The following is a 50,867-nucleotide window of genomic DNA, read 5'->3' as shown; positions in this document are numbered from 1 at the left end:
GCCCCGGTCCGCCCGGACCGGGGCCGGCGACATGAGCAGCCTGGCGTCAGCGTCAGAGGTTCACGCCGAAGTCGGTCGCGATGCCGACCAGGCCGGAGGCGTAGCCCTGGCCCACGGCGCGGAACTTCCACTCCGCGCCGTTGCGGTAGAGCTCGCCGAAGACCATGGCGGTCTCGGTGGCGGCGTCCTCGCTCAGGTCGTAGCGGGCGATCTCGGCGCCGCCGGCCTGGTTGACGATGCGGATGTACGCGTTCCGCACCTGGCCGAAGTTCTGGCTGCGGGTCTCGGCGTCGTAGATCGAGACCGGGAAGACGATCTTGTCGACGTCGGCGGGAAGAGCCGCGAGGTTGACGTTGATCGCCTCGTCGTCGCCCGCGCCCTCGCCGGAGCGGTTGTCGCCGGTGTGGACGATGCTCTGGTCCGGGGACGTCTTGTTGTTGAAGAAGACGAAGTGGCCGTCCGAGTAGACCTTGCCGCCCGTGTTGACCGCGATGGCGCTCGCGTCCAGGTCGAATTCGGTGCCCGTGGTGGTACGGGCGTCCCAGCCGAGGCCGACCGTGACGGCCGTCAGGCCCGGTGCTTCCTTGGTGAGCGAGACGTTGCCACCCTTGGACAGGCTTACAGCCATGAGGTCCCCTCCGTGATGTCGGTTGTTGCTGCCGACGACGCTACCTTCAAGGGTCACAACGCGGTCAGGGGACCGCATGGTTCCGTTACACGGCCAAAAAGCGTGTGACGGACAGGGCCGGGACACGGGATCATGGGACACATGTCCGGGCCCATCCTCATCCGCGGTTCGGTCTCCATCCCGGAGGCCGAGCTCCTGTGGCGTTTCTCCCGCTCCTCCGGGCCCGGTGGCCAGCACGTCAACACCAGCGACAGCCAGGTCGAGCTGCGCTTCGACCTGGCGAACACGGAATCCCTCCCGCCGGTGTGGAAGGAGCGCGCGCTCGAACGGCTCGCCTCCCGCCTCACCGGCGGCGTCCTTTCCGTACGCGCCTCCGAGCACCGCTCCCAGTGGCGCAACCGCGAGACCGCGGCCGCCCGCCTCTCCTCCCTCCTCGCGGAGGCCACCGCGCCCCCGCCGAAGGCGCGCCGCGCGACCCGCGTCCCCCGCGGCATCAACGAGCGGCGCCTGCAGCACAAGAAGCGCCGCGCGGAGACCAAGCGCGGCCGTACCGGCAAGGATTGGGGCTGAGCGCGGGAATGAGCGACGACGACCTGAGGGCGCGGCGGTTCGCGGCGACCCGCGCCTGCGACCGTGTGCTGTCGTACGGCAAGCCGCGGTCGATGGGCGACCACCTCGCACGGCTCTCGGCGTACGAGGGTCTGGACGGGCGCCCGGACATGTACGGCGACGGGGTCGTCGCCGAGCTGGAGCGCCGGGTCGCCGAGCTGCTCGGGACCGAGGCCGCGGCCTTCTTCCCCACCGGGACCATGGCCCAGCAGGCCGCCCTGCGCTGCTGGGCGGGGCGCACCGGCAACTCCACGGTCGCCCTGCATCCGCTCGCCCACCCCGAGTTGCACGAGCGCGGCGCGCTGTCCGCGCTGAGCGGGCTGCGGACCGTGCACCCCACCAACCAGCGGCGCCTGCCGGACGCGGACGAGGTCCGCGATCTCGACGAGCCCTTCGGCACCCTGATGCTCGAACTCCCGCTGCGCGACGCCGGTTTCATCCTGCCCACCTGGGAGGGCCTGACCGAGACGGTCGCCGCCGCCCGCGAGCGCGACGCCGTCGTCCACTTCGACGGCGCCCGGCTGTGGGAGTGCCCACCGCACTTCGGCCGCACCCTCCCCGAGATCGCCGCGCTCGCCGACAGCGTCTACGTCTCCTTCTACAAGTCCCTCGACGGCATCTCCGGCGCCTGCCTCGCCGCCTCCGCCGACCTGGTCGCCGAGGCCAAGGCCTGGCGGCACCGCTACGGCGGCCTCCTCTTCCAGCAGTGGCCCGCCGTCGTCGCCGCGCTCCACGGCCTCGATCACGAGCTGCCGCGCCTGCCGGAGTACGTCGCCCACGCGAAGGTCGTCGCGGCGGCGCTGCGGGAGGGTCTGGCCGCCGGAGCCGTGCCGTTCTTCCAGGTCCACCCGGAGACGCCGTACACCCACCAGTTCCAGGTCTGGCTGCCCTACCCGGCCGACGTGCTGGACGCGGCGTGCCTGCGGCAGGCGGAGGAGACCAAGTCCCAGGTCTTCGGCAGGTGGTTCGCCACGGAGGTCCCCGGCCTTTCGGCGACCGAGATGACGGTGGCGGCCTCCGCCCTGGAGTGGACGGCCTCGGACGTGACGGCGGGCGTGGCCGACTTCCTGGCGTACGTCACCGGCTGAGGCGCGGCCTGGACCGGCCTAGACCTCGACCCGCAGCAGCAGCTTGCCCGTTGTCGTGCGGGTGTCCATCAGCCGGTGGGCCTCCGCCGCCTCGGCGAGCGGGAACTCCGCCGTGACCGGCAGCGTCACCGCACCCTCGGCGACCGTGCGGAAGGCCCGGGCGGCGATCGCGCGCAGCGCCTGGGGCTCGGTCTGGGCGAGGGTGAGGATCGAGAAGCCTGCGACGGACACCGCGCCGGGGTAGAGCTCGGGCTGACCGACCTGCCAGGGTGCGGCGCCGCCGGCGTTGCCGAAGGAGACGAGGCGGCCGAAGAGGGCGAGCGAGGCGAGGCTGCCGCGCAGGGTGTCGCCGCCGACCGGGTCGAGGGCGAGGTCGACGCCCCGGCCCCCGGTGGCGCGGCGGACGTCGGCCGGGAAGCCGTCGCCGGTGAAGAGCTCGTCGTAGCCGTACTTGAGGGCGTGCTCGGCCTTGCCGGGGCTGGACACCACCCCGTAGACCGCACCCGCACCGGCCGCCTTGGCGAGCTGGCCGAGCACCGTGCCGACGCCGCCGGCCGCGCTCTGCACCAGGACCGTCTCGCCGGCGCGGAGGCGGCCGACCTCGTGCAGCAGGGCGTGCGCGGTGGGCAGGACGGTCGGCAGGGTGGCGCCGGTGCGCAGGTCCAGGCCGTCCGGGAGGGCGAAGACCGTGGTGGCGGCCGCCAGGACCACGTCCGCGTAGCCCCCGCCCTCCGTCAGCGCGGCGACCTCCTGGCCGGGCGTCAGCCCCGCCACCCCGGCGCCGACCGCGCGGATCCGCCCGGAGACCTCCAGCCCGGGGCGGAACGGCAGGGCGGGCACCCGGTAGCCGTCGGCGCGGGCCTTGAGGTCGGCGAAGTTGACCCCTGCGTACGCGACGTCGATCGTCACCTCGCCGGGCCCGGGCTCAGGGACCGGCGCCTCCACCACCGCGAGGACCTCGGGGCCGCCGTATTCACCGATCTCGACCGCGCGCATTACTACCCCCAGAGTGTTTAATGAAAAGCGAACACCTAGCCCTCCGGAGTGTACGGATCTCATCGAACACTCCGCAAGCAGGAACCCCGGAAGGACCCCCGCCCGTGAGCCACCGGCCCGCGCCCGAGCACACCCACCCCGACGACGTACCCGTCCAGGCGGCCCTCGCCGCCCTCGCCGACCCCGTACGGCTGCGGCTCGTCCGGGAGTTGGCCCAGGCGGCCGACTGGGAGCGGGCCTGCGGCACCTTCGACGTGCCCGTCGGCAAGGCGGCGCTGAGCCACCACTTCGCCGTGCTGCGCTCCTCAGGGCTGATCGAGCAGCGCGACCTCGGCGCCAGGCGCGTCAACCGCCTGCGCCGCGCCGAGTTCGACACCCGCTTCCCCGGCCTGCTCGACCTCGTCCTGCGCGACGCCTAGCCGCCGCTGCTGCCGGCCCGCACGAGCCCGGTCTCGTACGCCAGCACCACCGCCTGCACCCGGTCGCGCAGGTCGAGCTTGGTGAGGATGCGGCCTACGTGGGTCTTCACGGTGGCCTCGGACAGCACCAGCTTCCGGGCGATCTCGCCGTTGGACAGCCCCTGGGCGACCAGGAGCAGCACCTCGCGCTCGCGCTCGGTGAGCCGGCCGATGCCTTCCGCGCCGGGCTGGGCGGCGGTGCTGGGGAGCATGGGGGTGAAGCGGTCGAGGAGGCGGCGGGTGGTGCTGGGGGCGACGACGGCGTCGCCGCTGTGGACGGCCCGGATCGCGCCGAGCAGTTCGCTGGGCGGCACGTCCTTGAGCATGAAGCCGCTGGCGCCTGCCTTGAGCGCGGAGAAGGCGTACTCGTCGAGGTCGAAGGTGGTCAGGATCAGCACGCGCGGGCCGCCCTCCCGGTCCTGCGCGTCGCCGCAGATCTTCCGGGTCGCCTCGACGCCGTCCATCCTCGGCATGCGCACGTCCATCAGCACCACGTCCACCTTGGTGGCCCGCAGCACCTCCAAGGCCTCCGCGCCGTCGCCCGCTTCGGCGACGACCTCCATGTCGGGCTGAGCCTGCAGCACCATGCGGAAGCCGGTGCGCAGCAGCGCCTGGTCGTCGACGAGCATTACGCGGATCGCCATGGGTGTCCGGTCCTCTTTCTCTGGTGGGCTCTAGCGGGTGGTCAGCGGGTGGTCTTGATGGGCAGTACGGCACTGATCCGGAAGCCGCCGCCCGGCCGCGGTCCGGCGTCGAGCGTGCCGCTGACCATGCCGATCCGCTCGCGCATGCCGATCAGGCCCTGGCCGAGGCCGTCCTCGCCGCCCTCCTCGTACAGCTCGTGCTGGGCGCCGCGCCCGTCGTCCTCGATGAGCAGGGCCAACTCGTGTTCACCGAAGCCGATCCGTACGCTCGCGCTGACCTCGGGCCCGCCGTGCTTGCGGGTGTTGGTCAGCGCCTCCTGCACGATGCGGTACGCGGTCAGCTCGACGCCGCTGGGCAGCGGACGCGACTCGCCCGCCACCTCGAACCGCACCGGTAGCCCGGCCCCCCGCACCTGCTCGATGAGGTCGGCGAGCTGGTCGACGCCGGGCTGCGGGACGTACTCGCCGCCCGCGTCGTCGCTCGAGCGCAGCAGTCCGAGCAGCCGGCGCATCTCGGCCAGCGCCTGCCGTCCGGTGGACGAGATGGTCTCCAGCGCCTGCTTGGCCTGCTCCGGGGAGGCGTCCAGGACGTACGCGGCGCCGTCCGCCTGCACCACCATCACGGAGACGTTGTGCGCGACGACGTCGTGCAGCTCGCGGGCGATACGGGCCCGTTCGGCCGCCACCGCGGCCTTGGACTGCGCCTCGCGCTCCCGCTGGAGCCGGGCGGCGCGCTCCTCCAGCTGGGCGTAGTAGGCGCGCCGGGTGCGCAGGCTGTCGCCGATGACCCAGGCGAGGGCGAAGGGGATGGTCAGGAAGACCATGGAGATGAGGTTGCCCCAGTGGTCCTCGTGACTGCCGGGCCAGCGCAGCGTGGCGACGGGGGAGGCGCACAGGCCGCCGACGAGCGCGAGCCGGGAGGCCCAGCCGGGGCCGTTGGAGGCGACCGTGTAGATGATCACCAGCATGGCGAAGTCGGCCGGGTTGACCTGGACATCGGTGGCGATCTGGGCCAGGCCCGCGGCTATCGCGAGCAGCAGCATCTTCTCCGGGGCCCGGCGGCGCAGCGCGATGACGACGGACAGGGCGAGGGCGGTCACTGCGGCCGCCGCGAGATGGCGCCCCTCCGAGGCGATCCACAGGCAGGAGATTCCGAGCAGCACGAAAGCCCAGAAGGTGTCGACACCGGTCGGATGCCTGCGGAGGAAGTCGTAGAGGCGCTGCACGTCACCCAGCGTATGCACGCCACCCTTGTCCGGGAGTCAGTCGGCAGGGCGATCTGTCCTACTCCGCAGGGTGGAGCCCGGCGGAGTGGCGTCAGCCCGCGCGGCGGTGGTTGCGGTTGCCGGAGCGGGAGCGCTTCTCCAGGTACATGCGCTGGTCGGCGGATTTCAGGACCTGTTCGGCGGTCATGCCGCAGCCGGCCCAGCCGATGCCGAAGCTGGCGCCGACCCGGACCGCCCGGCCCTCGACGCGGATCGGCGGGATGATGGCGTTGCGAAGGCGTTCGGCGAGGTCGGCGGCGTCGTCGCGGGCCAGCCCGTCGGCCAGGACGACGAACTCGTCGCCGCCGAGCCGGGCGACGGTGTCGCCGTCGCGCACGACGCTGGTGAGCCGCCGGGCGACCTCGATGAGGACGGCGTCGCCGGTGTGGTGGCCGAAGCGGTCGTTGATGGACTTGAAGCCGTCCAGGTCGCAGAAGAGCACGGCCAGGCCCTTGCCGGCTACGGCGTCGCCCTCGGGGGCGATGGTGTGGGTGTGGTGGTCGTAGCCGACCAGCGGGGCCGCGCTCTCCTCGGGCCCGTAGCCGTAGCTGTACGCGTCGGCGTGCAGGGCGGCGCCGCTGTGGTGCGGCCGGTCGCAGAGCTTGCCGGAGAGCCGGGCGCGCAGTTCGGCGCTGTTGGGCAGGCCGGTCAGCGAGTCGTGGCTGGCGCGGTGGGCGAGGGCCAGCTCGCGGCTCTTGCGCTCCTCGATGTCCTCGACGTGGGTGAGCAGGAAGCGCGGCCCGTCGGTGGTGTCGGCGACCACGGAGTTGCGCAGCGAGACCCACAGGTACGTACCGTCGCGCCGCGACAGGCGCAGTTCGGCGCGGCCGCCCTCGGCGCTGGTGCGCAGCAGGACGCCGACGTCCTCCGGATGGACGAGGTCGGAGAAGGAGTAGCGGCGCATGATCGCCGCGGGTCGCCCGAGCAGTCGGCAGAGGGCGTCGTTGGCGCGTACGACCCTGCCGTGCTGGTCGCCGCCCATCTCGGCGATGGCCATGCCGCTGGGGGCGTACTCGAAGGCCTGGCGGAAGCTCTCCTCGCTGGCGCGCAGGGCCTGTTGCTCCCGCTCGAGGCGGACCAGGGCACGCTGCATATTCGCACGTAGACGCGCGTTGCTGATGGCGATGGCCGCCTGGAAGGCGTACATCTGCAGGGCTTCACAGGCCCAGGGGCCGGGGTGGCGGCCGTTGACGGGCTTGTCGACGGAGATGATGCCGATCAGCTCTCCGCCGCCCGCGGGGGAGGCGTACATCGGCGCGTAGAGCCGGTCGTCGGGGTGCCACTCGTCGGCGAAGCGCGGTGGGGGGCCTTCGGCGTGCCAGGTGGGGACGTCGTCGCCGTCCAGGACCCAGCCCTCGGTGTGGGGTATGAAGCGGAGCATGCCCCAGTGCTGGGCCATGTGGAGCCGGCGGTCCCAGGACGCACGGCTGCCGACCCGGCCGGCCAGCAGGGTCTCGGCGGCTGCGCTGCCGGAGACAGCGGCGACGACCAGGTCGCCGTCCTGGCGGACGAGGTTGACGGCGGCGAGCTCGAAGCCGAGGCCCTTGACGACGCCGTCGGTGACGGCCTGCAGGGTGTCGGCCAGACTGCGCGCGGTATTCAGCTCCGCCACGACCTGGTGCACTTGGCGCAGGGTGGCGAGTTGGACGTATGGCTCCGACTCGGTGCCCATCGCTCTCCCCGAGCCCTCGACAACAACTCCTGAGACTGCTTGTGACGCTGATTGCCTGCCTGGCTTCCGATTCTCATCGCAACTGAATCACAGCGAGCAGTTCGGCCGGTACACAGGGTCAACAATTCATGCCTCTTGTGACTCAAGTCACAGGAGTTTGTCAGATCTTGACTACGGTCGGTATAGCTTTGCGGATCGATGTCTTCACGTGTTGAACACAATTGATCGCTTGTGCCAGGGCTTGTGACCCGCTCGTGATGGGCGGCGGGTCCCGGGAGTCCTAGGACCCACGGGGTCCGCTTCTCGGTCCAGGGCCCGATGCGGCGGCCGACACGGCCCGGCTAGCGTTCCCGGCGTGCATCCTGAGACCGTGGCCCAGCCCGTTGAAGTCGACCCCGAAGCCTTCCGCGCCGCGATGTCCCGCCTGGCGGCGGGCGTCGTCCTGGTGAGCGCGCACGACCCCGAGGACGGTCCGCGCGGCGAGGACGTCGGGATGACGGCGACCGCCTTCATGTCCGTGTCGCTCGAACCCCCACTGGTGCTGGTCAGCCTGCGCGACGGCTCCCGCATGGACGAGCTGATGGAACGCCGGAGCCGCTGGGCGGTGTCCGTACTCAGCGAGAGCCAGCGGCACATCGCCGGGCGCTTCGCGCTGCGCGGCCGCATCAGCGACCGGCTGCTCTTCGAGGACGTGGCGTACTACCGGGGCGAGAAGTCCGGTGCGCCGATACTCGGCGGCGCGCTGGCCGTCCTGGAGTGCGAGACCGAGCAACGGGTGCCGGCCGGGGACCACACGCTGGTCATCGGCCGCGTCCTGAGCGCCCGCACCCCCAGCGCCGACGGCGGGCCGCTGCTCTACTTCCGGGGCCGCTACCGCTTCCAGGCCTGAACGCCCGGCAGAGGGCAGGAAACACTCCCGTAGCATGAAGCCGTACGTCCGGTACCCCGCGAGGACTGGAACGGAAGGCCAGCACAAGCGTGAACGCATCACACAACCCGGGGCGGATGCCCCTCAGGGCCGAGGGAGCAGGCGCGCGCCCGGCCCGCCTGACCGTCGGTGTCGTCGGCACGGGCCGCGTCGGCCCCGCGCTCGCCGCCGCCCTCCAACTCGCCGGGCACCACCCGGTGGCCGCCTCGGGCGTCTCCGACGCCTCCCGACGCCGGGCGGCCGAACTCCTGCCCGACGTCCCCCTGGTCGAGCCCGACCAGGTCCTCGCCCGAGCCGAGCTGGTGCTGCTCACGGTCCCCGACGACGCCCTCCCGGGCCTGGTCGCCGGGCTCGCCGAGACCGGCGCCGTACGGCCCGGGCAGCTCCTCGTCCACACCTCCGGCCGGTACGGGACCGGGGTGCTCGACCCCGCGCGCCGGGCCGGGGCCCTGCCGCTGGCGCTGCACCCGGCGATGACGTTCACCGGCACGTCGGTGGACGTCCAGCGGCTCGCGGGGTGCTCCTTCGGTGTGACGGCGCCCGACGAGCTGCGGATGGCCGCCGAGGCGCTGGTCATCGAGATGGGCGGCGAGCCCGAATGGATCGAGGAATCCGCCCGCCCGCTCTACCACGCGGGCCTCGCCATCGGCGCCAACCACCTGGTCACCCTGGTCGCCCAGTCCATGGAGCTGCTCCGCGCCGCCGGCGTCGCCGAACCCGGCCACATGCTCGGCCCGCTGCTCGGCGCCGCCCTCGACAACGCCCTGCGCTCCGGCGACGCGGCGCTGACCGGCCCGGTGGCGCGCGGCGACGCGGGCACCGTCGCCGCCCATCTGGAGGAGCTGCGCAAGCACTCCCCACAGGCAGTGGCGTCCTACCTGGCGATGGCCCGCGCCACCGCCGACCGGGCCCTCGCCAACGGCATGCTCAAGCCGGAACTGGCCGAGCCGCTGCTCGACGTCCTGGCCGACGGAGGGGAACGATGAGCGTCCAGCTGCTGGAGACCGCCGAGGAACTGCGGGCCTCCCGCGACCCCGGCCGCAGGCGGGCCGTCGTCATGACGATGGGCGCCCTGCACGAGGGCCACGCCACCCTGATCCGCACGGCCCGGCACAACGCGGGCGAGGACGGCGAGGTCGTCGTCACCGTCTTCGTCAACCCCCTGCAGTTCGGGCCGGCCGAGGACCTCGACCGCTACCCCCGCACCCTCGAAGCCGACCTCAAGCTCGCCGAGCAGGCCGGCGCCGACATCGTCTTCGCCCCCTCCGTCGACGAGGTCTACCCCGGCGGCGAACCCCAGGTCCGGCTCTCGGCCGGACCCATGGGCGAGCGGTACGAAGGCGCCTCCCGCCCCGGCCACTTCGACGGCATGCTCACTGTCGTCGCCAAGCTGCTGCACCTCACGCAGCCCGACGCCGCCTTCTACGGCCAGAAGGACGCCCAGCAGCTCGCGCTGATCCGCCGGATGGCCGCCGACCTCAACTTCCCGGTCGACATCGTCGCGGTCCCGACGGTCCGGGAGGACGACGGGGTCGCCCTGTCCAGCCGTAACCGATACCTCTCGTACGTCGAACGGGTGTCCGCCCGCGAGTTGTCCCGCGCCCTCTTGACCGCCGAACAGGCAGCCCCGCGCGGCCCGCAGGCGGCGCTCCGCTCGGCCCGCGCCATCCTGGACAACGCGGCGCGGACGGAGCCGCCCGTCGTCCTCGACTACGTCGCCCTGGTCGACCCCCGTGACTTCACCGACGCGGCGCCCGACCACACCGGCCCGGCGGTTCTCGCCGTCGCCGCGAGGGTCGGCACGACGCGGCTGATCGACAACATTCCCCTGGAGTTCGGAGCCCGCCCATGAGCGGCACAGGTACAGCTACCGGCATAACCCTGCACGCCGCCGCCCCCGGCTGGTCCCTGGACGCCGACGTGGTGGTCGTGGGCTCCGGCGTCGCGGGGCTCACCGTGGCGCTACGCTGCGCGGCCGCGGGCGAACGCGTCACCGTCGTCACCAAGGCCCGGCTCGACGACGGCTCGACCCGCTGGGCCCAGGGCGGGATCGCCGCCGCGCTCGGTGAGGGCGACACCCCCGAGCAGCACCAGGCCGACACCCTCGTGGCCGGCGCCGGGCTCTGCGACGAGGAAGCCGTCCGCATCCTCGTCACCGAGGGCCCCGACGCCGTACGCCGCCTCATCGCGACCGGTGCGCAGTTCGACACCGCCCCCGGAACCGGCGAAATCCTCCTCACCCGGGAGGGCGGTCACCACCGGCGCCGGATCGCGCACGCGGGCGGCGACGCGACCGGCGCCGAGATCTCCCGCGCGCTGATAGACGCGGTGCGCGCCGCCGGCATCGAGTTCATCGAGAACGCCGTCGTCCTGGACCTGCTCACGGACGCCGCGGGCCGCACCGCGGGCGTCACCCTGCACGTCATGGGCGAGGGTCAGCGCGACGGCGTCGGCTCGGTCCGCGCCAAGGCGGTCGTCCTCGCCACCGGTGGCATGGGCCAGGTCTTCTCGGCCACCACCAACCCCGCGGTCTCGACCGGCGACGGCGTCGCCCTCGCCCTGCGCGCGGGCGCCGAGGTGAGCGACCTGGAGTTCGTCCAGTTCCACCCCACCGTGCTCTTTCTGGGCCCCGACGCCGAGGGCCAGCAGCCCCTGGTGTCCGAGGCGGTGCGCGGCGAGGGCGCGTACCTCGTCGACGCCGACGGGGTGCGCTTCATGCAGGGCCGGCACGAGCTGGCCGAGCTGGCGCCGCGCGACATCGTCGCGAAGGGCATCATGCGCCGGATGCGGGAGCAGGGCGCCGAGCACATGTATCTCGACGGCCGCCACTTCGGCGCCGAGATGTGGGAGAACCGCTTCCCGACCATCCTGGCCGCCTGCCGTGCCAACGGCGTCGACCCGGTGACCGAGCTCATCCCCGTCGCCCCCGCGGCGCACTACGCCTCCGGCGGCGTCCGCACCGACCTGCGCGGCCGCACCACCGTCCCGGGCCTGTACGCCTGCGGCGAGGTCGCCTGCACCGGGGTCCACGGGGCGAACCGCCTCGCCTCCAACTCCCTCCTCGAAGGCCTGGTCTTCGCCGAGCGCATCGCCGAGGACATCACCGCGCACACCGAGGCGGCCCCCGGCGAGCCGGTCATCCCGGACCCGAGCCGCCTCCCGCTGCTCTCGTACGAGACCCGGTACGAGATCCAGCGCATCATGACCCGGGGCGCGGGCGTGCTGCGCAGCGCCGACAGCCTCAAGCAGGCGGCCACCGCCCTGGAGCGGATCCACGACCAGGCCGCCGAGGAGCTCGAACGCGACGGCAAGACCGCCGAGCCCTGCGTCGAGACCTGGGAGGCGTCCAACCTCAGCCTCGTCGCCCGTGTCCTGATCGCCGCCGCCCTGCGCCGCGAGGAGACTCGTGGCTGCCACTGGCGCGAGGACCGCCCGGACCGCGACGATGCGGCCTGGCGCCGCCACCTCGTCGTACGCCTGACCCCCGAGCGGACGCTCGCAGTGCACACCACCGAAACGGAGCAGTTCTGATGAGCACGCCCGACCTCCCCCTCCTCCCCGCCGACGAGGGCTGCGGCGACGACTGCGGTTGCGCCTCGGGCCACGAGGGCGAGGAGTACGAGTGCGGCCTCGACCCCGCGCTCGCCCAGCTCCTCACCGACGCGGGCCTCGACCCGATCGAGGTCGAGGACATCGCACACATGGCGATCTCCGAGGATCTGGCCGGCGGCGTGGACGTCACCACCGTCGCGACCGTCCCCGAGGACGCCGTCGCGACCGGCGACTTCACCGCCCGCGAGGCCGGCGTGGTGGCCGGCCTCCGGATCGCCGAGGCGGTCCTGTCGGTCGTCTGCACGGACGAGTTCGAGGTCGAGCGGCACGTCGAGGACGGCGACCTGGTCAAGGCCGACCAGGTGCTGCTCTCCGTACGTGCCCGCACCCGCGACCTCCTCACCGGCGAGCGCAGCGCCCTCAACCTGCTGTGCCGCCTCTCCGGCATCGCCACCGCCACCCGCGCCTGGGCCGACGCCCTGGCCGGCACCAAGACCCGGGTCCGCGACACCCGCAAGACCACCCCGGGCCTGCGCTCGCTGGAGAAGTACGCGGTCAGGTGCGGCGGCGGCGTCAACCACCGCATGTCGCTGTCCGACGCCGCCCTGGTCAAGGACAACCACGTCATCGCGGCAGGCGGGGTGGCGGCGGCCTTCAAGGCCGTGCGCGAGCAGTTCCCCGACCTGGACATCGAGGTCGAGGCCGACACCCTCCACCAGGTCCGCGAGGTCCTCGACGCGGGCGCCGACCTGATCCTTTTGGACAACTTCACCCCCGCCGAGACCGAGGAGGCCGTCGCCCTGGTCGCCGGCCGCGCCGCCCTGGAGTCCTCCGGCCGCCTCACCCTGGCCAACGCCCGCGTCTACGCCGACACCGGCGTCGACTACCTCGCGGTCGGCGGCCTCACCCACTCCTCCCCGATCCTCGACATCGGCCTCGACCTCCGCGCGGGCAACTGATGCTGCTCACCATCGACGTCGGCAACACCCACACCGTCCTCGGCCTCTTCGACGGTGAGGAGATCGTCGAGCACTGGCGGATCTCCACCGACCAGCGCCGTACCGCCGACGAGATCGCCGTCCTGCTCCAGGGCCTCATGGGCATGCACCCGCTGCTCGGCGCGGGCCTCGGCGACGGCATCGACGGCATCTCCATCTGCTCCACCGTCCCCGCCGTCCTGCACGAGCTGCGCGAGGTCACCCGCCGCTACTACGGCGACGTCCCGGCGGTCCTGGTCGAGCCCGGCATCAAGACCGGCGTCCCGATCCTCATGGACAACCCGAAGGAGGTCGGCTCCGACCGCATCATCAACGCCCTGGCGGCCATCCACCTCTACGGCGGCCCGTGCATCGTCGTCGACTTCGGCACCGCCACCACCTTCGACGCGGTCTCCTCGCGCGGTGAGTACGCGGGCGGCGCCATCGCCCCCGGCATCGAGATCTCCGTCGACGCGCTGGGCGCGCGCGGCGCCCAGCTCCGCAAGATCGAGCTGGCCCGCCCCCGCAGCGTCATCGGCAAGAACACCGTCGAAGCCATGCAGTCCGGCATCCTGTACGGCTTCGCGGGACAGGTCGACGGCGTCGCCGAACGCATGGCCCGCGAACTGGCGGACGACCCCGACGACGTCACCGTCATCGCCACCGGCGGCCTGGCACCCCTGGTCCTGGGCGAGTCGGCGGTCATCGACGCGCACGAGCCCTGGCTGACCCTCATAGGGCTGCGGCTGGTGTACGAGCGGAACGTCTCGACGACGTAGACCCGGATGTCCTGGGCTCGCGGCGCGCCCGGGCATATCTGGTTACGCGAATTTTGTCCGGTTAGTACGTAAAGTCATCCCATGCCCACGCCACACGGGTCCCGAGGCGGTATGGCGTTCAGCGCGGATGAACTGCGCGTGCTCCGGCGCGCCCTCGCAGCGGCCCTCCAGCCCACCACACCCACCCCCGAGGATGTCCAGGACTGTCTCCGGCTCGCCGGGGCAGTGGACGAGGCGAGCCGGGAGGGCGGGCGTCTGCGGACGTTCCTGCTCGCCGAGCTCGCCCGCTACCGGGCCGCGCTCCCGGGCAGCGCGGCCGGCTATCTCGAACGGCTGCGCGGCGCGCTCGACACCGGCTACGTCCCCGGCCCCGACGACCTCGCCGCCCTCCGTCACCTGCGGACCGAGCCCTGTGGAGCCGTCGAGGCCCACCGCAGGGCCGGAATGCTGCGCCGGTGCGAGCACCTCGCGGAACTGGACGTACGGGCCCGCCTCGCGGCCCGTGCGCCGGCCCGCATCCCGGCTCCGACACGGCCCCGCCTCCTCGCCCTGCCCGGCGGCCGGAACGACGCCGACGAGCGCAAGCCGAAGCCCCAGCCGGCCAAGCCCGAGTCCGAACCCAAGCGCAAGGTGCCGACCCCCGCCGAGATCTGGCCCAAGCGCCGCCGCGAGGCCCCGCAGACCCCGCCCGGCCCCCCGCCCCCGCCGGAGGAGCAGCACGAGCGCGCCACCGGCTGAAACGGGCCCCCTGGGCGCAGGCCCTTCCTGCGCCCAGGGGGCCTCGGCCTTGCCCCAAAAGGGCCTGGCTACTCTGGACCCATGGACTATGTCTCCGCACTCGTGCCGCCCGCGGTGATGGCCGTCGCCTTCACCTTCCTCATCCGGACCCTGATCAGGAGCCAGGGCGGGGCGAACAAGTCGAAGGAGGACGCCGCGGTGGACTCCGCTCTCGCGCAGGCGGAGGCCACCCGGCAGGCGAACGGCACCGGACCCCGGGTCTGAATTCAAGATCCGGCATTCTGAGTATTTCCGGCATTTGACGCGGTCCTGGCCACTACTATTTTGGTGTGCCACGTCCATTGGGAGACCTCGAAGACGCCGTCATGACCAGGGTGTGGGAGTGGAACCGCCCGGTGACGGTTCGCGAAGTGCTGGAAGATCTGCGTCGTGACCGTACGATCGCGTACACGACGGTCATGACCGTAATGGACAACCTCCATCAGAAGGGCTGGCTACGGCGGGAAGCCGAAGGCCGTGCCTATCGCTATGAGGCCGTTTCCACCCGGGCCGCTTACTCGGCGGCTCTCATGAACGAGGCCTGGTCGGCCAGTGACAACCCCGCCGCGGCCCTTGTGGCCTTCTTCGGGATGATGTCGCCGGAACAGCGGGAAGCCCTCCGGGACGCAATGCGTGTGGTGCAGTCCACCGACCCCGGAGCGTCGGATGGATCGGACGGGCGATAGCGTCCGCTCATGCCAGTCGCATCAAAAGACGTGACCATCCGACGGGCCCGTACGAGCGATGTGCGGTCGATCCGCAGGTTGCTCGACTCCTATGTCCGGGATCGCATCCTGCTCGACAAGGCGACCGTGACGCTTTACGAGGACATCCAGGAGTTCTGGGTCGCCGAACGGGATCAGGACGCCGAAGTCATCGCCTGCGGCGCACTCCATGTGATGTGGGAGGATCTCGCCGAGGTGCGTACTCTCGCGGTCGATCCCACGCAGCACGGGAAGGGTATCGGTCATCTCGTCCTGGAGAAGTTGCTGCAGACCGCGCGCTGGCTGGGAGTACGCCGAATTTTCTGTCTCACCTTCGAAGTCGACTTCTTCGCGAAGCACGGCTTCGTCGAGATCGGTGAGACGCCGGTGGACGGCGATGTCTTCGGTGAGCTGCTGCGTTCCAATGACGAGGGTGTCGCGGAGTTCCTGGACCTCGAACGGGTGAAACCCAACACCTTGGGTAACAGCCGCATGCTGCTGCACCTCTAACCGGACTGATCACAGAACCGTATGTCCGAATCGTCCCCCCGTCGAAGCATGGGGATCGGGACGAGTTCGTCCAAGGGGTTTGTGTTTTCCGGGAAAAGACGCTTTGCTTTTACCGGTTATCCGTATTCGATGAAAGGAAAGCCGGTGGCACAGAAGGTTCAGGTCCTTCTTGTTGACGACCTCGACGGCGGCGAGGCGGATGAGACCGTGACGTTCGCTCTCGATGGAGTGACGTACGAGATCGACCTCACCACCGCCAACGCCGACAAGCTCCGGGGTCTGCTGACCCCGTATCTCGACAGCGGCCGCCGCACCGGTGGCCGGGCCGGCCGCGGCCGTGCGGTCAAGGCCGCTCGTGGCGGCTCCTCGGCGGGCCAGGACACCGCGAAGATCCGCGCCTGGGCCAAGGAGAAGGGCTATGAGGTCAACGACCGTGGCCGCGTCCCCGCGACCATCCGTGAGGCGTACGAGAAGGCGCACGGCTGATCCGGCAGGTATTCCCGTAGCCGGAGCCGGTGGCAGGCGTTCGCGAGGGCGGACACCAGTGCCGCCAGGCCGACGCCCGCAGCGCCGGCTCCCAGGCTCAGGGCGGGGAGCTGTACATCCGGTCCGGGAGGTCGCAGCCATGCCGAGGCATATCGGTGGCACGCGGCCTCCCTGCCGTTCAACGGCACGAGATCGAGTGGAATCCCGCTCCACTCCAGCCATTCGAGCAGCCCGGGCAGATCTTCGGCACTGTCCGGCGCCACCAGGAACTGCATGCGCCGCCCCCGCAGAGCGACCGGCCCGGTGGCCGTGCAGCGGTCCAGCACCTGGAACCCCGCCTCGGCGGGCACGTCGAGCACGTCGTACGCATCCTCGTAACAGCCCATGCCAGGTGCAACTGACACGGGCGCGTCAGGTTACGAGGAGTCGCCGACCGTTACCCTCCGTAATCACCCGGTAGGTCATTCCCGCGCAAGCGTGTTCGCCCTTAGCAGACACCTACGGTGAATACGGCATGGAGTGTCCGTGCGAGCGGGTAAGAAACTCCTAGTGGGAAGGGACGAAGAGAGGGGTGCGAAGCTCGTTGGAAGGGTGGTGGCGGGCGACGGGTGGGCGTGTCGGCGAGGAGGGCGTTCGCCCTGGGCGTACTGGATATAGGTGCATCCGCCTGGCCTGCGGGAACATCGTCTCGCACCATCGGGTTGGAGCTGTTGTCGGCTGTGCGGGGCCAAACGGTCCCGGGCAGGTGCGACGGTTGAGAAGAGCTGCCCCGCTGTGCGGGACTAGCATGCGGAAGGACAGGGAGGGGACCGACCCCTAACTGCCCGACCGCTCTGAGGAGCGATTAACGATGTTCGAGAGGTTCACCGACCGCGCGCGGCGGGTTGTCGTCCTGGCTCAGGAAGAAGCCCGGATGCTCAACCACAACTACATCGGCACCGAGCACATCCTCCTGGGTCTCATCCACGAGGGTGAGGGTGTCGCCGCTAAGGCCCTGGAGAGCCTCGGGATTTCGCTCGAGGCGGTCCGCCAGCAGGTTGAGGAGATCATCGGACAGGGGCAGCAGGCCCCGTCCGGGCACATCCCCTTCACCCCGCGTGCCAAGAAGGTCCTGGAGCTTTCGCTCCGCGAGGCCCTCCAGCTCGGCCACAACTACATCGGTACGGAGCACATCCTGCTCGGCCTGATCCGCGAGGGCGAGGGCGTCGCCGCCCAGGTCCTGGTCAAGCTGGGCGCCGATCTGAACCGGGTCCGGCAGCAGGTCATCCAGCTGCTCTCCGGCTACCAGGGCAAGGAGGCCGCCACGGCAGGCGGCCCGGCCGAGGGCACCCCCTCGACCTCCCTCGTCCTGGACCAGTTCGGCCGCAACCTGACCCAGGCTGCTCGTGAGTCCAAGCTCGACCCGGTCATCGGGCGCGAGAAGGAGATCGAGCGGGTCATGCAGGTGCTGTCCCGCCGTACCAAGAACAACCCCGTCCTCATCGGCGAGCCCGGCGTCGGCAAGACCGCCGTCGTCGAGGGCCTTGCCCAGGCGATCGTCAAGGGCGAGGTGCCCGAGACGCTGAAGGACAAGCAGCTCTACACCCTGGACCTCGGCGCCCTGGTCGCCGGGTCCCGGTACCGCGGTGACTTCGAGGAGCGCCTGAAGAAGGTCCTCAAGGAGATCCGCACCCGAGGCGACATCATCCTGTTCATCGACGAGCTCCACACCCTCGTGGGTGCCGGCGCCGCCGAGGGCGCGATCGACGCCGCCTCGATCCTCAAGCCCATGCTGGCGCGAGGCGAGCTGCAGACCATCGGCGCCACCACGCTCGACGAGTACCGCAAGCACCTGGAGAAGGACGCGGCCCTTGAGCGCCGCTTCCAGCCCATCCAGGTCGCCGAGCCGTCGCTCCCGCACACCATCGAGATCCTCAAGGGTCTGCGGGACCGTTACGAGGCCCACCACCGCGTCTCCATCACCGACGAGGCCCTCGTCCAGGCCGCCACCCTGGCCGACCGGTACATCTCGGACCGCTTCCTGCCGGACAAGGCGATCGACCTGATCGACGAGGCCGGCTCCCGGATGCGTATCCGCCGGATGACCGCCCCGCCGGACCTGCGCGAGTTCGACGAGAAGATCGCCGACGTGCGCCGGGAGAAGGAGTCCGCGATCGACTCCCAGGACTTCGAGAAGGCAGCCTCTCTCCGTGACAAGGAGAAGCAGCTGCTTTCCGCGAAGACCAAGCGGGAGAAGGAGTGGAAGGCCGGCGACATGGACGTCGTCGCCGAGGTCGACGGCGAGCTGATCGCCGAGGTCCTGGCGACCGCGACCGGAATCCCCGTCTTCAAGCTGACCGAGGAGGAGTCCTCGCGTCTCCTGCGCATGGAGGACGAGCTCCACAAGCGCGTCATCGGCCAGAAGGACGCCATCAAGGCCCTTTCCCAGGCCATCCGCCGTACGCGGGCCGGTCTGAAGGACCCCAAGCGTCCCGGTGGCTCGTTCATCTTCGCCGGCCCCTCGGGCGTCGGAAAGACGGAGCTGAGCAAGACGCTCGCCGAATTCCTCTTCGGTGACGAGGACGCGCTCATCCAGCTCGACATGTCGGAGTTCTCGGAGAAGCACACGGTCTCCCGGCTCTTCGGCTCCCCGCCTGGATACGTCGGCTACGAAGAGGGCGGCCAGCTCACCGAAAAGGTGCGCCGCAAGCCCTTCTCCGTCGTCCTCTTCGACGAGGTCGAAAAGGCCCACCCCGATATCTTCAACTCTCTGTTGCAGATCCTGGAGGACGGTCGCCTGACCGACTCCCAGGGCCGGGTCGTGGACTTCAAGAACACGGTCATCATCATGACCACCAACCTCGGCACCCGGGACATCTCCAAGGGCTTCAACCTCGGCTTCGCGGCCGCGGGCGACACCAAGACCGGGTACGAGCGGATGAAGGCCAAGGTCGGGGAGGAGCTCAAGCAGCACTTCCGCCCCGAGTTCCTGAACCGCGTCGACGACATCGTGGTCTTCCACCAGCTCACCGAGGACGACATCATGCAGATCGTCGATCTCATGATCGCCAAGGTGGACGAGCGGCTCAAGGACCGGGACATGGGCATCGAGCTCAGCACCGAGGCCAAGAAGCTGCTCGGCAAGAAGGGCTACGACCCCGTGCTGGGCGCCCGGCCGCTGCGCCGGACGATCCAGCGTGAGATCGAGGACGCCCTCTCGGAGAAGATCCTCTTCTCCGAGCTGCGTCCGGGCCACATCGTGGTCGTTGACACCGAGGGTGAGGGCGACAACGCCAAGTTCACCTTCCGTGGTGAGGAGAAGGTCGCCGTCGCCGACACTCCGCCGGTCGAGGCCGCCGGTTCCGGTGGCGCGGGGCCGAACCTGAGCAAGGAAGCGTAAGCGCCCGAGCCAGGCACCGATCACAGGGGCTGCCCCGGACCGTTTCACACGGTCCGGGGCAGCCCCTTTTTCTGTGCCGTCAGGTTCTGCGAGGTGAGGACCTTCGTCCCGGTGGAATTGCCCGATGGTCCCGGGGAATTACCGGCCGTCTTTATGCGGCGGTGATGTGAGGCACGTGAGCCACTGCACCTACTAAGGGAAATAGTTTGGGTGCGGTCAGGAGAGTGGCGGCCGAATCGGCCCAGGTGAGGGTGGCTACTGCCTCGGATAGTAGAGACGTTTCTTGGCGTACGGCGCACTGCGGGTTACCAAGGGATGGGGCAAATCCCAATCCCGAGGAATCAGTGAGGTAATTCCGCATGCGCAAGAACTCCAGGAACGTCAAGAACGCCATGAAGGCCACGTCGCACATAGGCGGCAAGGCCGCCGTTCTGTCGGCCGGGGTCGTGGCGTCGCTGGCGCTGGGGGCGGCCGGGACGGCGTTCGCCGCGGAGGCGCACGCCGGCGGGATCCTCGCGCAGGGGACGGCGGAGAGCCTGGCCAAGACGATGAGGGCGCAGGCGGACGTCCAGAAGCGCAAGGCCGAGGTCGCCAAGGCGGACCGCAGCAAGCGGGCCAAGCTGGCGGCCAAGCGGGCCGCGGCGGCGCGGGTGTCGTGGGTGAAGCCGGTGGCCGGGTCGTACAAGCTGTCGGCGGGCTTCAACCAGAGCGGCGGCATGTGGTCGCACAGGCACTCGGGCCAGGACTTCGCGGTGAACTCGGGCACGAAGGTGCTGGCGGTGCACAGCGGGACCGTGGTGACCGCCGGGTGGGGCGGGGCGTACGGGAACAACATCGTGATCAGGCACGGGCACCACACGTACTCGCAGTACGGGCACCTGTCGAAGATCAAGGTGAGGGTCGGGCAGACGGTGAAGACCGGGCAGCGGATCGGCTTCTCCGGGAACACCGGCAACAGCTCCGGGCCGCATCTGCACTTCGAGATCCGGACGACGCCGGTGTACGGCTCGGAGCTGAGCCCGCTGCCCTTCCTGAGGCATCAGGGCGTGTCGGTCTGACCCCGGTGGGCGTCGCGGTGGGCGTCGCGGTGGGCGTCGGCGATGAGACCCTGGGCGACCTCGAGGATGGCGGCGCGTTTGTCGTCGGGGTCGCCCTCGATGTTCTGCATGGCGAACATGCCGGCGTGCATCGAGAAGAGCGCGGTGATGCAGCGGACCTGGTCGGTCATGGAGTAATCGGGCTCCTTGAGCAGTCCGCCCAGGGCCTGGATCTTCGACTTGAAGGTCTCGCCGATGCTGAGCTCGCGCACCGTGGCCTGGTTCTCCTGCATGAAGCGGAAGAGCTCGGCCGCTCCCCACAGCGTTTCGCTGTAGCGGCGCAGGACCTCCTGCTTGGTGGCGAGGGTCCGGGGCTGGCCGGCGGCCCAGTCGATCAGCTCGTCCACGGGCCTGGCCAGGTCGTCGACGATGCTGATGAGGATGTCCTCTTTGGTCTTGAAGTGGTAGTAGAGGGCGGCCTTCGTGACGTCGAGGTGCTCGGCGATCTCGCGTAGGGAGGTCTTCTCGTACCCCTGCTCGGCGAAGAGCGACAGCGCGACGTGCTGGATGCGGTGTCGCGTATCACCCCTGCGTACATGCGGCGTTGCCATGGGCAAACTTTAACTTACTTGACGACCGGCTAGCGGCCGCATACTGTCGCACAACAAAACAACTAGCCGGTCGGCAAGTAAGGGGAGCTGGACATGGCGACGACACAGCAGCCACCGCAGCGCAGCGTGCGGGTGGTGCTGTTCGGGCTGATGATCGCGATGTTGCTCGCGATGCTCGACAACATGATCGTCGGCACCGCGATGCCGACCATCGTCGGTGAACTGGGGGGTCTCAACCACCTTTCGTGGGTGGTCACCGCGTACACCCTCGCGACCGCCGCCTCGACCCCGATCTGGGGAAAGCTCGGCGACATGTACGGCCGCAAGGGCATCTTCATGTCGTCGATCGTGATCTTCCTGATCGGCTCGGCGCTGTCCGGCATGGCGCAGGACATGGGGCAGCTGATCGCCTTCCGTGCCATCCAGGGCCTGGGCGCGGGCGGCCTGATGGTCGGCGTGATGGCGATCATCGGTGACCTGATCCCGCCCCGGGAGCGAGGCAAGTACCAGGGCATGATCGCCGGCGTGATGGCCGTGGCGATGATCGGCGGTCCGCTGGTCGGTGGCACGATCACCGACAACTGGGGCTGGCGCTGGAGCTTCTACATCAACCTGCCGCTCGGCGCGGTCGCCCTGTTCATGATCTCGGCGGTGCTGCACCTGCCGAAGAAGCGGGTCGAAGCCAGCATCGACTACCTCGGCGCCGCCCTCCTGACGGTCGGCATCACCTCGCTCGTCCTGCTCACGACCTGGGGCGGCAACCAGTACGCCTGGGGGTCGGGCCAGATCATCGGGCTGCTGGTGCTCGGCGTCGCCGCTCTCGCGGCCTTCGTGTACGCCGAGACGCGGGCGGCGGAGCCGGTGGTGCCGCTGCACATCTTCCGCAGCCGCAACTTCTCGCTGATCTCGGTGATCGGCTTCCTGGTCGGCTTCGTGATGTTCGGGTCGATGACCTTCCTGCCGCTGTTCCAGCAGACCGTGCAGGGCGCTTCGGCCACGAACTCCGGGCTGCTGCTCCTGCCGATGCTGCTGGCGATGATGATCGTGTCGCTGATCGCCGGACGGGTGACGACGCAGACCGGCCGCTACAAGGTCTTCCCGATCGTCGGCGGCGCTTTGATCACCGTCGGGCTCTATCTGCTGTCGACGATGGACACCGGGACCACCCGCTTCACGTCGGGGCTGTACATGGCCGTGCTGGGCGCCGGCATGGGCTTCCTGATGCAGATCACGATGCTGATCGCGCAGAACAGCGTCGAGATGAAGGACATGGGCGTGGGCTCGTCGTCCTCGACCCTCTTCCGGACCATCGGCGGCTCGTTCGGCGTCTCGCTCTTCGGGGCGATCTTCGCGCACCAGGTCACCGCCACGATGGCGGCACGGTCCGGCCAGGCTGGGGCGTCGGCGACCTCCGGGGCGGCGCAGCTGGACATGGCCAGCCTGGCGAAGCTGCCGCCGGCGGTGAAGGACGCCTATCTGCACGCGGTCGCGTCCGGTACGCACCACGTCTTCCTGTGGGGCGCGGCGGTCAGCGTCGTGGGCTTCGCGGCGGCGTTCTTCGTCAAGGAGATCCCGCTGCGCGGGGCCCTGCCGAAGCCGGCGGAGGAAGAGGCGCCGCCGGCCGACTCGCTACTCGCCCGGCAGGACTAGCTCGGCGATCGCCCCGCCGCCTTCCTGTGGCGGGGCGTTGCGGAAGGTGAGGCGGGCGCCGAGCACACGCGTCTGGCCGGCCGCGATGGTCAGGCCCAGGCCGTGGCCGCTGCCGGCGCGGTCGGCGGAGCCGGTGCGGAACCGGCTGGGGCCGTCGCGGAGCAGGTCGTCCGGGAAGCCGGGGCCGTAGTCGCGGACCTGGATGGACGGCCCGTCCAGGGTGACCTCTATCGGGGGCTTGCCGTGCCGGACGGCGTTGGCCAGCAGATTGGCCAGGATGCGTTCGAGGCGGCGGGGGTCGGTGCGTACGACCGCGTCCCCGCGGATGGTGACATGCGCGGACGGGGATGCCACGGCGACCCGGCGGCGTACGAACTCACCCAGCGCGACCTCCTGGAGGTCGGCGTGCTCGGCGGCGCCGTCGAGGCGGGAGACCTCCAGCACGTCCTCGATCAGGGTGCGCAGGACGGCCACCCGGTCCCGTACGAGCTCCGAGGGGCGGCCCGGGGGCAGCAGTTCGGCGGCGGTGACCAGGCCGGTGACCGGGGTGCGCAGCTCATGGGCGATGTCGGCGGTGACGCGGCGCTCGGCTTCGAGGCGACCGGCCAGGGCGTCGGCCATGGCGTCGACCGCCCGGGCCAGCTCGTCGGTCTCGTCGCGCACCCGGGCGCCGATCGCGTCGCGGACCCGTACGTCGGTGGCGCCGTCGGCCACCTGGCCGGCGGCCTCGGCGGCCTTGCGGAGCCGGCGCGACAGCCGGCCCCCGATGAGGACGCCCAGGGCCGTGCTGCCCGCGACGACGGCGACCGAGCCGGCGATCAGGGCCTGGTCGAGGTCCGTCAGCACGGAGAAGGTGTCGGAGAAGCCGGCGTGCAGGGACATGATCCGGCCCCCGGTGACCGGGGTCGCGGCCCAGATGACGGGGGAGCCGCCGGTCTGCTGGACGTAGGTGGCGCGCTTGCCCTCGCGGGCGAGGTGCTTGAGCTCGGCGGGCAGGGCGGGGTCGTCGAGGCGGGCGTTGATGCTGAGCCGGCCCGAGGACTCGTAGATCCGCTCGGCGAACTGCACGCGCTCGTTCTGCACGTCGCGCGAATTGTCGATCATGCTGGCGCGGGCCGCGTTGTGCACGACCAGGCTGAGCATGAGCGCGACCAGCGCCGAGACGGCGGCGATCGCCGCGCTGAGCTTCCAGCGCAGTCCGCTCTTGGCGGGGCGCAGGCGCGCCAGGAAGGGCTTCCGGGTCGGCCTGACCGTGTCCCCGGGAGTGATCGCGGCACGGGTACGGGTCCCGCCGCCGTCCGGGCCGCCGGCCCGGGTCGGGGCACGGGTTCCGGCGCTCGCCCCGGAGTCGCGCGGCACCCTCGTCGCAGCGTCCGCCCCGGCAGGGGGCGTGCCCTCGGTGTCGCCCCTGACCTTCTTCGTGAGCACCGCCTTCACGCCTTCAACTTGTAGCCGAAGCCCCGCACGGTCTCGATCCGGTCCTGGCCGATCTTCGCGCGCAGCCGCTGTACGTGGACGTCCACGACCCGCGTGTCGCCACCCCAGCCATAGTCCCAGACCCGCTCCAGAAGTCGGTCCCGAGACAACACGGTCCCGGGGGAGGCGGAGAACTCCAGCAGCAGCCGCATCTCGGTCGGGGTCAGCGCGACCGGCTCACCGCCGCGCCGCACCTCCATCGCGTCCGGATCGAGCTCCACATCCCCGAAGGACAGCACTCCGCAGTCCTCCGTCTGCTCGGCGGCCGCCGCCGAGGCCTGGCCGAAGCGGCGCAGGACCGCCCGGATCCTGGCGGTCAGCACGGCGCCGTCGAAGGGCTTGGTGACGTAGTCGTCGGCGCCCGCCTCCAGGCCCAGGACGACGTCGATGGCATCCGCCCGCGCCGACAGCATGATCACCGGCACCGTCGACTCGTCGCGGATCCGGCGGCACAGGCTGACCCCGTCCAGTCCCGGCACCATCACATCGAGCAGCGCGATGTCGGGCTGCTCGGCCCGGAAGGCCTGCAGGCCGGCCAGCCCCTCGGGCACGGCGGTGACCTTGAAGCCGTCGCGCTCCAGGGCGAGCGTGGTCGCCTCACGGATGACGTCGTCGTCCTCCACGAACAGGACGTGCGTCTCAGCCATGGGAGTCCTTGTTGGCGCCGTAGTCGCGATGCGTGAACGAGACCTCGCCGAAGCGTGTGCCCGTCCAGCGGTAGGTGGTGATGTCCTCCCCGGAGGGATTCGACACCGAGTCCTGCGGCTCGTACACCTGATGGGTGACCTTCAGCTCGTCGTCGCTGATCTCGGCGACCACCGGCGGCTGCTCGTCCACGAAGACGTTGCGGTACTTCCCGTCCTGCAGCTGGTAGACGTAGCTTCCGATACCCACGCCGTCGGCGCAGGTCGAGACATTGACGACCATGTCGGTGCGGGCGCCCGAGGAGGTCCCGGTCAGATCCCCGAAGCGGGTTGCGACCGGGTAGGAGGTGCGGCCGCCGCAGCTCACCAGGTCCTCGCGGATGTCGGAGGCGACCTTGGGGTCCTTCTTCAGCAGCTTCACCGGGTCGGTGCCGCTGGCGGCGGACGGGGTCGCGTAGGCCGTCACCGCGGCCGAGTCGGTGCTCGCGGTGCCTTCCTCGCGTACGCCGCCGGTGTGATGGCAGCTGGCCACAGCGATCAGAGCGCCGCACAGGGTGACCGTGGCGGCGGCGGTGACCGGGACTATGCTGCGGCGCACGCGACCTCCGTCCTGCTGTAGCTGTACCCGTTGACGTGCCTGTTCTGCTCCAGCTCGGCGCGCAGTCGCGCCAGCGCCCGGTGCAGGGTGCTCTTCACCGTACCTACCGACATGCCGAGCGCGTGCGCCGTCTCCTCGGTGCTGAGCTGACGGTAGTGGCGCAACAGGACGACCTGCCGCTGCTTCGGGGCCAGGACGGTGAGCGCGTCGACCAGCATGGCCCGGTCGGCGCGCTGCTCGGTGCAGTCGTCGACGGCGTCCTCGGGGAGGTCGACGGTCGGCACCTCCTCCAGCTTGCGCTGGCGCCACCACTCGGTGCGGGTGTTGATCATGACCCGGCGCATGTACGCGTCCGCCAGCCCCTTGTCGGCGATGTCCTGCCAGCGCGGGTAGGTGCGGGCAAAGGCAGTCTGGACCAGGTCCTGGGCGTCGATCGGGTCCGGGACGAGCCTCCGGGCGCTGCGCAGCAGGGCATCCTGCCGCGTGCGTACGTAATCCTCAAAGTCCAGTACCTGGGCGTTCGCCGCCATGGGTTGGTCCCTCCGTCCGGTGTCCCCGTATCGCTCGATCACGATGCGGCTGACGCTACGGAGCGGATGTCCGGCTTCTGCGACCGCGCGCGCACAGCGTTCGCACAGGCGGCCGTCGATTGTGTAACGACGGGTCGTTTTGGTGCCTAACCGGACAAACGGACGCGCCCCAGTGTCTAGCCCGGCAAGCGGTAGACGCCGTCCTCGACCGGCTCCACGAGGCCGTCGGCCACCAGGCCGTCCAGCGCGCGGGCCCGCTGCACCGGCTCGTCCCAGACCCGGTCGAGCACCGCCTGCTCCACCGGCCCGTGCGCCTCGCGCAGCACCGCCAGCAGCTTCCCGCGCACCTGACGGTCGGTCCCCGCGTACGTCTGGCCACGCCGGGGCGGTCCGTCGTGCGCCGGCGAGCCCGCCAGCCGCCAGGCGCACCGTGCGGCGATCGGGCAGCGTACGCACTCCGGGCTGCGAGCCGTGCACACCAGCGCCCCCAGCTCCATCGTCGCCGCCGCCCAGCGCGCCGCCACCGCCTCCTCGGCCGGCAGCAGCCCGGCCGCCGTACGGCGCTCGGCGGCCGTCGTGGCCTGCGGCGGGAACTGCGTGCCGGACACCGCCCGGGCGAACACCCGGCGCACATTGGTGTCCAGCACCGCATGCCGCTGCCCGTAGGCGAACGACGCGACGGCGGCAGCGGTGTACTCCCCGATCCCCGGCAGGGCGAGGAGCTGGGCATGGTCGCGCGGCACCTCGCCGCCGTGCAGTTGTGCTATCGCCGTCGCCGCCGCGTGCAGCCGCAGTGCCCGCCGGGGGTACCCCAGCCGGCCCCACGCGCGCACCGCCTCGCCGGCCGGCTCGGCCGCGAGCGCCGCCGGGGTGGGCCACCGGTCCAGCCAGTGCTCGTACACCGGCAGGACGCGGCTCACGGGCGTCTGCTGCAGCATGAACTCACTGACCATCACCCCCCACGGGCCCGCGTCGGGGCGCCGCCACGGGAGGTCGCGCGCGTTGTCGTCGAACCAGTCGATCACGGGAGCGTGGAGATCTTTACTCATGGCGCTTCCGATCCTCGCACAACCGCCGCGTGGACCCGCCCAGAAGGATCATTAGGCACACAAGTTGCCTGCGTGTCCCGCGTGCCCTCGGTGGTTTCGGGGGAAAGCGCATAAGGTTTGCGCGTGGGCTCGATGCGCAATCCCGTGGGACCTCTCCCGTCCTCCATTTACTGGCGGCGGCGGGCTGTTGTGCTGTGCCTGATCGCCCTGTTGGCCTTGCTGGCCGTCTGGGTCGTCAACTCCCGTGGCGGAGGCGGCAACAACGGCGCCGACGGCGACAACGGCCACACCCCCGCCTCGTCGATCACGCCGGGCCCCTCGGCGACCGGCCCGCTCAACAGCAGCCGCCCGGGCGGCTCGGTGGGCGGCGGCAGTGGCGGCAGCGGGAGCACGTCGTCCGGCGGAAGCGGCGACGCCGGTACCACGAGCAGCGGTTCGGGCGGCGCCACGGCATCCTCGGGCACCAGCGGCACCAGCGGCACCGACGGCGGCACGACCTCCGGCGGAACCAGCGGCGGTACCACCTCCGGCGGGAGCAGCGAGCAGCTGCCGGCCGGGTCGACGCTGCCGGACTGCACGAGCAGCGCGGTGAGCCTGACGCTGCGCAGCGCCCAGAACTCGTACGACCCCGGCAAGAAGCCCCAGTTCAAGCTGACCGCGCGCAACTCCGGCGGCACGTCCTGCAAGCTGGACTTCGGCCCGACGGCAGCGGTCTTCACGATCACGGACGTCGACGACAACCACGTCTGGGCGAGCGACGACTGCCCGGTCGACAAGAGCGCCTACCTGATGCAGGTCCCGGCCGGCGCGTCGACCACCTACACCGTTCAGTGGGGCCGCACGACCAGCTCCCCGCAGTGCGCCACCCCGAGGGGCGGCCAGGCGCCGACGGGCACGTACCTGGTCGAGGCGAAGCTGCCGGGCTTCGCGGCCAAGCAGACGTCCTTCGTGCTGAAGAACGACTAGCGGGTCAGACGTACCGCTCGAGGATCGACGATTCCGCGAGGCGCGAGAGGCCCTCACGGACCGAGCGGGCGCGGGCCTCGCCCACGCCCTCGACGGTCTGGAGGTCGTCGACGCTCGCGGCGAGCAGCTTCTGCAGGCCGCCGAAGTGCTCCACGAGCCGTTCGATGACGGTGTTGGGGAGCCGGGGCACCTTGGCGAGCAGCCGGTAGCCGCGCGGCGAGACCGCGGAGTCCAGCGCTTCCGGCGAACCCGCGTAGCCCAGGGCCCTTGCCACGGCGGGGAGTTCGAGGAGGTCGCCCTGGAAGAGGGTGTCCAGTTCGACCAGCGCCTCGGGGACGGTGCGGCTGCGCTTGGCGGTGGGCTCGGGCACGTAGTCGCGTACGACGAGCTCGCGCTCGGGCTCGACGCCGGCGATCAGCTCGTCGAGCTGGAGGGAGAGCAGGCGGCCGTCGGTGCCGAGCTCGACGACGTACTCGGCGATCTCGGTGGCGATGCGGCGGACCATCTCCAGGCGCTGGGCGACGGCGGTGACGTCGCGGACCGTCACCAGGTCCTCGATCTCCAGGGCGGAGAGGGTGCCGGCGACCTCGTCGAGGCGCAGCTTGTAGCGCTCGAGGGTGGCCAGCGCCTGGTTGGCCCGGGACAGGATGGCGGCGGAGTCCTCCAGGACCCGGCGCTGCCCGTCGACGTACAGCGCGATCAGCCGCATGGACTGGCTGACGGAGACGACGGGGAAGCCGGTCTGGATGGAGACGCGCTGCGCGGTGCGGTGGCGGGTGCCGGTCTCCTCGGTGGGGATCGCGGCGTCGGGCACGAGCTGGACGCCGGCCCGCACGATCTTGGTGATGCCGTTGTCGAGGATCAGCGCGCCGTCGAGCTTGCACAGCTCACGCAGGCGCGTGGCGCTGAACTCCACGTCGAGGACGAAGCCGCCGGAGCACAGCGACTCGACCGTCTTGTCCATGCCCAGGACGATGAGACCGCCCGTGTTTCCGCGCAGGATCCGCTCCAGGCCGTCGCGCAGGTGCGTGCCGGGGGCGACGGCGCTGAGCGAGGCGCGCATCAGGCCATCGATGCCGGTACTCCCGCCGGACTTGCCGGGAGCTGTCGCCCGGTCGTTGGCTGCCACTTCACTCCTCCGGTCGCTACGAATGCCCGGATGGGCGAGACCAGGGCAAAGTTTACCGTCGGAAGTGTCAGGGGCGTGGGGCCCTCTTCGGCAGGACACGCAGCGCGTCCCCTATGTCCGTCACTTCCGTCACCTTCATTCCGTCCGGGACGCGGCCGGGGTCCGGTGGTACGAGGGCGTGCGTGAAGCCGAGCCGGTGCGCCTCCGCGAGCCTGCGCTGCACCCCCGTGACCCTCCTGACCTCGCCCGCGAGCCCCACCTCGCCGACGGCGACCAGGTTCTTCGGGAGGGGCGTGTCGATGGCGGCGCTGGCGAGCGCGAGCGCCACGGCGAGGTCGGCGGCGGGTTCTGTGAGTTTTACGCCGCCGACCGTGGCGGTGTAGATGTCCTGCTTTCCGATGGCCTTGATCCGGCCGCGCTGCTCGAGAACGGCCAGCATCATCGACACCCGCGAGTTCTCCAGCCCGGAGGTCGTACGGCGGGGGGAGGGGATCTGGGTGTCGACGGTCAGCGCCTGGACCTCGGCGACCAGCGGCCGCTTGCCTTCGAGGGTGACGGTCAGGCAGGTGCCCGGGACCGGCTCGTCGCGGCGGGTGAGGAAGAGGCCGGAGGGGTCGGTGAGGCCGGTGATGCCCTCGTCGTGCAGCTCGAAGCAGCCGACCTCGTCGGTGGCGCCGTAACGGTTCTTGATGCCGCGGATCAGCCGGAGGCGGGCGTGCCGGTCGCCCTCGAAGGACAGCACGACGTCCACGAGGTGCTCGAGCAGGCGCGGGCCGGCGATGGAGCCGTCCTTGGTGACATGGCCGACGAGGATGGTGGACATCCCACGCTCCTTGGAGGCCCGGATCAGCGCGCCGGCGACCTCGCGGACCTGGGCCATGCCGCCGGGCGCGCCGTCGATCTCGGGCGAGGCGACGGTCTGGACGGAGTCCAGGACCAGCAGCGACGGCTTCACGTCGTCCAGGTGGCCCAGCACCGCGGCCAGGTTGGTCTCCGCGGCGAGGTAGAGGTGGTCGGCCAGGGCGCCGATCCGGTCGGCCCGCAGCCGCACCTGGGAGGCGGACTCCTCACCGGTGACGTAAAGAGTGCGGCCCTGCGCGCTCGCCGCCTTGGCGGCCACATCGAGGAGCAGGGTGGACTTGCCGACCCCCGGCTCACCCGCGAGCAGCACCACGGCCCCGGGGACGAGGCCGCCGCCCAGCACCCGGTCCAGCTCCGGTACGCCGGTGCCGCGCGCGGTCGCCGTCCGGCCGTCCACCTGGCCGATCGGCTTCGCCGGGGTCGTGACCCTGCCGGGCGCGGTGGTGCGCACCGGCGCGGCCCCGCCGTACTCCTCGACGGTGCCCCAGGCCTGGCACTCGCCGCACCGGCCGAGCCACTTCACGGTCGTCCAGCCGCACTCCGTACAGCGGTAGGAGGGGCGGTCCTTGGCGGCGGGGCGGGTGCGGGTGGTGGCCATGGGCAGCACCGTATCCGCTGCCGCTGACAGTGGGGGTCGCGGCGGGGCGTCGCTCGTACGGGCGGGATCGCCACCCGAACGGGTTAAAGGCCCGCGTGAGGGCTGAACCCGTACGGGCCGGGGGCCTACCGTCACGGAGTGATGAGCAGCAGGTCTGAAACCTCCTCGCAGACAACCGGCGCGCGCCGTCGACACCGCGCGCCGGTCCAGCGCACGCGCGCCGACGCGCCGGCGGGGGGCGCACGCCGGCGCCCCCAGGGGACGCTGCCGGCCCAGCCGCCCGCGCATTACGAGCCCTATCTGGACGGGCTGTTCACCTACTGCCTGTCGGTACTGTGCGAGCACGACGCCGCGGCCGCCGCGCTCGGCGACGTCCTGGCCATGGCGGAACGGCAGCGCGCCCGGCTGCGCAATCAGGAACTGCGGCGGCCGTGGCTCTACGCCCTGGCCCGCTGGGCGTGCCTGCACAGGCTGACCGAGGAGGGGCGCCCGGTGCCGGGAAGAGCCTCGGCGGAGGTGGCGGCGCAGCGGCGGCGCGAACTGTCGGCGCTGGCCTGGCCGGAGGCGGCCGGTACGACGCCGGAGCAGCGTGAGGCACTGGAGCTGGCCGTACGGCATCAGCTGGCCCCCCACGAGGTGGCGCACGTCGTCGGCATCGAGCCGGACGCGGCCCGCGCGATGCTCGCCCAGGCCGCCTGCGAGGTCGAGCGGACCCGGGCGGCGCTCGCCGTGGTCGAGCTCGGCCGCTGCCCGGCGGTGGCCCGGCTCGCCGGGGACACCCAGGTGCTGCTCGGGACGGCACTGCGGCGCGAGCTGGTCACCCACGTCGACGAGTGCCCGGACTGCCGCTTCACCGCAGAGCGCGCCGTCGCGACCGGCCCCTGGCCGGGGCTCGCCGCCACCACGGCGGCCACGGCCGTGCTCGCCGTGATCGAGGCGCCGCGCTCGGCGGCGTACGCGGCCCTGCTCAATGCCATGCAGGCCGGTGCGGGGCGCAGCCGCGAGGGCACGCCGCGCTTCGACCGGCGCGGTTTCCCCATGGACCTCAAGGACCGCGCCGCACGGCGGGCCCGCATGCGGCACCGCGCGGTCACCTCGACCGTGGTCGCCGCGGTCGTCGCGGCGCCGGTGCTTGCCCTCTGGGCCGCCTACCACGGCACCGCCCTCGCCCCCGACGGCCGGGACGACGCCTCCCTCTCCGCGACCGACCAGGAAGGCCTCGACGGCTACCCGTACGAGAAGGCCGGCTCCGCCGATTCCGCCACCCCTGGCCACAAGGGCGGTGCCCCTGCGCCCGGCGTCTCGGTCTCCGTCGCCTCCGCCAGCCCCTCGGCGGAGGGCGGCCGCTCCTCGGCCACGGCCGGGGCGTCGGCGTCGGCATCGTCCGCGGCCCCCAGTCGGGGTGCGGGGCCCGGGCGGCTCACGATCGCCGCGGAGCCGCGCGGGGACGTCACGGTCATCACCCTCACCGCGTCCGGCGGCTCCGCCGTCCGCTGGACGGCGTCCACCGGTGCGGACTGGCTCCGCCTCAGCCGGCACGGCGGGACCCTGTCGCCCGGCGACACCACCACCATCACCGTCTCCGTCCACCATCGCTCCGAGCCCTCCGGCCCCTGGCGCGGCCGCGTCGTCTTCGCCCCCTCCGGCGCCGTCGTCACCATCGACGGCCGCGGCCCCTCCACATCCCCGTCGCCCTCTCCCACCCCCAGCGCCTCCGACCCCTCCCCTTCCTCCCCCGGCCAGTCCTCCCCGCCGCCCACGGATCCCCCGCCCAGCGCCTGACGGGCTGAAGGTCAGGAAACCGGGTCCGCCGGGTGCGGGGCCATGGGGAGGAGCGTGGCGAGCCGCTGCTCGCAGAGCTCGACCAGGGCGCGGTAGGCCGCCGGGCCCATGAGTTCCGTGAGCTCGGCGCGGTACGAGACGTAGACCGGATCACCGGCACCGTGCGCGGACGTCGCGCCGGTGCACCACCAGTGGAGGTCGTGGCCGCCGGGGCCCCAGCCGCGGCGGTCGTATTCGGAGATGGAGACCTGGAGGACGCGGGAGTCGTCGGGGCGGTCGATCCAGTCGTAGGTGCGCCGGATGGGGAGCTGCCAGCAGACGTCGGGCTTGGTCTCGAGCGGCTCGCGGCCCTCCCGGAGGGCGAGGGTGTGGAGGGCGCAGCCGGCGCCGCCAGGGAAGCCGGGGCGGTTGAGGAAGACGCAGGCGCCCTCGTGGCGGCGGGTCTGGCGCTCGCCTTCCTCGTTGACCTCGGCCCATTCGAGGCCGTGGAACTGCCAGGTCTCCGGCGTGAGCCGCTCCGCGTGCGAGGCGACCCGCTTCTCGTCGTCGTCATCGGAGAAGTGCGCGCCGAGGGTGCAGCAGCCGTCGCTGGCGCGTCCGGCCTCGATGCCCTGGCAGCCCTGGCCGAAAATGCAGGTCCAGCGGGAGGTGAGCCAGGTCAGATCGCAGCGGAAGACCTGTTCGTCGTCGGCGGGATCGGGGAATTCCACCCATGCGCGGGGGAAGTCGAGGGCTACCTCGTCCAGGACGTTGACCACGTCCTTGACGGGATGCCGCTTCTTCGCCTTATTGGTCTTCGCCATAGGGTCAGGGTAAGCATGCCGACTTCTCAGCCTCGAAAGACTCGAGCCTTTTGGCTCGGTTCGTTCAAGCCGATGCGCGCTCTCCGCTCGCGGCCGGCCGTCGCGCCGGAGCCGCAGCCACCACAAGTGCCCTTGTGGCGCGGGACGGTTGACAGCGCCCCACGCGCAGGCGCTCGGCCTGGCGACACCAGCACGGTCCATGTCCGCGCACAACCGGGTTCACCGGTCGGGGCCGGGATTGTGCCTTTACGGACTCACGTACTGATTTTCACTCAGGGCATCGGATTGACGACACTCCGTACTGAAGGAATCGAGTGAAGCCATACCAGCGCGCACCCCGGTTGCCCCGGGGCGGCGCGCGGCGCAGTACCTTTCCGGGCATGAGACTCGGTGTCCTCGACGTGGGTTCGAATACGGTTCATCTGCTGGTCATGGACGCGCATCCCGGGGCGCGCCCGCTGCCCGCCTACTCCCACAAGGCGGAGCTGCGGCTGGCGGAGCTCCTCGACGAGGACGGTGCGATCCGCGAGGACGGCGTGGAGCTGCTCGTCGCCACGGTCGCGGAGGCGCTGGAGGTCGCGGAGGACAAGGGCGTGGAGGACGTACTGCCCTTCGCCACGTCGGCCGTACGGGAGGCGGCCAACGGCGAGCAGGTGCTGGCGCGGGTCGCCGCCGAGACGGGTGTGGCGCTGACGGTGCTGTCCGGCGAGGAGGAGGCGCGGCTGACCTTCCTGGCCGCGCGTCGCTGGTTCGGGTGGTCGGCGGGGCGGCTGCTGCTCCTGGACATCGGCGGCGGTTCGCTGGAGGTCGGCTTCGGGATGGACGAGGACCCGGACGCCGCCCTGTCGCTGCCGCTGGGCGCGGGCCGGCTGACCAGCGGCTGGCTGCCGGGCGACCCGCCGGCGCCGGAGGACGTACGGTCGCTGCGCAAGCACGTACGGGCGGAAATCGGCCGTACGGTCGCGGAGTTCAGCCGTCTGGGCCGGCCGGACCACATAGTCGGCACGTCGAAGACCTTCAAGCAGCTGGCCCGGATCGCCGGCGCCGCCCGCTCCGGGGACGGGCTGTACGTCCAGCGCACGCTGACGCGAAGGTCACTCGAGGAGTGGGTGCCGAGGCTCGCGATGATGACGGAGGCGGAGCGCATCGCGCTGCCGGGGGTCTCGGAGGGGCGGGCGCGGCAGCTGCTCGCCGGGGCGCTGGTGGCGGACGCGGCGATGGACCTGTTCGGGGTCCCTGAGCTGGAGATCTGCCCGTGGGCGCTGCGCGAGGGCGTGATCCTGCGCAAGCTCGACCTCATGGTCAACGAACGCGGTTGAGGGTGAGCCGATCCGTGTCGATCGCGTCACGTCGGCCGGGATCGATGTGCCGTCCGGCCGACCGGCCGCCGTACGCTGTTCCCCGTGGCTCAACCAGCTGACCCGAAGGCGTACGACGACGCACTCGCGGCCGGGCACGCGGTGCGTGTGCCCGACGCGAAGGTGGCGCTGTCCACGGCCTCCGTCTACCCCGAGTCGACGGCCACGGCCTTCGAGATCGCGGCCCGGCTCGGTTACGACGGGATGGAGGTCATGGTCTGGACGGACCCGGTCAGCCAGGACATAGAGGCGCTGCGCCGCCTGTCGGACTACCACGGCATCCCCATCCTGGCCGTGCACGCCCCCTGCCTGCTGATCACCCAGCGGGTGTGGTCCACCGACCCGTGGGTCAAGCTGCAGCGCGCCCAGGCGGCGGCCGAGAAGCTGGGCGCGTCGACCGTCGTGGTCCACCCGCCCTTTCGGTGGCAGCGCAACTACGCCCGGGATTTCGTCCGCGGGATCTGGCGGATGGCGGACGAGACCGACGTCCGCTTCGCCGTCGAGAACATGTATCCGTGGCGCTACCGCGACCGCGAGATGCTCGCGTACGCCCCCGACTGGGACCCCACCACCGACGACTACCGGCACTTCACCGTCGACCTCTCCCACACCGCGACCGCCCGCAGCGCCGCCCTGGAGATGTTCGACCGGATGGGCGACCGGCTGGCGCATGTGCACCTCGCCGACGGCAGCGGCTCCGGCAAGGACGAGCACCTGGTCCCGGGGCGCGGCACCCAGCCCTGCGCCGAGCTGCTGGAGCGGCTCGCCGCCCGCGGCTTCGACGGCCACGTCGTGATCGAGGTCAACACCCGGCGCGCCATGACGGCCGCCGAGCGCGAGGCGGACCTCGCGGAGGCGCTGGCCTTCACCCGGCTGCATCTGGCCGCCGCCGCACAGGTGGGCTGATGCCCGCGTCGTCGTCGGGAACCGCGTCCTCGGAATCCGCGCCCCGCCGCCGGGGCCGCCCCTCCGGGGCCCGTGCGGGCGACGCCGGGACCCGGGACCGGATTCTGGCGGAGGCGCGTACGGAGTTCTCCGAGCGCGGCTACGACAAGACCTCGATCCGCTCCATCGCCAAGGCCGCCGGTGTCGACTCGGCGCTGGTCCACCACTACTTCGGTACGAAGGAGCAGGTCTTCGCCGCCGCCATCGAGGTGAGCTTCGCCCCGGCCCTGCGCGCGCCGGGCGCCGTGGCCACCGGGGACCCGGCCGGGACCGGCGAGCGGATGGCCCGCTTCCTCTTCGGGATCTGGGAGTCGCCCGCCACGCGCGAGCCGCTGCTGGCCGTCCTGCGCTCGGCGGTGAGCAACGAGGCGGCGGCGGCCGTCCTGCGCGAACTGGTCACCCGGCGGCTGCTGGTACCGGTCGCGGAGGGGCTGCACGTGCCCGATCCGCAACTGCGGGCCCAGCTCGCGGCGGCGCAGCTGATCGGGATCGCGATGCTTCGATACGTCATCAAGGCGGAACCGGTAGCGTCGGCGGACATCGACGAGGTCATCGCGATGGTCGCCCCGACCCTGCAGGGCTATCTGGCCGGCTGACCCTCACCCGGAAGCCGGAATCTCGCGTGACCAGGGGCCTCGTCCGTAACGTGGACGCCGAGTCCGGCATGCGGACAGCCTGTCGGGGGCGGCAGCCGCAGGCGTACGCTCGAAGGATCCGATGACGGAATGGTAGGGAGTGGAGCAACCGTGCCCGAGCTGAGGTCACGTACGGTCACCCACGGCCGCAACATGGCAGGAGCCCGCGCCCTGATGCGCGCCTCCGGAGTCGACAGCGCCGATATCGGGAAGCCGATCATCGCCGTCGCCAACAGCTTCACCGAGTTCGTACCGGGCCACACCCACCTCCAGCCGGTCGGCCGGATCGTCAGTGAGGCGATCAAGGCCGCGGGCGCGGTGCCCCGCGAGTTCAACACCATCGCCGTCGACGACGGCATCGCCATGGGGCACGGCGGCATGCTGTACTCGCTGCCCTCCCGGGACCTGATCGCCGACTCCGTCGAGTACATGGTCGAGGCGCACTGCGCGGATGCCCTGATCTGCATCTCCAACTGCGACAAGATCACCCCGGGCATGCTGATGGCCGCCCTGCGCCTCAACATCCCCACCGTCTTCGTCTCCGGCGGCCCCATGGAGGCCGGCAAGGCGACCCTCGTCGACGGCACGGTCCGCACCCTCGACCTGATCGACGCGATCTCCGACGCCGTCAACGACAACATCTCCGACGCGGACATCCTCCGTATCGAGGAGAACGCCTGTCCGACCTGCGGGTCCTGTTCCGGCATGTTCACCGCCAACTCGATGAACTGCCTCACCGAGGCCATCGGGCTCTCCCTGCCCGGCAACGGCTCGGTCCTGGCCACCCACACCGCCCGCAAGGCGCTGTACGAGAACGCCGGCCGTACGGTCGTCGAGCTGACCAAGCGCTACTACGAGCAGGACGACGAGACCGTCCTGCCGCGCAACATCGCCACCTTCGCGGCCTTCGAGAACGCCATGGCCCTCGACATCGCCATGGGCGGCTCCACCAACACGATCCTGCACCTGCTCGCCGCCGCCCAGGAGGCGGAGGTGCCCTTCGGCCTCGCCGAGATCGACGCCGTCTCGCGCCGCGTGCCGTGCCTCGCCAAGGTCGCGCCGAACGTCGCGAAGAACCGTACGTACTACATGGAGGACGTCCACCGCGCCGGTGGCATCCCCGCCATCCTCGGCGAGCTCTACCGCGGCGGCCAGCTCAACGAGGACGTCCACACCGTCCACAGCCCCTCCCTCGCCGACTGGCTCAAGACCTGGGACGTGCGCGGCGGTTCCCCCTCCGCCGAGGCCGTCGAGCTGTGGCACGCCGCCCCCGGCTGCAAGCGCTCCGCCACCGCCTTCTCGCAGTCCGAGCGCTGGGACACCCTCGACACCGACGCCGCCGAGGGCTGCATCCGCTCCGCCGAGCACGCCTACTCCAAGGACGGCGGCCTGGCGGTACTCAAGGGCAACCTGGCCGTGGACGGCTGTGTCGTGAAGACCGCGGGCGTCGACGAGTCCATCTGGACCTTCGAGGGGCCGGCCGTCGTCTGCGAGTCGCAGGACGAGGCCGTCGACAAGATCCTCAAGAAGCAGATCACGGAAGGCGACGTCGTCGTCATCCGCTACGAGGGCCCCCGCGGCGGCCCCGGCATGCAGGAGATGCTCTACCCCACCTCCTTCCTGAAGGGCCGCGGCCTCGGCAAGGCCTGCGCCCTCGTCACCGACGGTCGCTTCTCCGGCGGCACTTCGGGCCTCTCCATCGGCCACGCCTCCCCGGAGGCCGCGTCCGGCGGCACCATCGCCCTCGTCGAGGACGGCGACCTCATCCGCATCGACATCCCGGGTCGCACCATCGACCTCGTCGTCCCGGACGACGTGCTCGCCGCCCGCCGCGACGCCCTGGGCGGCGTCTACGCCCCCAAGGCCCGCGACCGCAAGGTCTCGGCCGCCCTCAAGGCGTACGCCGCCATGGCCACCAGCGCCGACAAGGGCGCCGTCCGCGACGTCAGCCGCCTCGACGGCTGACGCCTCTTCCCCTCACGGCCCCGGACCCCTCCCGCCTCACCAGCGGGAGGGGTCCTTCGCGTCCACGGCGAAGACCGTCCCGTCCGGTGCGGTCGCGTACACCCTGCCCCCGACCGCGAGCGGCGCCGGCACCGACTGCACGTAGCGGCTCGGGTCCTTGCCGATGCGTGCCCTCGTCTGGCCCGCGGGCACACCGCTCGCCGCGTCCACCGCCAGCAGCCGTCCGTCGGCCGCTGTGAAGTACAACCGCCCCCCGGACACGACCGGCTGCGAGGCTTCGGCCACCGAGGTCTCCGTACGCCACAGCTGTGAGCGTTTGGCGGTGTCGACGGCCACCAGGGCGCCTCGGTGGCTGAGGAGGTAGACCTTGGTGCCCTGCACCGTGCTTTGGGTGGTCTCCAGTGGTTGGGGCAGCGGTACCCGCAGCGTTCTGCCGTGGGCGGGGTCGAAGCGCACGACGGCGTCGGTCCGGGACTGCGTGTTGGCCGAGGTGAGATAGAGGGCGCCGCCCGAGGTGCCGACCGGCGTGAGACTCCCGTCGAGGCTGTGCTGCCAGAGCACTTCACCGCTCGCCGGATCCACGGCGCTGATCAGTGTGCTCGTGCCGTCGTCGGAGATCTCTGCCGCGTAGGTGGGGCCGTTGTCGCCATACGTCGCGAAGACCGGCCGGGTGTGGCCGGGCAGGGTGCGGTGCCAGCGCTCCTTGCCGGTCGCGCCGTCGATCGCCGTGACGCCGCCGTCGGGCGCGACGAGCAGAACCGTGTCGCCCGCGTCGTAGAAGCCGCCGTTGTAAGCGGAGATGTCCACCTTCCAGCGGGCCTTGCCGGTGGTGGGGGCGAGTCCCTCGAGGCGGGATCCGTCCGGCGTGACGATCCGCAGCACCCCGTCCGTCAGTACGGGCTCGGGGCGGCCGGAGCCGCTGTCCTTCGACGACCCGGCCGACCGGGACCACACCACCTTGCCGGTGTCCGGATCCAGCCTCGCCGCGTCCACGCCGGGGCCCTCGCAGAACAGGGCGTGCTCCTCGGCCGCGTGGGAGCACACCGGTGTGGAGGTGCCGCTGCCCAGGGCGCGGTCCCACGCGTGGAAGGCCTTCCCGCTCGCACTCGGTGTGTTGGAGGGGTCCGCGGCATCGCCGTGCTCCGCGCCGGTGAACCGCTGTGCGGCCAGGGCCCCGGCTGTGCCCAGCACGGCGAGCACACCGAGTGCCACAGCGGCCGCGGTCGCGCGCCGGGAGAAACGCGGCCGGCTCTCGGGTTCGGGCGCGGGGCTGCTGTGCTGGTCACTCCCCGGTTGCCGCTGCGCCGGTACGAAAGGCGTCGTCATGTCGAACTGGGCGAACATCTGCGTGTCGTACGAGGCCGAAACGGCCCTGAGGTCGGTCAGCAGGGTGTCCGGGCTCGGCCGTTTCTCGGGCTCTTTCGCCAGGCAACGTTCGATCAGCGGCAGCAGATCCTCCGGAATGCCGCCCAGAACCGGTTCGTTGTGGACGACCTGGTAGGCCACGACATACGGACTGTCCGAGTCGAACGGGCCACGTCCGGTGGCTGCGTGCACCAGCACCGATGCCATGGCGAACACATCCGCTGCGGGCCCCACCGATCGGGGTTGGCTGAACTGCTCGGGGGCCATGAAAGGCGGTGTACCGATCAGCTTGCCGGTCTCCGTGCGCAGCGCGCTGTCCGACGGCCGCGAGATCCCGAAGTCGATGACCTTGGGACCGTCTGCGGCAAGCAGTACGTTGCTCGGCTTCAGATCGCGGTGGACGACGCCGGCCCTGTGAATATCGCGCAAAGCCTCGGCCAGTCCGGTCATCACCTGCCGCAGCTCGGCGGCAGGCAACGGGCCGTTCCGCTTGACGAATTCGGACAGGGTCGGCCCCGGGACGAACAGCGTTGCCATCCACGGTCGCCCGGCGTCCGGATCGGCGTCCACAACGGGCGCCGTGAAGGCACCGCTCACTCGCCGGGCCGCCGCGACCTCCTGTCGGAAACGTGCCCTGAACTCGGGGTCCGCCGCGAATTCCTCGTGCACGACCTTCACCGCCAGGCGCTTACCGGAGGTGGAGCGCGACAGATACACGACTCCCATCCCGCCGGACCCAAGGACGGTCTCCAGCCGGTACTGCCCGGCGTAGTCCGGATGTTCCGCTTCCGGACCCCTCCGGTATCTGTTCAGCGGCGGCACCCCACCACCCCCGTGCGTTCGTGTGAGCCGCGACAGGCGGAGCCTAGCTGATGACCTGAAAGTAGTGTGTTCGGCTTGCTAGCCTGCCGCGTGACAGAGCGTGAATTCATGGGGGAGGGTCAATATGGCCGAGCAAACAGCTGAGAGTGTGAGCGCCGAGTCCACTACCTACAAGGTCGCCCCGGGCGTCCGGCTCAATGTCCGCAGGGGGCCCGGCACGAGCTACCAGATCGTGAAGGTCCTGCCGTACGACGCCAATGTGATCATCTACTGCCAGAGTCCCGGCACGAAGGTCAGTGGCTATTACGGCACGTCGAGCATCTGGGACAACATCGGTCCCGACCAGTTCATCTCCGACGCCTACGTCGACACCGGCAGTGACGGCTACGTCACCGGCCGCTGCGCCTGATTGCCAGTACGTCTCCCACGCGTATGTGAAGACGGGCAGCGACGGCTACGACCCGCCGCGCTGCGCGTGACAGCCGGCACAAGACACAGGGGTACTCCATGAAGATGGTCGGCAAACGTGGACTGCTGATGGCCGGTTTGGCCGGAGCGCTTGTGCTGGTGGTCGGAACTGCCACCAGCGCAAGCGCGTCCACGACCTACCAGGTCGCTCCGAACGTCCGGCTCAATGTCCGCAGCGGTCCGGGCACCAGTTATCCGGTCGTGAGGGTTCTGCCGTACGACGCCAAGGTGATCATCTATTGCCAGAGCCCCGGCACCACTGTCAATGGGTATTACGGCACGTCGAGCATTTGGGACAACATCAGTTCCGACCAGTTCATCTCCGACGCCTACGTCGACACTGGCAGCGACGGCTACATCACCGGCCGCTGCGCCTGACGTATCCGCTTGGAGGCGGGGCGCCGAGGGGCAGGATGGAAGGCATGACGAACCTGCCCCAGAGCGCCTTCGCCGCGTCCTTCAACTCGATAGCCGCGCTGTACGCGACTGCCAGGCCCGGGTATCCGCCGGCGCTGTTCGAGGCGGTGGAGGAGATGGCGGGGCGCCCGTTGGCCGGCGCCGATGTGCTGGATGTCGGGGCCGGGACGGGGATCGGGACGCGGTTGATGCGGGAGCGGGGGGCGCGGGTCACGGCGGTGGAGCCGGGGGCGGGGATGGCGGGGGAGTTGCGGGCCGGGCAGCCGGGGGTGCCGCTGGTGCGGGCCGACGGGAATGCGTTGCCGTTCGCCTCGGGGACCGCTGACTTCGTCACGTACGCCCAGGCGTGGCACTGGACGGACCCGGCGCGGTCGGTGCCGGAGGCCGTGCGGGTGCTGCGGGAGGGCGGGGCGCTGGCGCTGTGGTGGAACGTGCCGGACCCCGAGGTCGAGTGGACGGCGGCGCAGGACGACCGTTTCCGGGAGCGGGTCGCGGGCTATCACGGCTTCGGCCGGAGCCATACGTCCGCCGGCATCATCGAGGACCTGGGTCTGCCGTTGCGCGTCACGCAACAGGACGTCCGCTGGACCCGGCGGGTGTCGCTCGACGAGCACGTGGCGAACCTCGCGACGCACTCCTACTTCGCGCTGCTCGGCGAGCAGGAGCGGGACGGGATCTTCGCCGACGAGCGCGCCGAACTGCTGAGGGTCTTCCCCGACGGCACCGTGGAGGAGCCGTACCGGGTCGACGTGACGGTCGCCGTCAAGCGTTAGTCACGCGTCGCGGCGGGAGGCGGCCACCGATCCGACGACGCCCACCACGCCGGCGACGATCACGGCTCGCCACAGGCCGTCCCAGAGGCTGCCGAAGAAGCCCTCGGAGGTCAGGATCTGCCGCATGACGAGGTCGGTGACGAGCAGGGCACCGGCCGGCACGGCGGCGACCTGCCAGGGGTGCGCCCGGGCCCAGCGCCGTAGGCCGCGATCGGTGCCGGCCTTGCGGCCGAGGACCGCCCCCGTGCCGCCGACGAGGAAGAAGAGCATCAGGGCGACCGACAGGGAGCCGGCGAGGACGCCGAGCCCGAAGTGTCCGGTGACGCTGTTGAGGGCGAGCGACACGCCGCCGCCGATCGCGCCGACGGCGGCGGCGGGCCGCCAGGGCCCAAGAGTCGCGGAAGCGACGGCGAGCTGCCGCTTCTCGGTCCTGGATACATCGGAAGAACGCCTCATACCGCCACGGTCCTGCGCGGGCGGCCCGAACGCTATAGGGGATGACCCTGAGACAGCCCCGACGCGCTCACCGGCCGCTCGTGCGCGACCCGCACCGGCTCCACCCCCTCACCGTTGTGCCGGTCGGCCCACCCCAGCAGGGCCATCTCGCACGCGTGGTCGAGGTGCCGCAGCCGGCGCAGGTCCAGCTCGATGGGCCGGTCGCGCGGCAGCGACTCCAACTGGTCGAGCAGCTTCGGCAGCCGCAGGAAGGTGGCGTTGCCCATGACCCGTACGGCCACGACATCGCTTCCGTCGTCCCTCTCCACATGGACGTGCGAGGTGTCCCACGCGGTCTTCACCACCGCCATCAGCAGACCGACCACCACCCCCTCGAACATGTTCGTGACGACGATCGCGCCCGCCGTCGCGCCGAGCACCACCGCCTCGCCCCGGTGCTCGCGCCACAGTGACCCCAGCGTCTTCAACGGGATGAGCTTCCAGCCCGCGACCACCAGGACGCCCGCCAGCGCCGCCACCGGGATCATGGCGAGCGCCCCCGGCAGCAGGACGACGAAGACCAGCAGCCAGACCCCGTGCAGCACCCGCGAGGCCTTGGTGCGGGCGCCCGCCTCCAGATTGGCCGCGCTGCGCACGATCACCGCGGTCATCGGGAGCGCCCCGAGCGCCCCGCACACCGCATTGCCCGCGCCCTGGGCCATCAGCTCCTTGTCGTAGTCCGTACGTGGCCCGTCGTGCAGCCGGTCCACAGCTGCCGCGCTGAACAGGCTCTCGGCCGACGCGATCAGGGTGAAGGCGAGCACCGTGCCGAGGGTCCCGATGTGAGCGAGCTGCGCGAACTCCGCGCCGCCGGGCGGCTGCACGGCATCAAGCAGCCCCTTGACCTCCACCCGGGCCACCGGCAGGTCGAAAACCGCGGTCGCCGCCGTCGCCAGTGCGACCGCCGCCAGCGATCCCGGCACCGTCCGTACGGCGGCGGGCAGCCTCGGCCAGACCACCAGCAGCACGATGGTGCCCGCGCCCAGCGCCGCCGCGGTCAGCGAGGGGCCGGAGCCGATGGTGTCCGCGACCAGGCCGGGTATTCCGGCGAGCTTCGCCAGGCCGCTGCTGGGCGCCTTGGCGTCGGCCAGCGCGTAGACCTGGCCGGCCATCAGGACCAGGCCGATACCGGCCAGCATGCCGTGCACGACGGCGACGGATATCGCCCGGAACCAGCGGCCGAGCCGCAGGGCGCCCATGGCGAGCTGCAGCAGCCCGGCGGCCAGCACCAGGACGCCGAGCGCCCGCAGCCCGTACGTCTGCACGGCTTCGTACACCAGCACCGTCAGCCCGGCGGCCGGGCCGGACACCTGGAGGCTGCTGCCGGGCAGCAGTCCGGTGACCAGGCCGCCGACGATTCCGGTGACCAGGCCCAGTTCGGCCGGTACGCCGGAGGCGACGGCCACGCCCACGCACAGCGGCAGCGCGACGAGGAAGACGACGAGCGAGGCCGTGAAGTCGGCCCGCAGAACGGACAGTCGGGGAAGGGAGAGGGACGGGCGCAAGGGCAGGGGGAGGCGTCGCATACGGCGGCTCACAGGGGGAGGAAGGCGTCGACGGAGGGCTGGTGGGCGAGGACGAGCCCGGTGTGTATCTCGTAGAACCAGCCGTGCAGGCGCAGCTTCCGCTCGGTCAGCCGCTCCCGCACGGACGGATAGCCGCGCAGTCGCTCGAGCTGCTCGCGCACATGCCGCTGCACGGCCGCGGTGACGGCGGGGCCGTCGTCGTCCGGCAGTTCGTCCGGCACCTGCTCGGTCAGCCAGTCGCGGACGGCCGGTACGCCGCCGAGGTCTTCGCCGCGGGCCATGGCGCCGACGGCACCGCAGTGGGAGTGGCCGCACACGACGATGTCGCGTATGCCGAGCACGCGCATCGCGTACTCGATGGTGGCGGCCTCCGAGCTGGGCGCCTGGCCGGCGCGGTGCGGCGGTACGGCATTGCCGGCCGTCCGGAGCTCGAACAGCTCGCCGGGCCGGGCGCCGGTGAAGAGGGAGGGGATCACCCGGGAGTCCGAGCAGGTGATGAAGAGGGCCTGCGGGGACTGCCCGGCGGCGAGCCGCGCGAACTCCGCACGCTCCTCGCTGCGGTTGGCGATCCGGTCGCTGAAGCCGCGGGCATGGTCGATGAAGGTCTGCATGAAGGATGCCTCCAGTACGTCCCTGGCGCCCGTGAGGGGGAGCGGAAGGGGCGGTGGGGTGGGGGGCCGAGCCGGTGGTGGGGGGAGTGACACGTGCGCCGACGGCACCTGTCAGCAGCTGCTCAGCAGCGGAACACCTGGTGGGCCACGGGTAGTTCGCCGGATCTGCTCAGCGGTATCGCCTGCCGGGCCGCACGGGGCGCGGCCACCGGGGCGGCCCGGCCGGTGCCCGGGTCGGCGTCGGCCGGGCTGTCGAACGCGGCCGACCGCGAACGCGGGGACGACGGGGAGTAAGGAGAACCGGGCAGCGCGATCAGCACGCCGGTGAAGGAGCCGCTGTCGCTGCGCTGGGCCGGGCAGCCCTCGCGCTTCGGCTCCGCGCGCTCGATGCGCTCCACCCGCTCGACGCGGCCGGCCGAGGACTCCGGGCCGGAGTGCGCGCAGGCCGGTTCGGCGGCGAGGAAGAGGCCGAGCAGCACTGCCGCACACAGCGCCAGGGCGCGTGCAACTGCCTTGAGCCGACTCATGCTTCACCCCCGCCCCGCTCTGGTCGTGATCTCCATATGACCAGATCCCACGACCATTTTGCAATCCCTTGGGTAAACTCTCCGTAAACGTATGGTCACTGGGTGCATCTCTTGACGGGAGTCGTACGCCGGAGCATTATTCAGCGCATGATGAATAAATCGGAACGGGCACCCGAGAGGGCAGCGCGGACGGCCACCGCGACGCCCGCCGAAGGCCCCGCGATGGCCGCCGACGGCCCCACCAGGCCGGCCGACATCCCCGCCGACAGCCCCGCCGTGCGCGCCCACGGCCTCCAGGTCGTCCGCGGCGGCCGCACCGTCCTGGACGCCCTCGACTTCGCCGTACCGCGCGGCCAGATCACCGGACTGCTCGGCCCCAGCGGCTGCGGCAAGTCCACCCTGATGCGCGCCATCGTCGGCACCCAGGCCCACGTCACCGGCACCCTCGACGTCCTCGGCCTGCCCGCCGGCCACCGCACCCTGCGCTCCCGGGTCGGCTACGTCACCCAGGCACCCTCCGTCTACGCCGACCTGACGGTCCGCCAGAACCTCGACTACTTCGCCGCCATCCTCGGCGTGCCCACCGGCGACACCCCGCGGGTCATCGCCGACGTCGACCTCACCTCGCACGCCGGCGACCTCGCCGGCAACCTGTCCGGCGGGCAGCTCAGCCGCGTCTCCCTCGCCGTCGCCCTCCTCGGCGAACCCGAACTGCTGGTGCTGGACGAGCCCACCGTCGGCCTCGACCCCGTCCTGCGCCGCGACCTGTGGGACCTCTTCCACCGCCTCGCCGCCGAGCGCGCGGCCACGCTCCTCATCTCCTCCCACGTCATGGACGAGGCCGAGCGCTGCCACCGCCTGCTCCTCATGCGCGAAGGCCGCATCCTCGCCGACAACTCGCCCGACGCCCTGCGGGAACGTACGAACACGCCCACCATCGAAGCCGCCTTCCTCCGCCTCGTCGACGAGGCCAAGTCCCTGCAGGAGAGCGCCCAGTGAACACGCACCGCACCCTCGCCACCGCCCGCCGCGTCCTGCTCCAGCTGCGCCACGACCCGCGCACCGTCGCCCTGATGCTGGTCGTGCCCTGCGTGCTGCTCGCGCTGCTGAACTGGGTCTACGACGCCAGCCCCCGCACCTTCGACTCCGTCGGCGCCTCGCTCCTCGGCATCTTCCCGCTGATCACGATGTTCCTGGTCACCTCCATCGCGACCCTGCGCGAGCGGACCTCCGGCACCCTTGAGCGACTGCTCGCCATGCCGCTGGCCAAGGGCGACCTCCTCGCCGGTTACGCCCTCGCCTTCGGTGCCCTCGCCGCCCTCCAGGCCGTCCTGGCCACCGGCCTCGCCGTACTCGTCCTCGGCCTCAACGTCATCGGGTCCGCCTGGCTGCTGCTCGTGGTCGCGCTCGCCGACGCCATTCTCGGTACCGCCCTCGGGCTGTTCGTCAGCGCCTTCGCCGCCAGCGAGTTCCAGGCCGTCCAGTTCATGCCGGCCGTGATCCTTCCGCAGATTCTGCTCTGCGGGCTGCTCGTCCCGCGCGCGAGCATGCAGCCCGTGCTCGAAGGACTCTCCAACGTCCTGCCCATGTCGTACGCCGTCGACGGCATGAAGCAGGTCCTCACCCACACCGGCGTCACCGGCGACTTCGTACGCGACCTCGCCATCGTCGCCGGCTGCGCCCTGCTCGCCCTCGCCGGCGGCGCCGCGACCCTGCGCCGCCGTACTGCCTGAGACGGTGGGAAACTAGGGCCATGACCCAGAAAGTGGCCGTCCTCGGCACCGGCAAGATCGGCGAAGCTCTCCTCTCCGGCATGATCCGCGCAGGCTGGGCGCCCGACCAGCTCGTGGTCACCGCCCGCCGCCCAGCCCGCGCCGAGGAACTCCGCGCCCGCTACGGCGTCGAGGCCGTCACCAACGCCGAAGCCGCGAAGATCGCCGACACCCTCATCCTGGCCGTCAAACCGCAGGACATGTCCGCACTGCTCGACGAACTCGCCCCGCACGTCGCCGCCGACCGCCTGGTCATCAGCGCCGCCGCCGGCGTCCCCACCGCCTTCTTCGAGGAGCGCCTCGCCGAGGGCACCGCCGTCGTCCGCGTCATGCCCAACACCCCGGTCCTCGTCGACGAGGGCATGTCCGTCATCTCGGCCGGCAGCCACGCCACCGAGGCCCATCTGCTCCGTACCGAGGAGATCTTCAACCCCGTCGGCAAGACGCTGCGCGTCCCCGAGAAGCAGCAGGACGCCGCCACCGCCCTCTCCGGCTCCGGCCCCGCGTACTTCTACTTCCTCGTCGAGGCCATGACGGACGCCGGCATCCTCCTCGGCCTCCCCCGCGCCCAGGCCCACGACCTCATCGTGCAGTCCGCCATCGGCGCCGCCGTCATGCTCCGCGACTCCGGCGAACACCCCGTCAAGCTCCGCGAGGCCGTCACCTCACCGGCCGGCACCACCATCAACGCCATCCGCGAGCTGGAGAAGCACGGCGTACGCCACGCCCTCATCGCCGCCCTGGAGGCCGCCCGCGACCGCAGCCGCGAGCTGGCCTCCGGCCAGGGCTGATCAGAGCACGTCGGCCGTCCCCACGACGGTCGCGAACCCACCGTTGTGCAGATTCACGGCGGTGGCCCGCGCCAGCTCATCGGCGGTCAGGGACCAGCCGAACGGCCCCTCCAAGTCGAAGGTGTACGTCGCGTCCAGGACGTAGACCACCTCGTATCCCAGGTTGCCGCCCATCCGCGCGGTCGTCTCGGTGCAGAAGTTCGTCTGGATCCCGGCCACCACGATCTGCCGGATGCCGTGCTCCTTCAGCCACCCACCAAGATCCGGCGTACCGATGAACGCCGAGTTCACGTTCTTCGTCAGGAACAGCTCGGCCCCGGCCCCCTTGCCACGCCGCTGCTCCACGAAGTCCTGCAGGTCGTTCCCCTCCTGCCCCGGCCGCAATGGAGAATCCGGCTTCAGCGAGTCATGCCGTACGAAGACGACCGGCCGCCCCGCCGCCTGCCAGGCGTCGAGCAACAGCTCCATGTTCGCCTCGGCACCCGGGTTGTTCCGCCGCCCGTTCACCGGGTCGTCGAAACCCTTCTGCACATCGATCAGTACCAGCGCCGCGTTCTCCGCGATCTCCACGTTTCCCATGGCTACGATCCTGCTCACGCGCGGACGCCCCCGACAGTGGCAGCAAGGCCCACCATCGATGGATTAGTGCCACCATGGAGGCATGCAGCGCATCGCCCTCGTCGCCTTCCCCCGCATCCGCGCCTTCGACGTCGCCGTCATCACCGAGGTCTGGGGAGTCGACCGCACCGACCGGGGCGCCCCGCCCTTCGAACTGCGCCGCTGCGGCCCGGACCGCGCCCCCGTCACCATGCCCGGCGGCCTCACCCTCACCCCCGACCGCGACCTGGACTGGCTGCGCACCGCCGACCTCATCGTCGTCCCCGGCCTCGAGGAGCACCTCGCCCCGGTCCCGGAGCCCGTACTCGACGCCCTGCGCAACGCCCACCACGCCGGCACACCCATCGCCGCCCTCTGCGGCGGCGCCTTCGTCCTCGCCCAGGCCGGACTCCTCGACGGCCGCCGCGCCATCACCCACTGGAACCTCACCGGCCTGCTCTCCGACGCCCACCCCGCCGTCGAGGTCGTCCCCGACGCCCTCTTCGTCGAGGACGGCGGCCTGTGGACCTCCGCAGGCGTCGCCGCCGGCATCGACCTCTGCCTCCACCTCGTCCGTACGGCCCACGGCGCCGAAGCGGCCGCCGCCATCGCCCGCTCCATGGTCACCGCCCCCTTCCGCACCGGCACCCAGGCGCAGTTCATCGAGCACCCCACCCCCGGCACCGACCGCGAGGCCGACGCCCTCGCAGACGTACGGGAGCGAGCCCTCCGGCACCTCGACGAACCGCTCACCGTCGCCGACCTCGCCGCCTGGGCCGGCATGTCCCCCCGCTCCTTCGCCCGCCACTTCGCCGCCACCACCGGCACGACGCCCCTGCGCTGGCTGCTCGACCAGCGCGTCTCAGCCGCCCAGAAGCTGCTGGAGCGCACCGACCTCCCCATGCCCGAAGTCGCCCGCCGCACCGGCTTCGGCAGCGAAATCACCATGCGCCAGCACTTCGCCGCCCGCCTCTCCACCAGCCCCCGCGACTACCGCCGCGCCTTTCACCCGGCCGGCAGAAGCCCGATCGCCCGGTAAGCCGCGTCCACCCTCGGCCGCGCCAACCCCCGCGCCCGCTCCGCCCCGGCCCGCAACACCCCGTCCACGTACCCCGGGTCCGAGCACAACTCCGCATGCCGCTGCCGCAACGGCCGAAGCGCCTCCACCACCGCCTCGGCCGTGTCCTTCTTCAGAGCGCCGTACGAGTCGTAGCCCTCGGCGAGCACGGACGGCTCCCCACCCGTGCACCCCGCCAGGATGTCCAGCAGATTCGCCACCCCCGGTCCGGCCTCCCGGTCGTACCCCACCTCCCGGCCGCTGTCCGTCACCGCCCGCATGACCTTCTTACGGATGACGTCCGGCTCATCGAGCAGATAGACGATCCCGGGCCCCGCATCGTCCGACTTCCCCATCTTCGAACCCGGCTCCTGCAGATTCATCACCCGCGCCCCCACCTCCGGACGCACCGCCCTCGGCACGGTGAAGGTGTGCCCGTACCGCTGGTTGAACCGCACCGCCAGATCCCGCGTCAGCTCCACATGCTGCACCTGGTCGTCCCCCACCGGCACCTCGTCCGTGCCGTACGCCAGGATGTCCGCCGCCATCAGAGCGGGATAGGTCAGCAGCGACAACCGCACACTCCGGCCGCGAGCCCGCTCCTGCGCCTCCTTCTCCTTGTACTGGATCATCCGCCGCATCTCCCCGTCGGTGGCGGTGCACTCCAGGACGTACGCCAGCCGCGTGTGCTCGTCCACATGACTCTGTACGAACACCGTGCACACGGCCGGATCCAGCCCCGCCGCCAGCAACAGGCTCGCCGCCTGCCGGCTCAGCCGCCGCACCCGCGCCGGATCGTGGTCAACGGTGAGCGCATGCAGGTCAACCACGCAGAAGACGGCTTCCGCGTGGTGCTGGTCCGTCTCCACCCACCGGCGCACCGCCCCCAGGTAGTTGCCCAGAGTCAGGTGTCCGGTCGGCTTGATCCCGCTGAAGATCCGCGTCATCTCTGCTGTCTCTCCCTCTGCCTGTCACGGCTGTGACCGCCGCTTCCGTCGGCCGGCGTGGGGGAGCAGATACGCCAACGGCCGCCGAAGCGGCGGCCGTCTGATGCATGCGCTGAGCGTCGGCCGCCGTCAGGCGGCCCACCACTGGGTGCTGTGCGCATGCTTGGTCATGTCGGTCAGCCTAAGGTTCAAACCACTTGAAGGCCACAGGTTTGAACCGTTCGTGGGCGTGGTGTAGTGTCATCAAGCTGCTTCGGACCGGACACGATCCAGAGCAGCCACTCAAGCCGCCCGGCGGCAAACCATTACTGCACGGCCACCCCTCGGGGTCGATTTCGGCATGCCGGAATTTGATTCGACCGAGTCGATTATGACTCGGGAGGGAAATCCGCTAAAGTAGTGGACACGCCGGAAGGTGCGAAACAAAACCCCGCTCCAACAGGGGGTCGGAAACGAAGAGCGGAAACGCGAAACGGATCTGGTAAGGTTGGAAACACGAAGGGAAAGCCCGGAGAGGCCCGTGAAACGGCCACAAAGGAAGCTTCCGTTCCTTGAGAACTCAACAGCGTGCCAAAAGTCAACGCCAGATATGTTGATACCCCGTCCGTCC

Annotated in this window: 52 protein-coding genes; 30 read left to right on the top strand and 22 right to left on the bottom strand. The window is 71.2% G+C overall.

Annotated elements, in window-relative coordinates; translation table 11 throughout:
* Window positions 1-52: 52 nt before the first annotated feature.
* The gene (locus tag ACFXJ5_RS36175) at window positions 53-628 is read right to left on the bottom strand and encodes a TerD family protein (RefSeq protein WP_384641019.1); all 576 of its coding nucleotides are present in this window, start codon (window positions 626-628) and stop codon (window positions 53-55) included.
* Between the two features lie 132 nt (window positions 629-760).
* Here ACFXJ5_RS36175 and arfB point away from each other — a divergent pair, with 132 nt between their 5' ends.
* Window positions 761-1,198, top strand: coding sequence for an alternative ribosome rescue aminoacyl-tRNA hydrolase ArfB (gene arfB, locus ACFXJ5_RS36170; protein ID WP_384641017.1), 438 nt, complete (start codon window positions 761-763; stop codon window positions 1,196-1,198).
* An 8-nt stretch (window positions 1,199-1,206) separates the two neighbouring features.
* On the top strand, window positions 1,207-2,325 hold the full coding sequence (locus ACFXJ5_RS36165) for a threonine aldolase family protein (protein ID WP_384641014.1): 1,119 nt from the start codon (window positions 1,207-1,209) through the stop codon (window positions 2,323-2,325).
* Window positions 2,326-2,343: 18 nt separating this feature from the next.
* Here ACFXJ5_RS36165 and ACFXJ5_RS36160 read toward each other — a convergent pair whose 3' ends face one another.
* Window positions 2,344-3,321, bottom strand: a complete 978-nt coding sequence (locus ACFXJ5_RS36160) for a zinc-binding alcohol dehydrogenase family protein (protein ID WP_384641011.1) — start codon at window positions 3,319-3,321, stop codon at window positions 2,344-2,346.
* A gap of 104 nt (window positions 3,322-3,425) precedes the next feature.
* Between ACFXJ5_RS36160 and ACFXJ5_RS36155 the strand changes: the two genes are divergently transcribed.
* A complete protein-coding gene (locus ACFXJ5_RS36155) occupies window positions 3,426-3,740 on the top strand; it encodes an ArsR/SmtB family transcription factor (RefSeq protein ID WP_384641008.1) in 315 nt (104 codons plus the stop codon).
* Here ACFXJ5_RS36155 and ACFXJ5_RS36150 read toward each other — a convergent pair.
* The 3 genes from ACFXJ5_RS36150 to cdgB form a co-directional block, all read right to left on the bottom strand.
* A complete protein-coding gene (locus tag ACFXJ5_RS36150) occupies window positions 3,737-4,423 on the bottom strand; it encodes a response regulator (protein ID WP_384641005.1) in 687 nt (228 codons plus the stop codon). The two genes, ACFXJ5_RS36155 and ACFXJ5_RS36150, sit on opposite strands and share 4 nt — an antisense overlap.
* A gap of 41 nt (window positions 4,424-4,464) precedes the next feature.
* A complete protein-coding gene (locus tag ACFXJ5_RS36145) occupies window positions 4,465-5,649 on the bottom strand; it encodes a sensor histidine kinase (protein WP_384641002.1) in 1,185 nt (394 codons plus the stop codon).
* A 91-nt stretch (window positions 5,650-5,740) separates the two neighbouring features.
* Window positions 5,741-7,360: a diguanylate cyclase CdgB gene (cdgB, locus tag ACFXJ5_RS36140; protein WP_384640999.1), complete on the bottom strand. Its 1,620-nt coding sequence runs from the start codon at window positions 7,358-7,360 to the stop codon at window positions 5,741-5,743.
* 415 nt (window positions 7,361-7,775) lie between these two features.
* Between cdgB and ACFXJ5_RS36135 the strand changes: the two genes are divergently transcribed.
* From ACFXJ5_RS36135 to ACFXJ5_RS36085, 11 genes are all read left to right on the top strand, one after another.
* Window positions 7,776-8,249 (top strand): flavin reductase family protein, encoded by a 474-nt coding sequence (locus ACFXJ5_RS36135; protein ID WP_384641037.1) that lies wholly within the window; start codon window positions 7,776-7,778, stop codon window positions 8,247-8,249.
* 116 nt (window positions 8,250-8,365) lie between these two features.
* Window positions 8,366-9,274: a Rossmann-like and DUF2520 domain-containing protein gene (locus ACFXJ5_RS36130; protein ID WP_384641034.1), complete on the top strand. Its 909-nt coding sequence runs from the start codon at window positions 8,366-8,368 to the stop codon at window positions 9,272-9,274.
* Window positions 9,271-10,140 carry a pantoate--beta-alanine ligase gene (panC, locus tag ACFXJ5_RS36125; RefSeq protein WP_384640996.1) on the top strand — a complete coding sequence of 290 codons (870 nt, stop codon included), beginning with the start codon at window positions 9,271-9,273 and terminating at the stop codon, window positions 10,138-10,140. Before ACFXJ5_RS36130 ends, panC begins: the two co-directional genes overlap by 4 nt.
* Window positions 10,137-11,819 carry an L-aspartate oxidase gene (locus ACFXJ5_RS36120; RefSeq protein ID WP_384640993.1) on the top strand — a complete coding sequence of 561 codons (1,683 nt, stop codon included), beginning with the start codon at window positions 10,137-10,139 and terminating at the stop codon, window positions 11,817-11,819. The genes panC and ACFXJ5_RS36120 overlap by 4 nt, the downstream gene beginning before the upstream one ends.
* A complete protein-coding gene (gene nadC, locus ACFXJ5_RS36115; RefSeq protein ID WP_384640990.1) occupies window positions 11,819-12,799 on the top strand; it encodes a carboxylating nicotinate-nucleotide diphosphorylase in 981 nt (326 codons plus the stop codon). Before ACFXJ5_RS36120 ends, nadC begins: the two co-directional genes overlap by 1 nt.
* The gene (locus tag ACFXJ5_RS36110) at window positions 12,799-13,596 is read left to right on the top strand and encodes a type III pantothenate kinase (RefSeq protein ID WP_384640987.1); all 798 of its coding nucleotides are present in this window, start codon (window positions 12,799-12,801) and stop codon (window positions 13,594-13,596) included. The genes nadC and ACFXJ5_RS36110 overlap by 1 nt, the downstream gene beginning before the upstream one ends.
* Before the next feature lie 81 nt (window positions 13,597-13,677).
* A complete protein-coding gene (locus ACFXJ5_RS36105; protein WP_384640984.1) occupies window positions 13,678-14,334 on the top strand; it encodes a hypothetical protein in 657 nt (218 codons plus the stop codon).
* 81 nt (window positions 14,335-14,415) lie between these two features.
* A complete protein-coding gene (locus ACFXJ5_RS36100) occupies window positions 14,416-14,598 on the top strand; it encodes a hypothetical protein (protein ID WP_384640981.1) in 183 nt (60 codons plus the stop codon).
* Between the two features lie 65 nt (window positions 14,599-14,663).
* Entirely contained in the window at window positions 14,664-15,059 is a 396-nt protein-coding gene (locus ACFXJ5_RS36095; RefSeq protein WP_384640978.1) for a BlaI/MecI/CopY family transcriptional regulator, read from the top strand.
* A gap of 9 nt (window positions 15,060-15,068) precedes the next feature.
* Window positions 15,069-15,587, top strand: a complete 519-nt coding sequence (locus ACFXJ5_RS36090) for an amino-acid N-acetyltransferase (RefSeq protein WP_127359932.1) — start codon at window positions 15,069-15,071, stop codon at window positions 15,585-15,587.
* Window positions 15,588-15,731: 144 nt separating this feature from the next.
* Complete coding sequence (locus ACFXJ5_RS36085) at window positions 15,732-16,073, top strand: histone-like nucleoid-structuring protein Lsr2 (RefSeq protein ID WP_127359933.1); 342 nt, start codon at window positions 15,732-15,734, stop codon at window positions 16,071-16,073.
* Here ACFXJ5_RS36085 and ACFXJ5_RS36080 read toward each other — a convergent pair.
* Window positions 16,004-16,477 carry a hypothetical protein gene (locus ACFXJ5_RS36080; RefSeq protein ID WP_384640974.1) on the bottom strand — a complete coding sequence of 158 codons (474 nt, stop codon included), beginning with the start codon at window positions 16,475-16,477 and terminating at the stop codon, window positions 16,004-16,006. The genes ACFXJ5_RS36085 and ACFXJ5_RS36080 overlap by 70 nt on opposite strands.
* Before the next feature lie 446 nt (window positions 16,478-16,923).
* Between ACFXJ5_RS36080 and ACFXJ5_RS36075 the strand changes: the two genes are divergently transcribed.
* Entirely contained in the window at window positions 16,924-19,452 is a 2,529-nt protein-coding gene (locus ACFXJ5_RS36075) for an ATP-dependent Clp protease ATP-binding subunit (RefSeq protein ID WP_384640971.1), read from the top strand.
* Window positions 19,453-19,811: 359 nt separating this feature from the next.
* Window positions 19,812-20,510: a M23 family metallopeptidase gene (locus ACFXJ5_RS36070; protein ID WP_384640969.1), complete on the top strand. Its 699-nt coding sequence runs from the start codon at window positions 19,812-19,814 to the stop codon at window positions 20,508-20,510.
* On the opposite strand, the gene ACFXJ5_RS36065 is transcribed toward ACFXJ5_RS36070, so the two are convergent.
* Complete coding sequence (locus ACFXJ5_RS36065) at window positions 20,492-21,100, bottom strand: TetR/AcrR family transcriptional regulator (RefSeq protein ID WP_384640967.1); 609 nt, start codon at window positions 21,098-21,100, stop codon at window positions 20,492-20,494. The two genes, ACFXJ5_RS36070 and ACFXJ5_RS36065, sit on opposite strands and share 19 nt — an antisense overlap.
* 93 nt (window positions 21,101-21,193) lie before the next feature.
* Between ACFXJ5_RS36065 and ACFXJ5_RS36060 the strand changes: the two genes are divergently transcribed.
* A complete protein-coding gene (locus tag ACFXJ5_RS36060) occupies window positions 21,194-22,750 on the top strand; it encodes an MDR family MFS transporter (RefSeq protein ID WP_384640964.1) in 1,557 nt (518 codons plus the stop codon).
* Here ACFXJ5_RS36060 and ACFXJ5_RS36055 read toward each other — a convergent pair.
* From ACFXJ5_RS36055 to ACFXJ5_RS36035, 5 genes are all read right to left on the bottom strand, one after another.
* Window positions 22,730-24,187 carry a sensor histidine kinase gene (locus ACFXJ5_RS36055; RefSeq protein ID WP_459253999.1) on the bottom strand — a complete coding sequence of 486 codons (1,458 nt, stop codon included), beginning with the start codon at window positions 24,185-24,187 and terminating at the stop codon, window positions 22,730-22,732. The two genes, ACFXJ5_RS36060 and ACFXJ5_RS36055, sit on opposite strands and share 21 nt — an antisense overlap.
* Complete coding sequence (gene cseB, locus ACFXJ5_RS36050) at window positions 24,184-24,873, bottom strand: two-component system response regulator CseB (protein ID WP_384640961.1); 690 nt, start codon at window positions 24,871-24,873, stop codon at window positions 24,184-24,186. The genes ACFXJ5_RS36055 and cseB overlap by 4 nt, the downstream gene beginning before the upstream one ends.
* Window positions 24,866-25,468 (bottom strand): hypothetical protein, encoded by a 603-nt coding sequence (locus ACFXJ5_RS36045; RefSeq protein ID WP_384640958.1) that lies wholly within the window; start codon window positions 25,466-25,468, stop codon window positions 24,866-24,868. Before ACFXJ5_RS36045 ends, cseB begins: the two co-directional genes overlap by 8 nt.
* Window positions 25,453-25,998, bottom strand: a complete 546-nt coding sequence (locus ACFXJ5_RS36040) for a SigE family RNA polymerase sigma factor (RefSeq protein ID WP_384640955.1) — start codon at window positions 25,996-25,998, stop codon at window positions 25,453-25,455. The genes ACFXJ5_RS36045 and ACFXJ5_RS36040 overlap by 16 nt, the downstream gene beginning before the upstream one ends.
* 176 nt (window positions 25,999-26,174) lie before the next feature.
* Window positions 26,175-27,047: an A/G-specific adenine glycosylase gene (locus tag ACFXJ5_RS36035; protein WP_384640952.1), complete on the bottom strand. Its 873-nt coding sequence runs from the start codon at window positions 27,045-27,047 to the stop codon at window positions 26,175-26,177.
* A gap of 144 nt (window positions 27,048-27,191) precedes the next feature.
* On the opposite strand from ACFXJ5_RS36035, the gene ACFXJ5_RS36030 reads away from it, so the two are divergent.
* The gene (locus ACFXJ5_RS36030; protein WP_384640949.1) at window positions 27,192-28,013 is read left to right on the top strand and encodes a hypothetical protein; all 822 of its coding nucleotides are present in this window, start codon (window positions 27,192-27,194) and stop codon (window positions 28,011-28,013) included.
* Between the two features lie 4 nt (window positions 28,014-28,017).
* Here ACFXJ5_RS36030 and disA read toward each other — a convergent pair whose 3' ends face one another.
* Window positions 28,018-29,142: a DNA integrity scanning diadenylate cyclase DisA gene (disA, locus tag ACFXJ5_RS36025; protein ID WP_384640946.1), complete on the bottom strand. Its 1,125-nt coding sequence runs from the start codon at window positions 29,140-29,142 to the stop codon at window positions 28,018-28,020.
* Window positions 29,143-29,209: 67 nt separating this feature from the next.
* Complete coding sequence (gene radA / locus ACFXJ5_RS36020) at window positions 29,210-30,601, bottom strand: DNA repair protein RadA (protein ID WP_384640943.1); 1,392 nt, start codon at window positions 30,599-30,601, stop codon at window positions 29,210-29,212.
* Window positions 30,602-30,742: 141 nt separating this feature from the next.
* Here radA and ACFXJ5_RS36015 point away from each other — a divergent pair, with 141 nt between their 5' ends.
* Entirely contained in the window at window positions 30,743-32,383 is a 1,641-nt protein-coding gene (locus tag ACFXJ5_RS36015; RefSeq protein ID WP_384640940.1) for a BACON domain-containing protein, read from the top strand.
* Window positions 32,384-32,394: 11 nt separating this feature from the next.
* On the opposite strand, the gene ACFXJ5_RS36010 is transcribed toward ACFXJ5_RS36015, so the two are convergent.
* Window positions 32,395-33,186 (bottom strand): hypothetical protein, encoded by a 792-nt coding sequence (locus tag ACFXJ5_RS36010; RefSeq protein ID WP_384640938.1) that lies wholly within the window; start codon window positions 33,184-33,186, stop codon window positions 32,395-32,397.
* A 380-nt stretch (window positions 33,187-33,566) separates the two neighbouring features.
* Here ACFXJ5_RS36010 and ACFXJ5_RS36005 point away from each other — a divergent pair, with 380 nt between their 5' ends.
* The 4 genes from ACFXJ5_RS36005 to ilvD all read left to right on the top strand — a co-directional run bounded on the left by ACFXJ5_RS36005 (window position 33,567) and on the right by ilvD (window position 38,089).
* Window positions 33,567-34,505, top strand: a complete 939-nt coding sequence (locus tag ACFXJ5_RS36005) for a Ppx/GppA phosphatase family protein (protein ID WP_384640935.1) — start codon at window positions 33,567-33,569, stop codon at window positions 34,503-34,505.
* Window positions 34,506-34,646: 141 nt separating this feature from the next.
* Entirely contained in the window at window positions 34,647-35,450 is an 804-nt protein-coding gene (locus ACFXJ5_RS36000) for a sugar phosphate isomerase/epimerase family protein (protein ID WP_384641028.1), read from the top strand.
* Entirely contained in the window at window positions 35,450-36,085 is a 636-nt protein-coding gene (locus ACFXJ5_RS35995) for a TetR/AcrR family transcriptional regulator (RefSeq protein ID WP_384640932.1), read from the top strand. Before ACFXJ5_RS36000 ends, ACFXJ5_RS35995 begins: the two co-directional genes overlap by 1 nt.
* Window positions 36,086-36,235: 150 nt before the next feature.
* Complete coding sequence (gene ilvD / locus ACFXJ5_RS35990) at window positions 36,236-38,089, top strand: dihydroxy-acid dehydratase (RefSeq protein ID WP_384640929.1); 1,854 nt, start codon at window positions 36,236-36,238, stop codon at window positions 38,087-38,089.
* 36 nt (window positions 38,090-38,125) lie between these two features.
* On the opposite strand, the gene ACFXJ5_RS35985 is transcribed toward ilvD, so the two are convergent.
* Window positions 38,126-40,180, bottom strand: coding sequence for a protein kinase domain-containing protein (locus ACFXJ5_RS35985; protein ID WP_384640926.1), 2,055 nt, complete (start codon window positions 40,178-40,180; stop codon window positions 38,126-38,128).
* Window positions 40,181-40,400: 220 nt separating this feature from the next.
* Here ACFXJ5_RS35985 and ACFXJ5_RS35980 point away from each other — a divergent pair, with 220 nt between their 5' ends.
* The 3 genes from ACFXJ5_RS35980 (at window position 40,401) to ACFXJ5_RS35970 (ending at window position 41,934) form a co-directional block, all read left to right on the top strand.
* Window positions 40,401-40,685 carry a hypothetical protein gene (locus ACFXJ5_RS35980; protein WP_384640924.1) on the top strand — a complete coding sequence of 95 codons (285 nt, stop codon included), beginning with the start codon at window positions 40,401-40,403 and terminating at the stop codon, window positions 40,683-40,685.
* 98 nt (window positions 40,686-40,783) lie between these two features.
* Window positions 40,784-41,122, top strand: a complete 339-nt coding sequence (locus ACFXJ5_RS35975; protein WP_384640921.1) for an SH3 domain-containing protein — start codon at window positions 40,784-40,786, stop codon at window positions 41,120-41,122.
* 44 nt (window positions 41,123-41,166) lie between these two features.
* Window positions 41,167-41,934 carry a class I SAM-dependent methyltransferase gene (locus ACFXJ5_RS35970; protein WP_384640918.1) on the top strand — a complete coding sequence of 256 codons (768 nt, stop codon included), beginning with the start codon at window positions 41,167-41,169 and terminating at the stop codon, window positions 41,932-41,934.
* Here ACFXJ5_RS35970 and ACFXJ5_RS35965 read toward each other — a convergent pair whose 3' ends face one another.
* From ACFXJ5_RS35965 to ACFXJ5_RS35950, 4 genes are all read right to left on the bottom strand, one after another.
* A complete protein-coding gene (locus ACFXJ5_RS35965) occupies window positions 41,935-42,390 on the bottom strand; it encodes a hypothetical protein (RefSeq protein ID WP_384640916.1) in 456 nt (151 codons plus the stop codon). It lies immediately after the preceding gene.
* A gap of 32 nt (window positions 42,391-42,422) precedes the next feature.
* The gene (locus ACFXJ5_RS35960; protein ID WP_384640914.1) at window positions 42,423-43,955 is read right to left on the bottom strand and encodes a SulP family inorganic anion transporter; all 1,533 of its coding nucleotides are present in this window, start codon (window positions 43,953-43,955) and stop codon (window positions 42,423-42,425) included.
* An 8-nt stretch (window positions 43,956-43,963) separates the two neighbouring features.
* Window positions 43,964-44,566, bottom strand: a complete 603-nt coding sequence (locus tag ACFXJ5_RS35955) for a carbonic anhydrase (protein WP_384640912.1) — start codon at window positions 44,564-44,566, stop codon at window positions 43,964-43,966.
* Window positions 44,567-44,688: 122 nt separating this feature from the next.
* Window positions 44,689-45,093, bottom strand: a complete 405-nt coding sequence (locus tag ACFXJ5_RS35950) for a hypothetical protein (protein ID WP_384640909.1) — start codon at window positions 45,091-45,093, stop codon at window positions 44,689-44,691.
* Between the two features lie 222 nt (window positions 45,094-45,315).
* Here ACFXJ5_RS35950 and ACFXJ5_RS35945 point away from each other — a divergent pair, with 222 nt between their 5' ends.
* The 3 genes from ACFXJ5_RS35945 to proC are packed head-to-tail and all read left to right on the top strand — an operon-like array spanning window position 45,316 to window position 47,656.
* Complete coding sequence (locus ACFXJ5_RS35945; RefSeq protein WP_384641025.1) at window positions 45,316-46,092, top strand: ABC transporter ATP-binding protein; 777 nt, start codon at window positions 45,316-45,318, stop codon at window positions 46,090-46,092.
* The gene (locus ACFXJ5_RS35940; protein ID WP_384640906.1) at window positions 46,089-46,826 is read left to right on the top strand and encodes an ABC transporter permease; all 738 of its coding nucleotides are present in this window, start codon (window positions 46,089-46,091) and stop codon (window positions 46,824-46,826) included. Before ACFXJ5_RS35945 ends, ACFXJ5_RS35940 begins: the two co-directional genes overlap by 4 nt.
* 20 nt (window positions 46,827-46,846) lie before the next feature.
* On the top strand, window positions 46,847-47,656 hold the full coding sequence (proC, locus tag ACFXJ5_RS35935) for a pyrroline-5-carboxylate reductase (protein ID WP_384640903.1): 810 nt from the start codon (window positions 46,847-46,849) through the stop codon (window positions 47,654-47,656).
* On the opposite strand, the gene ACFXJ5_RS35930 is transcribed toward proC, so the two are convergent.
* Complete coding sequence (locus ACFXJ5_RS35930) at window positions 47,657-48,226, bottom strand: cysteine hydrolase family protein (protein ID WP_384641022.1); 570 nt, start codon at window positions 48,224-48,226, stop codon at window positions 47,657-47,659.
* Between the two features lie 91 nt (window positions 48,227-48,317).
* Between ACFXJ5_RS35930 and ACFXJ5_RS35925 the strand changes: the two genes are divergently transcribed.
* Complete coding sequence (locus ACFXJ5_RS35925) at window positions 48,318-49,292, top strand: GlxA family transcriptional regulator (RefSeq protein WP_384640901.1); 975 nt, start codon at window positions 48,318-48,320, stop codon at window positions 49,290-49,292.
* On the opposite strand, the gene trpS is transcribed toward ACFXJ5_RS35925, so the two are convergent.
* Window positions 49,259-50,257: a tryptophan--tRNA ligase gene (gene trpS, locus ACFXJ5_RS35920; RefSeq protein ID WP_384640899.1), complete on the bottom strand. Its 999-nt coding sequence runs from the start codon at window positions 50,255-50,257 to the stop codon at window positions 49,259-49,261. The two genes, ACFXJ5_RS35925 and trpS, sit on opposite strands and share 34 nt — an antisense overlap.
* Window positions 50,258-50,867: the final 610 nt, after the last annotated feature.

The organism is Streptomyces sp. NPDC059373, from assembly GCF_042751495.1.
In the GTDB taxonomy this organism is placed as follows: Bacteria; Actinomycetota; Actinomycetes; order Streptomycetales; family Streptomycetaceae; genus Actinacidiphila.
This window is presented reverse-complemented; position numbering and strand designations above follow the sequence as displayed.

Excerpts from the sequence above, each read along its gene's own strand:
- ACFXJ5_RS36175 (WP_384641019.1), bottom strand. The coding sequence starts at position 628 with ATGGCTGTAAGCCTGTCCAAGGGTGGCAACGTCTCGCTCACCAAGGAA.
- arfB (WP_384641017.1), top strand. The coding sequence starts at position 761 with ATGGGACACATGTCCGGGCCCATCCTCATCCGCGGTTCGGTCTCCATC.
- ACFXJ5_RS36165 (WP_384641014.1), top strand. The coding sequence starts at position 1,207 with ATGAGCGACGACGACCTGAGGGCGCGGCGGTTCGCGGCGACCCGCGCC.
- ACFXJ5_RS36160 (WP_384641011.1), bottom strand. The coding sequence starts at position 3,321 with ATGCGCGCGGTCGAGATCGGTGAATACGGCGGCCCCGAGGTCCTCGCG.
- ACFXJ5_RS36150 (WP_384641005.1), bottom strand. The coding sequence starts at position 4,423 with ATGGCGATCCGCGTAATGCTCGTCGACGACCAGGCGCTGCTGCGCACC.
- cdgB (WP_384640999.1), bottom strand. The coding sequence starts at position 7,360 with ATGGGCACCGAGTCGGAGCCATACGTCCAACTCGCCACCCTGCGCCAA.
- ACFXJ5_RS36135 (WP_384641037.1), top strand. The coding sequence starts at position 7,776 with ATGTCCCGCCTGGCGGCGGGCGTCGTCCTGGTGAGCGCGCACGACCCC.
- ACFXJ5_RS36130 (WP_384641034.1), top strand. The coding sequence starts at position 8,366 with ATGCCCCTCAGGGCCGAGGGAGCAGGCGCGCGCCCGGCCCGCCTGACC.
- panC (WP_384640996.1), top strand. The coding sequence starts at position 9,271 with ATGAGCGTCCAGCTGCTGGAGACCGCCGAGGAACTGCGGGCCTCCCGC.
- ACFXJ5_RS36120 (WP_384640993.1), top strand. The coding sequence starts at position 10,137 with ATGAGCGGCACAGGTACAGCTACCGGCATAACCCTGCACGCCGCCGCC.
- nadC (WP_384640990.1), top strand. The coding sequence starts at position 11,819 with ATGAGCACGCCCGACCTCCCCCTCCTCCCCGCCGACGAGGGCTGCGGC.
- ACFXJ5_RS36110 (WP_384640987.1), top strand. The coding sequence starts at position 12,799 with ATGCTGCTCACCATCGACGTCGGCAACACCCACACCGTCCTCGGCCTC.
- ACFXJ5_RS36105 (WP_384640984.1), top strand. The coding sequence starts at position 13,678 with ATGCCCACGCCACACGGGTCCCGAGGCGGTATGGCGTTCAGCGCGGAT.
- ACFXJ5_RS36100 (WP_384640981.1), top strand. The coding sequence starts at position 14,416 with ATGGACTATGTCTCCGCACTCGTGCCGCCCGCGGTGATGGCCGTCGCC.
- ACFXJ5_RS36090 (WP_127359932.1), top strand. The coding sequence starts at position 15,069 with ATGCCAGTCGCATCAAAAGACGTGACCATCCGACGGGCCCGTACGAGC.
- ACFXJ5_RS36075 (WP_384640971.1), top strand. The coding sequence starts at position 16,924 with ATGTTCGAGAGGTTCACCGACCGCGCGCGGCGGGTTGTCGTCCTGGCT.
- ACFXJ5_RS36070 (WP_384640969.1), top strand. The coding sequence starts at position 19,812 with ATGCGCAAGAACTCCAGGAACGTCAAGAACGCCATGAAGGCCACGTCG.
- ACFXJ5_RS36065 (WP_384640967.1), bottom strand. The coding sequence starts at position 21,100 with ATGGCAACGCCGCATGTACGCAGGGGTGATACGCGACACCGCATCCAG.
- ACFXJ5_RS36060 (WP_384640964.1), top strand. The coding sequence starts at position 21,194 with ATGGCGACGACACAGCAGCCACCGCAGCGCAGCGTGCGGGTGGTGCTG.
- cseB (WP_384640961.1), bottom strand. The coding sequence starts at position 24,873 with ATGGCTGAGACGCACGTCCTGTTCGTGGAGGACGACGACGTCATCCGT.
- ACFXJ5_RS36040 (WP_384640955.1), bottom strand. The coding sequence starts at position 25,998 with ATGGCGGCGAACGCCCAGGTACTGGACTTTGAGGATTACGTACGCACG.
- ACFXJ5_RS36035 (WP_384640952.1), bottom strand. The coding sequence starts at position 27,047 with ATGAGTAAAGATCTCCACGCTCCCGTGATCGACTGGTTCGACGACAAC.
- radA (WP_384640943.1), bottom strand. The coding sequence starts at position 30,601 with ATGGCCACCACCCGCACCCGCCCCGCCGCCAAGGACCGCCCCTCCTAC.
- ACFXJ5_RS36015 (WP_384640940.1), top strand. The coding sequence starts at position 30,743 with ATGAGCAGCAGGTCTGAAACCTCCTCGCAGACAACCGGCGCGCGCCGT.
- ACFXJ5_RS36010 (WP_384640938.1), bottom strand. The coding sequence starts at position 33,186 with ATGGCGAAGACCAATAAGGCGAAGAAGCGGCATCCCGTCAAGGACGTG.
- ACFXJ5_RS36005 (WP_384640935.1), top strand. The coding sequence starts at position 33,567 with ATGAGACTCGGTGTCCTCGACGTGGGTTCGAATACGGTTCATCTGCTG.
- ACFXJ5_RS35995 (WP_384640932.1), top strand. The coding sequence starts at position 35,450 with ATGCCCGCGTCGTCGTCGGGAACCGCGTCCTCGGAATCCGCGCCCCGC.
- ACFXJ5_RS35985 (WP_384640926.1), bottom strand. The coding sequence starts at position 40,180 with ATGGGAGTCGTGTATCTGTCGCGCTCCACCTCCGGTAAGCGCCTGGCG.
- ACFXJ5_RS35980 (WP_384640924.1), top strand. The coding sequence starts at position 40,401 with ATGGCCGAGCAAACAGCTGAGAGTGTGAGCGCCGAGTCCACTACCTAC.
- ACFXJ5_RS35975 (WP_384640921.1), top strand. The coding sequence starts at position 40,784 with ATGAAGATGGTCGGCAAACGTGGACTGCTGATGGCCGGTTTGGCCGGA.
- ACFXJ5_RS35970 (WP_384640918.1), top strand. The coding sequence starts at position 41,167 with ATGACGAACCTGCCCCAGAGCGCCTTCGCCGCGTCCTTCAACTCGATA.
- ACFXJ5_RS35965 (WP_384640916.1), bottom strand. The coding sequence starts at position 42,390 with ATGAGGCGTTCTTCCGATGTATCCAGGACCGAGAAGCGGCAGCTCGCC.
- ACFXJ5_RS35960 (WP_384640914.1), bottom strand. The coding sequence starts at position 43,955 with ATGCGACGCCTCCCCCTGCCCTTGCGCCCGTCCCTCTCCCTTCCCCGA.
- ACFXJ5_RS35955 (WP_384640912.1), bottom strand. The coding sequence starts at position 44,566 with ATGCAGACCTTCATCGACCATGCCCGCGGCTTCAGCGACCGGATCGCC.
- ACFXJ5_RS35950 (WP_384640909.1), bottom strand. The coding sequence starts at position 45,093 with ATGAGTCGGCTCAAGGCAGTTGCACGCGCCCTGGCGCTGTGTGCGGCA.
- ACFXJ5_RS35945 (WP_384641025.1), top strand. The coding sequence starts at position 45,316 with ATGGCCGCCGACGGCCCCACCAGGCCGGCCGACATCCCCGCCGACAGC.
- proC (WP_384640903.1), top strand. The coding sequence starts at position 46,847 with ATGACCCAGAAAGTGGCCGTCCTCGGCACCGGCAAGATCGGCGAAGCT.
- ACFXJ5_RS35925 (WP_384640901.1), top strand. The coding sequence starts at position 48,318 with ATGCAGCGCATCGCCCTCGTCGCCTTCCCCCGCATCCGCGCCTTCGAC.
- trpS (WP_384640899.1), bottom strand. The coding sequence starts at position 50,257 with ATGACGCGGATCTTCAGCGGGATCAAGCCGACCGGACACCTGACTCTG.